51 protein-coding genes (1 of these 51 only partly in view) are annotated in these 56,570 nt (G+C 67.6%); 29 read left to right on the top strand and 22 right to left on the bottom strand.

Annotated elements, in window-relative coordinates; translation table 11 throughout:
* Positions 1–69: 69 nt before the first annotated feature.
* Together ABIE58_RS03725 and ABIE58_RS03720 are read right to left on the bottom strand one after the other, a co-directional pair.
* Positions 70–624, bottom strand: a complete 555-nt coding sequence (locus ABIE58_RS03725) for a YceI family protein (protein ID WP_354543343.1) — start codon at positions 622–624, stop codon at positions 70–72.
* A 35-nt stretch (positions 625–659) separates the two neighbouring features.
* The gene (locus tag ABIE58_RS03720) at positions 660–1,241 is read right to left on the bottom strand and encodes an ImuA family protein (RefSeq protein ID WP_354543342.1); all 582 of its coding nucleotides are present in this window, start codon (positions 1,239–1,241) and stop codon (positions 660–662) included.
* Positions 1,242–1,399: 158 nt separating this feature from the next.
* Here ABIE58_RS03720 and gnd point away from each other — a divergent pair, with 158 nt between their 5' ends.
* Positions 1,400–2,800, top strand: coding sequence for an NADP-dependent phosphogluconate dehydrogenase (gene gnd / locus ABIE58_RS03715; protein ID WP_354543341.1), 1,401 nt, complete (start codon positions 1,400–1,402; stop codon positions 2,798–2,800).
* A 254-nt stretch (positions 2,801–3,054) separates the two neighbouring features.
* Here the strand turns inward: gnd and ABIE58_RS03710 are convergent, their stop codons facing one another.
* Positions 3,055–3,948: a LysR family transcriptional regulator gene (locus ABIE58_RS03710; RefSeq protein WP_354543340.1), complete on the bottom strand. Its 894-nt coding sequence runs from the start codon at positions 3,946–3,948 to the stop codon at positions 3,055–3,057.
* A 167-nt stretch (positions 3,949–4,115) separates the two neighbouring features.
* Between ABIE58_RS03710 and ABIE58_RS03705 the strand changes: the two genes are divergently transcribed.
* The 10 genes from ABIE58_RS03705 (at position 4,116) to ABIE58_RS03660 (ending at position 15,431) form a co-directional block, all read left to right on the top strand.
* On the top strand, positions 4,116–7,535 hold the full coding sequence (locus ABIE58_RS03705) for an indolepyruvate ferredoxin oxidoreductase family protein (protein WP_354543339.1): 3,420 nt from the start codon (positions 4,116–4,118) through the stop codon (positions 7,533–7,535).
* 81 nt (positions 7,536–7,616) lie between these two features.
* A complete protein-coding gene (locus tag ABIE58_RS03700) occupies positions 7,617–8,480 on the top strand; it encodes a lysophospholipid acyltransferase family protein (protein ID WP_354543338.1) in 864 nt (287 codons plus the stop codon).
* A gap of 16 nt (positions 8,481–8,496) precedes the next feature.
* Positions 8,497–9,309 (top strand): glutamate racemase, encoded by an 813-nt coding sequence (locus ABIE58_RS03695; RefSeq protein ID WP_354543337.1) that lies wholly within the window; start codon positions 8,497–8,499, stop codon positions 9,307–9,309.
* A gap of 30 nt (positions 9,310–9,339) precedes the next feature.
* Entirely contained in the window at positions 9,340–10,368 is a 1,029-nt protein-coding gene (argC, locus tag ABIE58_RS03690) for an N-acetyl-gamma-glutamyl-phosphate reductase (protein WP_354543336.1), read from the top strand.
* A 15-nt stretch (positions 10,369–10,383) separates the two neighbouring features.
* Complete coding sequence (ccmE, locus tag ABIE58_RS03685) at positions 10,384–10,830, top strand: cytochrome c maturation protein CcmE (protein WP_354543335.1); 447 nt, start codon at positions 10,384–10,386, stop codon at positions 10,828–10,830.
* A gap of 88 nt (positions 10,831–10,918) precedes the next feature.
* Entirely contained in the window at positions 10,919–11,527 is a 609-nt protein-coding gene (locus ABIE58_RS03680) for a holin-associated N-acetylmuramidase (RefSeq protein WP_354543334.1), read from the top strand.
* The gene (locus ABIE58_RS03675; protein WP_354543333.1) at positions 11,521–12,087 is read left to right on the top strand and encodes a holin family protein; all 567 of its coding nucleotides are present in this window, start codon (positions 11,521–11,523) and stop codon (positions 12,085–12,087) included. The genes ABIE58_RS03680 and ABIE58_RS03675 overlap by 7 nt, the downstream gene beginning before the upstream one ends.
* 78 nt (positions 12,088–12,165) lie before the next feature.
* On the top strand, positions 12,166–14,130 hold the full coding sequence (locus ABIE58_RS03670) for a heme lyase CcmF/NrfE family subunit (protein ID WP_354543332.1): 1,965 nt from the start codon (positions 12,166–12,168) through the stop codon (positions 14,128–14,130).
* Complete coding sequence (locus ABIE58_RS03665) at positions 14,127–14,579, top strand: cytochrome c-type biogenesis protein (protein WP_354543331.1); 453 nt, start codon at positions 14,127–14,129, stop codon at positions 14,577–14,579. Before ABIE58_RS03670 ends, ABIE58_RS03665 begins: the two co-directional genes overlap by 4 nt.
* A 72-nt stretch (positions 14,580–14,651) precedes the next feature.
* Complete coding sequence (locus ABIE58_RS03660) at positions 14,652–15,431, top strand: enoyl-CoA hydratase-related protein (protein ID WP_354543330.1); 780 nt, start codon at positions 14,652–14,654, stop codon at positions 15,429–15,431.
* A 321-nt stretch (positions 15,432–15,752) separates the two neighbouring features.
* Here the strand turns inward: ABIE58_RS03660 and hemF are convergent, their stop codons facing one another.
* The 5 genes from hemF to bhcR form a co-directional block, all read right to left on the bottom strand.
* A complete protein-coding gene (gene hemF, locus ABIE58_RS03655) occupies positions 15,753–16,643 on the bottom strand; it encodes an oxygen-dependent coproporphyrinogen oxidase (RefSeq protein WP_354543329.1) in 891 nt (296 codons plus the stop codon).
* 11 nt (positions 16,644–16,654) lie between these two features.
* Complete coding sequence (locus tag ABIE58_RS03650; protein WP_354543328.1) at positions 16,655–17,455, bottom strand: SDR family NAD(P)-dependent oxidoreductase; 801 nt, start codon at positions 17,453–17,455, stop codon at positions 16,655–16,657.
* A 47-nt stretch (positions 17,456–17,502) separates the two neighbouring features.
* On the bottom strand, positions 17,503–18,501 hold the full coding sequence (locus ABIE58_RS03645; RefSeq protein WP_354543327.1) for a class I SAM-dependent methyltransferase: 999 nt from the start codon (positions 18,499–18,501) through the stop codon (positions 17,503–17,505).
* Between the two features lies 1 nt (position 18,502).
* Positions 18,503–18,820: an ATP-dependent Clp protease adapter ClpS gene (gene clpS / locus ABIE58_RS03640; protein WP_502950060.1), complete on the bottom strand. Its 318-nt coding sequence runs from the start codon at positions 18,818–18,820 to the stop codon at positions 18,503–18,505.
* Between the two features lie 144 nt (positions 18,821–18,964).
* Positions 18,965–19,795, bottom strand: coding sequence for an HTH-type transcriptional regulator BhcR (gene bhcR, locus ABIE58_RS03635; RefSeq protein ID WP_354543325.1), 831 nt, complete (start codon positions 19,793–19,795; stop codon positions 18,965–18,967).
* Between the two features lie 428 nt (positions 19,796–20,223).
* On the opposite strand from bhcR, the gene bhcA reads away from it, so the two are divergent.
* From bhcA to bhcD, 4 genes are read left to right on the top strand one after another with little or no spacing between them, the layout of a single operon-like run.
* Entirely contained in the window at positions 20,224–21,414 is a 1,191-nt protein-coding gene (bhcA, locus tag ABIE58_RS03630) for an L-aspartate--glyoxylate aminotransferase BhcA (RefSeq protein WP_354543324.1), read from the top strand.
* Positions 21,415–21,425: 11 nt separating this feature from the next.
* Positions 21,426–22,400 (top strand): beta-hydroxyaspartate dehydratase BhcB, encoded by a 975-nt coding sequence (gene bhcB, locus ABIE58_RS03625; RefSeq protein WP_354543323.1) that lies wholly within the window; start codon positions 21,426–21,428, stop codon positions 22,398–22,400.
* 42 nt (positions 22,401–22,442) lie between these two features.
* Positions 22,443–23,606, top strand: a complete 1,164-nt coding sequence (gene bhcC / locus ABIE58_RS03620) for a 3-hydroxy-D-aspartate aldolase BhcC (RefSeq protein WP_354543322.1) — start codon at positions 22,443–22,445, stop codon at positions 23,604–23,606.
* Between the two features lie 38 nt (positions 23,607–23,644).
* Positions 23,645–24,613 (top strand): iminosuccinate reductase BhcD, encoded by a 969-nt coding sequence (gene bhcD, locus ABIE58_RS03615; RefSeq protein WP_502950059.1) that lies wholly within the window; start codon positions 23,645–23,647, stop codon positions 24,611–24,613.
* Positions 24,614–24,619: 6 nt separating this feature from the next.
* Here the strand turns inward: bhcD and ABIE58_RS03610 are convergent, their stop codons facing one another.
* The gene (locus tag ABIE58_RS03610; protein WP_354543320.1) at positions 24,620–25,399 is read right to left on the bottom strand and encodes a LytTR family DNA-binding domain-containing protein; all 780 of its coding nucleotides are present in this window, start codon (positions 25,397–25,399) and stop codon (positions 24,620–24,622) included.
* 124 nt (positions 25,400–25,523) lie between these two features.
* On the opposite strand from ABIE58_RS03610, the gene ABIE58_RS03605 reads away from it, so the two are divergent.
* Entirely contained in the window at positions 25,524–25,961 is a 438-nt protein-coding gene (locus tag ABIE58_RS03605) for a PaaI family thioesterase (protein ID WP_354543319.1), read from the top strand.
* A 70-nt stretch (positions 25,962–26,031) separates the two neighbouring features.
* Complete coding sequence (gene murJ / locus ABIE58_RS03600) at positions 26,032–27,570, top strand: murein biosynthesis integral membrane protein MurJ (protein WP_354543318.1); 1,539 nt, start codon at positions 26,032–26,034, stop codon at positions 27,568–27,570.
* 380 nt (positions 27,571–27,950) lie between these two features.
* Here the strand turns inward: murJ and ABIE58_RS03595 are convergent, their stop codons facing one another.
* Positions 27,951–28,631 carry a rhomboid family intramembrane serine protease gene (locus ABIE58_RS03595; protein WP_354543317.1) on the bottom strand — a complete coding sequence of 227 codons (681 nt, stop codon included), beginning with the start codon at positions 28,629–28,631 and terminating at the stop codon, positions 27,951–27,953.
* A gap of 74 nt (positions 28,632–28,705) precedes the next feature.
* On the opposite strand from ABIE58_RS03595, the gene trpS reads away from it, so the two are divergent.
* The 4 genes from trpS to ABIE58_RS03575 all read left to right on the top strand — a co-directional run bounded on the left by trpS (position 28,706) and on the right by ABIE58_RS03575 (position 31,003).
* Entirely contained in the window at positions 28,706–29,725 is a 1,020-nt protein-coding gene (trpS, locus tag ABIE58_RS03590) for a tryptophan--tRNA ligase (protein ID WP_354543316.1), read from the top strand.
* A 63-nt stretch (positions 29,726–29,788) separates the two neighbouring features.
* Complete coding sequence (locus ABIE58_RS03585) at positions 29,789–30,172, top strand: NADH:ubiquinone oxidoreductase subunit NDUFA12 (protein WP_354543315.1); 384 nt, start codon at positions 29,789–29,791, stop codon at positions 30,170–30,172.
* 10 nt (positions 30,173–30,182) lie between these two features.
* Positions 30,183–30,644, top strand: a complete 462-nt coding sequence (mlaD, locus tag ABIE58_RS03580; protein ID WP_354543314.1) for an outer membrane lipid asymmetry maintenance protein MlaD — start codon at positions 30,183–30,185, stop codon at positions 30,642–30,644.
* The gene (locus ABIE58_RS03575) at positions 30,641–31,003 is read left to right on the top strand and encodes a DUF2155 domain-containing protein (protein WP_354543313.1); all 363 of its coding nucleotides are present in this window, start codon (positions 30,641–30,643) and stop codon (positions 31,001–31,003) included. The genes mlaD and ABIE58_RS03575 overlap by 4 nt, the downstream gene beginning before the upstream one ends.
* On the opposite strand, the gene aat is transcribed toward ABIE58_RS03575, so the two are convergent.
* From aat to ABIE58_RS03555, 4 genes are all read right to left on the bottom strand, one after another.
* Positions 30,970–31,611 (bottom strand): leucyl/phenylalanyl-tRNA--protein transferase, encoded by a 642-nt coding sequence (gene aat, locus ABIE58_RS03570; RefSeq protein WP_354543312.1) that lies wholly within the window; start codon positions 31,609–31,611, stop codon positions 30,970–30,972. The two genes, ABIE58_RS03575 and aat, sit on opposite strands and share 34 nt — an antisense overlap.
* Positions 31,611–32,960, bottom strand: coding sequence for an acetyl-CoA carboxylase biotin carboxylase subunit (gene accC / locus ABIE58_RS03565; protein ID WP_354543311.1), 1,350 nt, complete (start codon positions 32,958–32,960; stop codon positions 31,611–31,613). The genes aat and accC overlap by 1 nt, the downstream gene beginning before the upstream one ends.
* 7 nt (positions 32,961–32,967) lie before the next feature.
* A complete protein-coding gene (gene accB, locus ABIE58_RS03560; RefSeq protein ID WP_354543310.1) occupies positions 32,968–33,453 on the bottom strand; it encodes an acetyl-CoA carboxylase biotin carboxyl carrier protein in 486 nt (161 codons plus the stop codon).
* Positions 33,454–33,571: 118 nt separating this feature from the next.
* Positions 33,572–34,114: a LuxR C-terminal-related transcriptional regulator gene (locus ABIE58_RS03555; protein WP_354543309.1), complete on the bottom strand. Its 543-nt coding sequence runs from the start codon at positions 34,112–34,114 to the stop codon at positions 33,572–33,574.
* Between the two features lie 151 nt (positions 34,115–34,265).
* Here ABIE58_RS03555 and queC point away from each other — a divergent pair, with 151 nt between their 5' ends.
* From queC to queF, 4 genes are read left to right on the top strand one after another with little or no spacing between them, the layout of a single operon-like run.
* Positions 34,266–34,958 (top strand): 7-cyano-7-deazaguanine synthase QueC, encoded by a 693-nt coding sequence (queC, locus tag ABIE58_RS03550; protein WP_354543308.1) that lies wholly within the window; start codon positions 34,266–34,268, stop codon positions 34,956–34,958.
* A complete protein-coding gene (locus ABIE58_RS03545) occupies positions 34,958–35,314 on the top strand; it encodes a 6-pyruvoyl trahydropterin synthase family protein (RefSeq protein ID WP_354543307.1) in 357 nt (118 codons plus the stop codon). The genes queC and ABIE58_RS03545 overlap by 1 nt, the downstream gene beginning before the upstream one ends.
* Positions 35,311–36,033 (top strand): 7-carboxy-7-deazaguanine synthase QueE, encoded by a 723-nt coding sequence (gene queE, locus ABIE58_RS03540; protein ID WP_354543306.1) that lies wholly within the window; start codon positions 35,311–35,313, stop codon positions 36,031–36,033. Before ABIE58_RS03545 ends, queE begins: the two co-directional genes overlap by 4 nt.
* Before the next feature lie 13 nt (positions 36,034–36,046).
* A complete protein-coding gene (gene queF / locus ABIE58_RS03535) occupies positions 36,047–36,511 on the top strand; it encodes a preQ(1) synthase (protein WP_354543305.1) in 465 nt (154 codons plus the stop codon).
* A 92-nt stretch (positions 36,512–36,603) separates the two neighbouring features.
* On the opposite strand, the gene ABIE58_RS03530 is transcribed toward queF, so the two are convergent.
* Together ABIE58_RS03530 and map are read right to left on the bottom strand one after the other, a co-directional pair.
* On the bottom strand, positions 36,604–36,870 hold the full coding sequence (locus ABIE58_RS03530; RefSeq protein ID WP_354543304.1) for a glucose-6-phosphate isomerase: 267 nt from the start codon (positions 36,868–36,870) through the stop codon (positions 36,604–36,606).
* Positions 36,871–36,992: 122 nt separating this feature from the next.
* Positions 36,993–37,865, bottom strand: coding sequence for a type I methionyl aminopeptidase (map, locus tag ABIE58_RS03525; RefSeq protein ID WP_354543303.1), 873 nt, complete (start codon positions 37,863–37,865; stop codon positions 36,993–36,995).
* A 230-nt stretch (positions 37,866–38,095) separates the two neighbouring features.
* Between map and ABIE58_RS03520 the strand changes: the two genes are divergently transcribed.
* Genes ABIE58_RS03520 through ABIE58_RS03505 form a run of 4 tightly spaced genes read left to right on the top strand, consistent with a single transcriptional unit; the run spans position 38,096 to position 41,041 of the window.
* Positions 38,096–38,818, top strand: a complete 723-nt coding sequence (locus ABIE58_RS03520; RefSeq protein ID WP_354543302.1) for a competence/damage-inducible protein A — start codon at positions 38,096–38,098, stop codon at positions 38,816–38,818.
* The gene (locus ABIE58_RS03515; RefSeq protein WP_354543301.1) at positions 38,815–39,534 is read left to right on the top strand and encodes a GNAT family N-acetyltransferase; all 720 of its coding nucleotides are present in this window, start codon (positions 38,815–38,817) and stop codon (positions 39,532–39,534) included. Before ABIE58_RS03520 ends, ABIE58_RS03515 begins: the two co-directional genes overlap by 4 nt.
* A 3-nt stretch (positions 39,535–39,537) precedes the next feature.
* Entirely contained in the window at positions 39,538–40,113 is a 576-nt protein-coding gene (locus ABIE58_RS03510) for a peroxidase-related enzyme (RefSeq protein WP_354543300.1), read from the top strand.
* Position 40,114: 1 nt separating this feature from the next.
* Positions 40,115–41,041, top strand: coding sequence for an OmpA family protein (locus ABIE58_RS03505; protein ID WP_354543299.1), 927 nt, complete (start codon positions 40,115–40,117; stop codon positions 41,039–41,041).
* Positions 41,042–41,099: 58 nt separating this feature from the next.
* Here the strand turns inward: ABIE58_RS03505 and ABIE58_RS03500 are convergent, their stop codons facing one another.
* The 6 genes from ABIE58_RS03500 to ABIE58_RS03475 form a co-directional block, all read right to left on the bottom strand.
* Positions 41,100–42,401, bottom strand: coding sequence for a Wzz/FepE/Etk N-terminal domain-containing protein (locus tag ABIE58_RS03500; RefSeq protein ID WP_354543298.1), 1,302 nt, complete (start codon positions 42,399–42,401; stop codon positions 41,100–41,102).
* A gap of 208 nt (positions 42,402–42,609) precedes the next feature.
* Positions 42,610–43,266, bottom strand: a complete 657-nt coding sequence (locus ABIE58_RS03495; RefSeq protein ID WP_354543297.1) for a 4'-phosphopantetheinyl transferase family protein — start codon at positions 43,264–43,266, stop codon at positions 42,610–42,612.
* A complete protein-coding gene (locus ABIE58_RS03490) occupies positions 43,263–47,768 on the bottom strand; it encodes a MupA/Atu3671 family FMN-dependent luciferase-like monooxygenase (RefSeq protein WP_354543296.1) in 4,506 nt (1,501 codons plus the stop codon). Before ABIE58_RS03490 ends, ABIE58_RS03495 begins: the two co-directional genes overlap by 4 nt.
* On the bottom strand, positions 47,765–48,733 hold the full coding sequence (locus ABIE58_RS03485; protein WP_354543295.1) for a glycosyltransferase family 2 protein: 969 nt from the start codon (positions 48,731–48,733) through the stop codon (positions 47,765–47,767). Before ABIE58_RS03485 ends, ABIE58_RS03490 begins: the two co-directional genes overlap by 4 nt.
* Entirely contained in the window at positions 48,730–55,134 is a 6,405-nt protein-coding gene (locus tag ABIE58_RS03480; RefSeq protein WP_354543294.1) for a type I polyketide synthase, read from the bottom strand. Before ABIE58_RS03480 ends, ABIE58_RS03485 begins: the two co-directional genes overlap by 4 nt.
* 95 nt (positions 55,135–55,229) lie before the next feature.
* Positions 55,230–56,570, bottom strand: the 3' portion of a protein-coding gene (locus tag ABIE58_RS03475; RefSeq protein WP_354543293.1) for an oligosaccharide flippase family protein. Its footprint extends 27 nt past the window's final position; the window shows 1,341 of its 1,368 coding nt (coding positions 28–1,368); the start codon falls outside the window, past its right edge — the gene reads right to left on this strand; its stop codon occupies positions 55,230–55,232.

Genomic DNA, 56,570 nt, shown 5'->3' with positions numbered 1-56,570 from the left:
CGGATCAGCATCGGGCAACATCTGTCGGATGTCGAACACGGGGCGGATCGTCTGCGTCGCGTATCTCTCTCACCGTGTGATGCGGGCGATGATCCGCAAGGTGATGATCGGCCCGACCAGATCGGGGTAGCCCGAGGCACCGAACGCGTGCCGGTCGATCTTGCCGGTGAGCCGCACCGTCAGGGTATCGAGCGCCGCCGGATCGGCACCGCGCTGGCGGTAGAGACCGGCATCGAGCGTCACCGGGCGGGTGATACCGCGCACGGTCAGCAGCCCCTTGATGCGCGCCGCCTGCACCGTGCCGGTGATGCGCGTGGAGCGGAAGGTGATCGACGGGTGGCGCGCGGTGTCGAGCACGCGCGGGCCGCGCATCGCCTGCGTGGCGAGGAAGAAGCCCGCGCGCGCTCCGCTTGCGTCGAGCGTCACCGCCACCTCGCTTGCGGTGATGTCGCGCAGGTCGAGGCGGATATCGGCGGCGGCCACGGGCATCGTGCCGCTGTTGTCGCCCTCGATGAACTCATAGGTGAAGCCCACGGTCGAGCGCGCGACGTCGAGCCGCCAGGCCTCGGGTGCGGCGAGGCTTTGGGTGGCGAGGAGGACAAGCGCGAGGATGAGCCGGATCATGCGTGGTGATATGGCGCGGCGGCGCGGGGCGGGTATCACGATTGCGTGATGGCCCATGCGCCGGGGCGGCCCGAGAGGTGCCACTCGGCGGGCGGCGCGCTGCGGTGGCGGCGGCGGGAAAGGTGCCAGCGGTCGGCCTCGGGCAGATGCGCCGGGGCCATGTGCCAGCGGCTCTCGACCCCCGGCGCGCCGCCCTCGCCGGGGGTGAGGATCAGCCCGAGAGGGGGGCGGCGCGCGCGGCTGCCGCCCTCTGCGGCGGCAAGGTGCAGGCGGCGCACGGGGGTAAGGCCGGGTGGTTCTGGCAGATCGGCCACCACCAGCGGCACGGCCCCGCTGCGCAGCGCCTCTTCCATGCACCACAAGAGATCGTTGCGATGCGCAGGCGTGACGAAGATGAGGCGCTCCGGCCCGGCGAGAGGGGCAAGGCCGCACGGCTCGGGGCGGTCGGTGGCCCAGGCGGGGGCGATCCAGAGCACCGGCCCCGAAAGCGCGCCCGCCACCAGCATTGCCCATGTGTGCCGCGCAGGCCCGCAGCCCTCGTGCAGCCGACCGGGGGCGAGCGCGAGCGGGCCTGCGACGGGCAGGGCCGGGTGCGGGATATGGGCGAGGGCGGTCATGGGGCGAGGATAGCGTGTTTATGGTTTGTTCTCAAGCGGGGAGGTGTTTTGGTGTCGGGCGGCTCTCGGGCTTGCCCCGAGGGTGACGCTCCGGCTTGCAATCGCGAGGGGCGCGGGCGTAGCCTGCACCGCAGGTGTTAGCGATATCAGAGGGCGGCATGGGCAAGGCACGGATCGGCATTTACGGGCTGGGCACGATGGGCAGCGCGCTGGCGCTGAACATGGCCGACCACGACATCGACGTGGCGGTGAGCAACCGCGAGGCCGATTGGATCGCGCCCTTCATCGCCGAGGCGGGGGGGCTGGCGGCGCGGCTCTATCCGCATGAAAGCCTTGAGGATTTCGTGGCCGCGCTGGCGCTGCCCCGGACCATCCTGTTCATGATCCCGTCCGGCCCGCCGATGGATGCGATGCTCGCGGCGATCACGCCTTTGCTCGCCCCCGGTGATATCGTGATCGACGGCGGCAACGCCGATTTCCATGACACAAGGCGGCGCGCGGCGGAATTGGCGGGGCTTGACCTGCATTTCGTCGGGTTGGGGGTTTCGGGGGGCGAGGAGGGCGCGCGGCACGGCCCTTCGATGATGATGGGCGGCAGCGATCATAGCTGGCAGCAGGTGCGCCCGATCCTCACCGCCATCGCCGCGCGGCACGAGGGCGTGCCTTGCGTGGCGCATCTTGGCCCCGACGGGGCGGGGCATTTCGTCAAGACAGTGCATAACGGCATCGAATATGCCGATATGCAGATCATCGCCGAGATCTACGGCCTTTTGCGCAACGGGGCCGCGCTCTCGCCGCCCGAAATCGCGGCGATCCTTGCGGAGTGGAACGCGGGGCCGCTGCGCTCTTTCCTGGTAGAGATCACCGCCGAGGTGCTGGCCGCGACCGACCCCGAGACCGGGCACCCGGTGGTCGATGTCATCAAGGACGCCGCCGGACAAAAGGGCACCGGGCGCTGGACGGTGATCGAGGCGCTGCGGCTGGGACAATCGGCAAGCGTGATCGAGGCCGCCGTGGGCGCGCGAAGCTGGTCCTCGGAAAAGGAATTGCGGCAGGCGGCCGAGGCGCGGCTCGGCGGGGCGGTGGGGGCGATCACCGCGACGCCCGAGGTGCTGGCCGAGGCGTTCATGGCGGCGCGTCTTCTGGCCTATGCGCAGGGCTTCCGGGTGCTTGCGGCGGCGTCAGTAGAATATGGCTGGGCGCTGGAGCCGGGCCTGATCGCGCGGATATGGCGGGCGGGCTGCATCATCCGCGCCGATCTGCTCGACGATATCGCCGGGGCCTTTGATGCGGGCGTGCCGGAGGGCGAGCTGATCCTGTCGCCGGGCTATGCCGAACGGCTGGTGCGGTATCTGCCGTCGTTGCGGCAGGTGGTGGCCGAGGCGGCGCATGGCGGCCACCCGGTGCCCGCGCTCGCGGCGGCGCTGGCGTGGTATGACACGATGCGGCACGGGCATGGCACCGCCGGCCTTATTCAGGCACAGCGCGACCGGTTCGGGCGGCACGGGTTCGAGCGGCTGGGGCAGGCGGGACGGCATCACGGGCCGTGGTGGAATTGATTGCAGCCTTGCGCAAAAACCGTGCAGCTTAAAAAAAAGGCCGAGCACTAAGCTCGGCCGAAGTCCAACAGGGAGGTATGAAAGTGACAGGCTCGCGCCCGTCTCATTCACACCTTGCAAATAATGGCGTCACCCCGACCGATCAAGATGAATAATGCCGCAAGTGCAGCATGTCCGGTATGATCGGGGCGCATGACTGCTTTGCGGCCTGCCCGGTTTGTGGGCATCGGCGCAATTGCTCCGCCTGTCGTGCCTCAGTCGCGCAGCGTGCGCCGATAGGCGATGATTTCCTCGTGGATGAAATCGCGGAAGGCCGAGACACGTTTGGATTGGCGCAATTCCTCGGGATAAGCGAGGAAGACCGGCACCTCGGTCGAGGCGATATCGGGCAGCACACGCACGATCTGGGGGAAATCATGTGCAAGGTAATCGGGCAACACACCTATGCCAAGATCGTGCAACACACCCTGAAGCACGCCGAAATAATTGTTGACCGTCAAGAGCGAGGAAATATCGTTGCTCATCAATTCGCTCACCAGCGTCGCCCCGGCGCCCACCTGCGCCGAGCGCGGGTTCTGGCAGATCAGGCGATGCGCCGACAGCGCGTCGGGGGTAACGGGCAGACCTATTTTTTCGGCATAGCTTTGGGTGGCGAAGAGGCACATATGCACGCTCATCAGCCGTTTGCGGATGAGGTCGGCCTGGCTTGGTTCCTTCATGCGGATGGCGACATCGGCCTCGCGCATGGGCAAATCGAGCACGCGTTCCTCAAGCATCAGGTCGATCTTGAGATCGGGGTATTTCGCGTAGAGCTTGGTCAGGCGAGGGGCAAGCCACAGCGTGCCGAAACCGGTGGTGGTGGTCACGCGCAATTCGCCGAACACTTCTTCCTCGCTGTCGCGGATGCGCGCGGTGGCGGCGTCGAGGCGTTTGAGCATCGCGCGGGTGGCGTCGAACAGCAATTCGCCCTGCTCGGTGAGAATCAGCCCCCGCGCATGGCGGTGAAACAGCGTCGCGTTGAGCGATTCCTCGAGCGCGCGCACCTGTCGCGACACCGCCGATTGCGACAGGTGCAGCATGTCACCGGCATGGGTGAGGCTACCGGCATCGGCAACCGCGTGAAATATTCTGAGCTTGTCCCAGTCCATGCGCATGTCTTTCAAAAAGCATCAGTGCCCTTGACGCAATAGCAGAAAACCGCGTCACGGCGATAGCAAGAGCACGATATTTTGACGAAATTCCGCTTTATGGGTCACAAATTGTGACCTATTATTGGCCTATACTGAGGCACGGCTCTCAGAAAGGGAGGCACGACATGACCACGCAAAAGGTTTCGCTGAACGACCGTTTCGATCTGGAAAAATCGCCGGTTCTGCTTAATGGCACGCAGGCGCTGGTGCGCCTGATGCTGATGCAAAAGGCACGCGACCGCGCGGCGGGGCTGAATACCGCAGGCTATGTCACCGGCTATCGCGGCTCGCCCCTTGGCGCGGTGGATTTGCAGATGACGCGCGCGGAAAAAATATTGCGTTCCAATGATATCCGCTTTCAGGAAGGGCTGAACGAGGACCTGGCCGCCACCGCGCTCTGGGGCACGCAGCAGGCGGAATTGCGCGGCGAGGGCACGCATGATGGCGTGTTTGGCCTCTGGTATGGCAAGGGGCCGGGGGTGGACCGCTCGGGCGACGTGATGCGCCACGCCAATATGGCGGGCACGTCAAAGCATGGCGGCGTGTTGATGGCGATGGGCGACGATCATACCGGCGAAAGCTCCACCGTGTGCCACCAATCCGATTGGGCGCTGGTCGATGCCTATATGCCGGTGCTGTCGCCTGCGGGCGTGCAGGAAATCCTTGATTTCGGGCTTTACGGTTTCGCGCTGTCGCGGTTCGCGGGGGTCTGGGCGGGGCTCAAGACGATGAAGGATACCGTGGAGGTGACAAGCGTCGTCGATGGCCGCCCCGACAGGCTGCAGTTCGTTCTGCCCGAGATCGACATGCCCGAGGGCGGGCTGAATATACGCCTCAACGATCACTGGATCACGCAAGAGGCGCGCATGATCGACCACAAGCGCTTTGCCGCCGAGGCGTTCAGCCATGCCAATGGCATGGATCGCCGCGTGCATGGCAAGCCGGGGGCCAAGATCGGGTTTGTCGCGGCGGGCAAGAACTGGCTCGATCTGGTTCATGCGCTGTCGCTGCTGGGGATTGACGGGGACGAATGCGCGCGGCTGGGGATCACCACCTACAAGGTCGGCCAGACCTTCCCGATGGATATGAAGGGCTTTCACGACTGGGCCGAGGGGCTGGAACTGATCGTGGTGGTCGAGGAAAAGCGCAAGCTCATAGAGGTGCAGATCAAGGAGGCGATATTCGATGATCGGCGCGGCCGCCGCGTCTATGGCTGGTATAAGGGCGGTGCCGGCGGGATGCACCGCGAGGAGCTTTTCCCGACACGCTATGCGCTCGATCCGGTGTGGATCGCGGAAAAGCTGGGCGATATCCTCATTGAGGAGGGGCGCGGCACCGACCGGATCAAGGCCGGGCTGGCCGCGATTGCCGAGGCGAAGAAGGCCGACAATGCCGAGGAAATCGCTGCGCGCCTGCCCTATTTCTGCTCGGGCTGCCCGCACAACACCTCGACCAAACTGCCCAAGGGCAGCCGTGCCTATGCCGGGATCGGCTGTCACATCATGGCGCTATGGATGGATCGCGAGACCTCGGGCTACACCCATATGGGCGGCGAGGGGGCGAACTGGATCGGCGAAGCGCCGTTTTCCAAGCGGCACCATGTGTTCCAGAACCTTGGCGACGGCACCTATAACCACTCGGGCATCCTCGCCATTCGCGCGGCGCTGGCGGCGAATACCACGATCACCTACAAGATCCTTTATAATGACGCGGTGGCCATGACCGGCGGACAGCCCAACGAGGGCGGCCTCAGCCCGCAGCGCATCGCGCAGGAATTGCGTGCGATGGGGGTGGCCCATATTTTTGTGGTCTACGACGAAAAGGAAGAGGTGGCGCGCGAGGGCTTTCCCGAGGGCGCGGCGTTTTCCGAGCGGGCAGACCTGCCGCGCGTGCAGGACCGCTGCACCGAGATCGAGGGTGTCAGCGTCATCCTCTATATCCAGACCTGCGCCGCCGAGAAGCGCCGCCGCCGCAAGCGCGGCAATTTTCCCGACCCGGACCGCCGCGTGTTCATCAACACCGATGTCTGCGAGGGCTGCGGCGATTGCGGGGGGCAATCCAATTGCGTCTCGATCGTGCCGGTAGAGACGGAACTGGGCCGCAAGCGGGCCATCGACCAGTCAAGCTGCAACAAGGATTTCTCCTGCCTCAAGGGGTTTTGCCCGTCTTTCGTGACGCTGGAAGGCGCGCAAATCCGCCGCGAGGCCAGCGCCGATCTGACGTTGCCGGACCTGCCCGCGCCCACGCTGCCCGAAATCCATGGCACGCATAACGTGGTGATCACCGGGGTGGGCGGCACCGGGGTCGTGACCATCGGCGCGATCCTTGCGCAGGCCGCGCAGATCGACGGCAAGGGCGCGGGCATGATGGAAATGGCCGGGCTCGCGCAGAAGGGCGGCGCGGTGCATATCCATTGCCGCATCGCCAATACCCCCGAGGAAATCAGCGCCATCCGCGTGGCCACCGGCGAGGCCGATGCCCTCATCGGTGGCGATCTGGTGGTGAGCGCGGGCGCAAAAACGCTGGGCCTGACGCGGCAGGGGCGCACCGGGGCGGTGGTCAACAGCCACGAGATCATCACCGGCGAGTTTACCCAAAGCCCCGAGTTCCGCCTGCCCGCCGAGCGGCTGGAACTGGCGCTTCAGGCGCGGCTGCGCGACGATGTGCAGCTTTTCGACGCGTCGGAACTTGCGCGCGTGGCGATGGGCGATTCGATCTATTCCAACATGATGGTATTCGGCGCGGCCTGGCAGCGGGGCCTGATCCCGCTCAGCCACGAGGCGATCACGGAGGCCATCCGCCTCAACGGCGCGGCGGTGGAGGCCAATCTGCGCGCCTTCGACGTGGGCCGTTGGGCGGCGCATGACCCGCAGGCGGCGGCGCGGCTGGTGACGCCTAGGGTGGTGGCGAAGCCGAAAACGCTTGAAGAGCGGATCGCCTATCGTGCCGACCACCTTGTGAAATATCAGGGCAAGCGGCTGGCCAAGCGCTATCGCAAGCTGGTGGACAGCGTGAGCGATGAGGGCGTGCGCGATGCGGTGGCGCAGGGCTATCACAAGCTTCTGGCCTACAAGGACGAATACGAGGTGGCGCGGCTGCATCTGGAGACGGAAGCGAAGGCGCGCGCCGAGTTCGGCGGGGATTTCACGATGAAATTCCACCTCGCCCCGCCGATCCTGCCCAAAACCGGCCCCGACGGACGGCCCGTCAAGCGCGAATATGGCCCCGGCATGTTGCGCGGCTTCCGGCTTCTGGCGCGGCTCAAGGGGTTGCGCGGCACGCCGCTTGATCCTTTCGGGCGCAGCGAGGAGCGGCGGATGGAGCGCGCGCTGATCCGTCAATACGAGGCCGACATGGCCGAGGTGCTGCCCAAACTCACGCCGCAGACGCGCGATGCGGTCATTGCGCTGGCGCTGCTGCCGCTCTCGATCCGCGGCTTTGGCCCGGTCAAGCAGGCCAATGCCGCCAAGGCGGAAAAGCGGCGCGAGGAGTTGCTGGCCGTGATCCGCGCGGGCGGGCCGGAAATGGCGCGTGCGGCAGAATGACCGTCATGAAAATGTCATGTGATCTGGTCATGGGTGTCGCATAAATTTAACAGGGCAGCGACTCAGCCCGAGGGAAGGCCCATGCGCCAGGAACGTCATATCGCCCGCGACATCAGCTATTCCTTTTCCGCCCAGACCAAGGGTGGACGGGCCATGATCCGCACGATGGAGAACCTCACCGGGCGGATCGGCCTGATCAAGCGTGCGGCGGGCTATGAGCACGAAGTGGCGCAGGGCCGCGATTTCTGGGAGGTGATCGTCGAGCGCTATGGCCTCAGCCTTGATATCATCGGCGGCAGTCTTGATCTGGTGCCGCGCGAGGGGCCATTGGTGCTGATTGCCAATCACCCCTACGGCATCCTCGACGGACTGATGATGGGCCATATCCTGCGCCGCACGCGCGGCGATTTCCGCATCCTCGCGCATCAGATCTTCCGCCGCGCCCCCGATCTCGAACGGGTGATCCTGCCGATCAGCTTTGACGAGAGCCGCGAGGCGGTCGCGCTCAACCTCGAGACGCGCAAGACGGCGCTGTCGTATCTGGGTCAGGGCGGGGCCATCGGCATTTTTCCCGGCGGCACGGTCAGCACGGCGGCCAAGCCGTTTTCGCGCCCGCTCGATCCCGGTTGGCGCGGCTTTACCGCGCGGATGATCGCCAAATCCGATGCCACTGTGCTGCCGGTCTATTTCGACGGTCACACCAGCCGCCTTTTTCAGCTTGCCAGCCATCTGCATGTCACGCTGCGCATGGGGCTCTTGATCAAGGAATTCCGCAAGCGGGTGGATACGCCGGTGCGCGTTGTCATCGGCGCGCCCATCCCGCGCGCCGATCTGGCCCCCTATGCGGGCGATACCAAATCGCTCATGGCGTTCCTGCGGCAAAAGACCTATGAGTTGTCGCCAAATCCGGTCGCGGCCTCCGAGATCGGGTTCGAATTCGACTGATTTCGCAGGTGGCCTCATGGCGGTTGGGATTTTCGATAGCGGGCTGGGTGGCCTGACGGTCTGGGATGCGGTGAGCAAACGCCTGCCCGAGGTGCCCATTGTCTATCTGGGCGACAACGCACACACGCCTTACGGGGTGCGCGACGCGGATGACATTTATGATCTGACCACGGCCTCGGTGTCGCGCCTGTTTGAGGCTGGTTGCGATCTGGTGATCCTTGCGTGCAACACCGCGTCTGCCGCCGCCCTGCGCCGGATGCAGGAGGCGTGGGTGCCCGCAGACAAGCGCGTGCTGGGCGTGTTCGTGCCGCTCATCGAGGCGCTGACTGAGCGGCAATGGGGCGACAATTCCCCCCCGCGCGAGGTGGCGGTGAAGAACGTCGCGCTGTTCGCCACGCCCGCCACGGTGGCAAGCCGCGCCTTTCAGCGTGAGCTTGCGTTTCGCGCCATCGGTGTCGATGTCGAGGCGCAGGCCTGCGGCGGCGTCGTGGATGCCATCGAGGAGGGCGACATGATCCTCGCCGAGGCGCTGGTGCGCAGCCATGTCGATGCGCTCCGCCGCAAGATGCCGCACCCGGAGGCCGCCGTGCTGGGCTGCACCCATTATCCGCTGGTGGAAGAGGTTTTCCGCGACGCGCTTGGCCCGGATGTGGCGGTCTATTCACAGCCCTCCCTCGTGGCGGCGAGCCTTGCCGATTACCTCGCCCGCCGCCCCGAGAAGGTGGGCGCGGGTGGTGAGGCGATGTTTCTCACCACGGGCGACCCCAAGCGCGTATCCTCCCGCGCGACGCAGTTTCTGCGACGAGAGATCACATTCCGCCCCGCCTGACCCTGCCAAACCATCCTCTGCGAGGACCAGATGACCCATAAAATCGCCATTCTCGGAGCCTCGGGCTATACCGGGGCAGAGCTTGTCCGCTTGATCGCCACCCATCCCGATCTCGAAATCGCCGCGCTGGCCGCCAATTCCAAGGCGGGCCAAGCGATGGGGCAGGTGTTCCCGCATCTGCGCCATCTCGACCTGCCGGACCTTGTGACGATCGAAGAGATTGATTTCACCGGCATTGACCTGTGTTTCTGCGCCCTGCCGCACAAGACCAGCCAGGAGGTGATCGCCGCCCTGCCGCGCGATTTGCGCATCGTGGACCTGTCGGCGGATTTCCGGCTGCGCGACCCGGCGGCCTATGAGAAATGGTATGGCAACCCCCATGCCGCGCCCGAGTTGCAGCGTGAGGCGGTCTATGGCCTGACCGAATTCTACCGCGAGGAAATCGCGGGCGCGCGGCTGGTGGCGGGGACGGGCTGCAACGCGGCGACGGGGCAGTATATCCTGCGCCCGCTGATCGCGGCGGGGGTGATTGATCTGGACGAGATCATCCTCGATTTGAAATGCGGCGTGTCGGGCGCGGGGCGCAGCCTCAAGGAAAACCTGCTTCATGCCGAGTTGTCCGAGGGCTATCACGCCTACGCGGTGGGCGGCACGCATCGTCATATGGGCGAGTTCGATCAGGAGTTTTCGCGCGTCGCCGGGCGGCCCGTGGAGATCCAGTTCACGCCCCATCTGGTGCCCGCCAATCGCGGCATTCTCGCCACCGGCTATGTGCGGGGCGACGCGGCGGAGATCCATGCCACGCTGGCGGCGGCCTATGCCGATGAGCCGTTCCTCATCACGCTTCCCTTGGGCGAGACGCCCAGCACGCGGCATATCCGGGGCAGCAATTTCTGCCATATCGGCGTGGTGGCGGATCGGCGCGCGGGGCGGGCCATCGTCATCGCGGCACTCGATAACCTGACAAAAGGTAGCAGCGGGCAGGCATTGCAAAACGCCAACCTGATGTTATCTCTGAGCGAGACAAGTGGCCTCATGCTGGCCCCGGTCTTTCCCTGATTGCGGGTGGAGCCCATGAAAACACTCAAGAAAAAACGCCGCGTTCAGGTTATCGCCATTGCCGCCATCGCGCTGATCGCGGCCACCGCGCTCATTGGCTACGGGATGCGCGACGGGATCAATTTCTTCCGCTCGCCCAGCCAGGTCGTGGCAGAACCGCCTGCGCCCACGGAAATATTCCGCATCGGCGGGCTGGTCGAGGAAGGCAGCATTCGCCGGGGCGAGGGCGAGACCGTGCGCTTTACCGTCACCGATGGCGGGGCCTCGGTGCCGGTCACCTTTACCGGCATCCTGCCCGATCTTTTTGCCGAGAATCAGGGCATGGTCGGCACCGGCTCGCTGCAAGACGGCGTGTTCGTGGCCTCGGAAATCCTCGCCAAGCATGACGAGGATTACATGCCCAAGGAGGTCGTGGACGCGCTCAAGGAACAGGGCGTCTATGTCGAGCCAAGCGGTGGCTGAGCGCCCCCAACCACCGCACGCGGCCCCAAGCCTGCGTTAACCACCGTTCCCCACCCTGCTTGCGTCAACCGCGCAAGAGGGGAACCGGATGCAGAGCGTCAGGCAGATTGCCGAGGAAATCGTCGCCCGCGAGGGTGGCTTCGTCAACGACCCGGACGATCCGGGCGGGGCCACGAATTTCGGGGTCACCATCCACACCATGCGCCGTCTCGGCCTCGATCTTGATCGCGACGGGGGGATTGACGCGGGCGATGTGCGCGCACTGAGCCGTGCGCAGGCCGTCGATATCTTTATCGAGCATTACTATCGCCGCCCCGGCATCGACCGCCTGCCCGAGGCGCTGCGCGCGAGCGTCTTTGACATGCAGGTCAATGCTGGCGCGAACGCGGTCCGCATCCTGCAGGTGCTGCTGCGCGAGATGGCTCATGCGGTCGATACCGATGGCGTGATCGGGCCGCAGACGGTGGCGGCGGCGCAGGCGGCGGCAGAGGCCGCGCCCGATCACATCGCCGATGCCTACGGGATCGCGCGGCGCAATTATTACCTCCGGCTTGCCGATGCCCGCCCCGCCAGCCGCAAATTCGCGCGCACGCGGGCAGGGGGCAAGGGCGGCTGGGTCCGGCGCGCCGAGGCATTCATCGCGCCGCGCTATCATCTGAGCGCGGCGGAATTCAGCGAGAGGGTGGCCCAATGGTAGGCGATATTCTTCGGGTGCTGTTCGGCGGCACCGGCAATGTCGTGCGCGAGACGGCAGAGGTGTTCCGCGTCAATGCCGAAGCCGCAGACGCGCGCGGGGCCGAGATGCAGCGCGCGGCGCTCGATCAGATGGCGGCAGAGTTTCGCGCCACCGACCGGGGCTTGTTCGACCGGATCATCGACGGGCTGAACCGCGTGCCGCGCCCGGCGATGGCGCTGGGCACGCTGGGGCTGATGGTGTCGGCGATGGTCGATCCCTTGTGGTTCGGCGAGCGCATGGCGGGGCTCGCGTTGGTGCCAGAGCCGCTCTGGTGGCTGCTGGGGGCGATCGTGAGCTTTTATTTTGGCGCGCGGCATCAGGCCAAGGGACAGGAATTCCAACGCTCTCTGGCCGCGACGTTGGCGCGCGCGCCGCAGGTTCTGGAGACGGTCCAGAGCCTGCGCGCGCTGCGCCATGACAGCCCCGGCGCCGCCGATCCCGGCGCGGACGCGCGCGTGACGCGGGCGGCGGTCGCTATGGGCGCGAACCCGGCGCTTGACGCGTGGCGCGCCGGAGGGTGAGGGCTGCCGCGACAATGTGATCCGGCTTTCTTGACGATTGCCATTGGACGGCGGGCGCGCCGGGATTATAGTCTGCTCATGATTATAGAACTCGGCCACTTTGCCCTCGCCCTCGCCTTTGTCGTGGCCTCTATTCAGGTCGTGATCCCGCTTGTCGGCGCGCATCGGCGCTGGCCCGGCTGGATGGCGGTGGCAGAGCCTGCCGCCACCGCGCAATTCCTGCTGGTGGCGGCGTCCTTTGCGGCGCTGACATATGCCTTTGTCACCTCGGATTTCTCGTTGCGGCTGGTGGTGCTCAACAGCCATACCGACAAGCCGTTGCTCTACAAGATCACCGGCGTTTGGGGCAATCACGAGGGCTCCATGCTGCTCTGGGTGATGATCGTGGCGCTGTTTGGCGCGGCGGTGGCGTGGTTCGGCGACAACCTGCCCCCCACGCTCAAGGCCCGCGTCCTGAGCGTGCAGGCGATGATCGGGGTGGCGTTCCTGGCCTTCGTTCTGTTCACCTCCAACCCGTTCCTGCGCATGGATGTGCCGCCCTTCAACGGGCAGGATCTCAACCCGCTGTTGCAGGATCCCGGCCTCGCGTTCCACCCGCCGTTTCTCTATCTCGGCTATGTCGGCCTCTCGATGACCTTCTCCTTTGCCGTCGCGGCGCTCATTGAGGGGCGTGTGGATGCCGCCTGGGGCCGCTGGGTGCGGCCCTGGACGCTGGCGGCGTGGATCTTCCTGACCATCGGTATCGGGCTTGGCTCCTGGTGGGCCTATTACGAGCTGGGCTGGGGCGGGTTCTGGTTCTGGGACCCGGTGGAAAATGCCTCGTTCATGCCATGGCTGATTGCGGCGGCGCTACTTCACTCCGCCATCGTGGTGGAAAAGCGCGAGGCGCTGAAAAGCTGGACGATCCTTTTGGCGATCATCGCCTTCGGATTCTCAATGGTGGGGGCATTCATCACCCGTTCGGGCGTGCTGACAAGCGTGCATGCCTTTGCCACCGACCCCGAGCGCGGGGTGTTCCTGCTGGGCATCCTCGCGGTGTTCATGATCGGCGCGCTGACGCTTTTCGCGATGCGCGCGGGGGTGATGCAGGCCAAGGGCGTGTTCGGCGTGCTGAGCCGCGAATCGGTGTTGGTGCTCAACAATATCCTGCTGGCGGTCGCGGCCTTCGTGGTGTTTTTCGGCACGATCTGGCCGCTGGTGGCGGAAATGCTGTTCGACCGCAAGCTGTCGGTCGGTGCGCCGTTCTTCAACGCGGCCTTCACGCCGTTCATGGTGTTGCTGGGCCTCGTGTTGCCTCTGGGCGCGATGATGGCGTGGAAACGCGCCAAGCCGGGCCGCGCGATGCGCAGCCTCGCCCCGGCCTTCGCACTGGCGGTGGCGGTGGGCGCGCTCGCCTGGGCGATGCAGAGCGGGCGTTCGGCGCTGGGGCCGATGGGGCTTTTCTTCGCGGCGTGGCTGATCTCCGGTGCCGCGGTAGAGCTTTGGTCGCGCACCGGACGCGGGGCAGGGCGGTTCGCGCGGCTGCGGCGGCTGCCGCGCGCCGATTGGGGCAAGGCGGTGGCCCATGGCGGGCTTGGCGTGACGATGGCCGGGATCGCCGCTATGATGGCCTGGCAGGCCGAGGATATCCGCGTGATGCAGACCGGCGACACGGTCGAGCTTGCAGGCTATACGCTGCGGCTTGACGAGGTGCGCCAGGAGCAGGGGCCGAATTACCTTGCCACCATCGCGGTGCTGACGCTGGGCCGCGACGGGCGTGAGATTGCCACCATGCGCCCGGAAAAACGCATCTACCCCGTGGCCGCCCTGCCCACCACCGAGGCCGCGCTGCATAACAGCTTTTTGCGCGACATCTACGTCGCGATCGGCGATCCGCAGGAGGGCGGCGGCTGGGCGGTGCGCAGCTATTACAAGCCGCTGGCGAACTGGATCTGGGGCGGCTCGATCCTGATGGCGCTGGGCGGGTTCCTGTCACTCAGCGACCGGCGGTTCCGGGTGGCGGCGGGCGCGCGGAAGCAGCCGCAGGGGGTGCCTGCGGAATGAAACGGCTGATCCTCGCGCTTTGCGTCATCGCGGCCCCGGCCTGGGCGGTGAAACCCGATGAAATCCTCGACGATCCGGCGCTGGAGGCGCGGGCGCGTGAGATATCGGCGGGGCTGCGCTGTCTTGTCTGCCGCAACGAGAATATCGACGATTCCAACGCCGAGCTGGCCCGCGATCTGCGCCTTCTGGTGCGCGAGCGGCTGGTGGCGGGCGACAGCAACGAGGAGACGGTGGCCTATATCGTCGATCGCTACGGCGAATATGTGCTGCTCAATCCCACCGCCGAGGGGGCCAACCTGCTGTTGTGGCTGGCCGGGCCGTTGATGCTTGGCGCGGGGCTGCTGATGGGCGGGCTTTACATGCGCCGCCGCTCAACGGCTGCCGAGCCCGAGGCGCGACGGCTCAGCGCCGAGGAAGAGGACCGGCTGCGCGAAATCCTGCGGGAGTGACGCGCGGTTGCCCTTGGCCTTGGCGCTGGCTTGCGCTTTGATGGCGCGACATTACCTATGAGGCGCGACACCATGAAGGATTACCAGACCATCACCCTCGATCTCGCGGGCGGCGTGGCCACGCTGCGGCTCAACCGGCCCGAGCGGATGAACGCGCTCAACACGCCGATGCGCGCCGAGATCACCGATGCCATGACCCATGCGGGCCGCACCGCGCGGGTGGTGGTGCTGACCGGCAATGGCCGCGCCTTCTGTTCGGGCCAGGACCTGAGCGATGGCGGCAACGCCGCCACCCTCGATCTGGAGCGGGTGCTGCGCGAGGAATACGTGCCGATGCTGCGCGCGATCACCGATTGCCCGGTGCCGGTGATTTCAGCGGTGAACGGGCCTGCGGCGGGGGCGGGGGCCAATCTCGCGCTGGCGGCGGATGTGGTGATCGCGACCGAGAGCGCCTATTTCCTCCAGGCCTTTGCCCGGATCGGCCTGATGCCCGACGCTGGCGGCACCTGGGCGCTGCCGCGCCAGGTGGGCTTTGCCAAGGCGATGGGGGCGGCGCTTTTCGCCGAGCCGGTCAGCGCCCGGCAGGCCAGCGATTGGGGCATGATCTGGGAGGCCGTCGGCGATGACGCGTTCGAGGCCCATTGGCAGGCCCGCGCCACGCAGCTCGCCGAGGGGCCGACACAGGCCTACAAGGCGATCAAGGAGGCGATCCGCGGCTCGTGGGATAACGCGCTTGACGGCCAGTTGGAGATAGAGGCGCGGCTGCAAGGGGCCTGCGGGCAAAGCCGCGATTTCCAGGAAGGCGTGCTCGCCTTTCTCGAAAAGCGCCCCGCGCGGTTCGAGGGGCGGTAGCGGGCGATATCTGACGGATATGGCGCAAGGATGATCGGGCTTGCCATGCTGCGCGGTGCGGAGGGATGGCCATGACCTGCCATTCAAGGCTTCAGAGACGAGCCGCGCGGTCGCTGGGCCGGGGACTAGCGATGCAACGACGGAAACTGCCGCTTTATGGCAGCCAAATCCGTGTGACACCGATAGGTTACGCGCCTTCTCGAAATCGCTAGGCCGCCGGACGGCCCAGCGATCGCGCGGCGGCGTGCAAGCACGCCTTGACTCCGCGCGGGGGCTAGCAGCAACCTCCGCCTCAGCCCACAAACGTCCCGCGCACCAACCTCACACCCACTTCGCCAGCGGCGGCAGGCTCATCAGCACGGCATTCGCGTCATGCCCGGTGGCGAGGCCGAATTTCGTGCCACGGTCGTAGACAAGGTTGTATTCGGCATAAAGCCCGCGATGCACAAGCTGCGTGTCGCGGTCGGCCTCGGTGAAATCCTGCACCCGGCGGCGCTCGATCAAGGGCAGATAGGCGGGCAGGAAGGCGCGCCCGATATCCTGCGTGAGCGCGAAATCGGCCTCCCAGTCGCCGGTGTTGCGATCATCCATGAAGATGCCACCCACCCCGCGCGCGCGGCCCCGGTGGGGGATGTAGAAATATTCGTCCGCCCAGGCCTTGAGCTTGGGGTATAGATCGGCCCCGTGGGGATCGAGATGGGCTTTCTGCGTGGCATGGAAATGGCCCGTGTCCTCGGCATATTCGATGCAGGGGTTGAGGTCCGATCCGCCGCCGAACCACCAGGCATGCGGCGTCCAGAACATGCGGGTATTCATGTGGACGGCGGGGCAATGCGGGTTCTGCATATGCGCCACAAGGCTGATGCCAGAGGCCCAGAAACGCGGGTCATCCGCCATGCCGGGCACGCCGCGCGCGGCCATCGCCTTTTGCGCCGCAGCCCCAAGATGGCCATAGACTTCGGAGACGTTGACGCCCACCTTCTCGAACACGCGCCCGCCGCGCATCACGCTCATCAGCCCGCCGCCCGCCTCCGTGCCGTCGTCGCTCGTGCGCCGGGTCTCGCTCACGTCAAACCGGGCCGGGGCGGCACCCGCAAGCGGGCCGGTATCGTGGCTGTCCTCCAGCGCCTCGAAGGCGGCGGTGATCTCGTCGCGCAGGGCGCGGAACCAGGCGCTTGCGCGGGCTTTTTGCGGGATGAAATCGTCGGTCATGGCATGGTCTTTCAATGTGCGGGGGCGGTGACCGGATCGAGCAGGGTGCGCCCGCCATCCATCGTCATGATCTGCCCGGTCATGAACCCCGCCCCGTCCGAGGCGAGATATTGCACCGCCTCTGCCAGTTCGGTGGCCGAGGCGATGCGACCGAGGGGCGTGTGATCCTCGATATCCTCGCGATACCCGCTATGGTCGCGCAGCGTATCCTTGAGTGAGGCGCTCATCACCGAGCCAAAGGCCACCGCGTTGACGCGGATCTGGTGCGGCGCGAGCGCCACGGCAAGGCTGCGCGTCATCTGGTCGAGCGCGGCGGACGAGATCGAATAGGCCATCAGGTCGGGATGGGTGCGGCGCGCGGCGATGGATGAGAGGTTGACGATGGCCCCGGCAGAGCCCTTTTTGCCGCCCTTCGCCTGCTTTATCATCCGCCGCGCGACAAGCTGGCTCATGCGCAGGGCCGTCATCAGGTTTTGCTGCAACAGCGTCTCGACCCCGTCATCGTCGGGGTTGAGCGCATCCGAGGCCGCGACCTGCCGACAGGCATTGACCAGGATATCCACCTCCTCGAACGCGTCGAGCGTGGCCGACAGAAGGTTGGCCTGAGCCAGTTTCTGGCGCATGTCGCCGGCGAAAAACCGGATATTGTCGCCCTCGGCAAGCGTGCCCAGTTCTGCCTTGAGGCGGGCTTCGTCGCGGTCGGCGAACATCACCTTGGCGCCCTTGTCGGCAAAATGCCGCCCGATGGCGAGGCCAACCCCGTTGGCGGCACCGGTGACGATGGCGGTCTTGCCGGAGATGGAAAAAGACATGGGAACGGCCTTCTGATTGCTCCGTCGCGCGGCCACGTTAGGCGATTTCAGCGCCGCTGGCGAGAGGGATGGCTGGCGTGGAGGATCTTGAAACGGGTATCGCCCGCCGCTTCCTCGACGCGCTTGAAATGCTGCGCCAGCGTGGCCTCGTAGGCGAGGTGGCGATTGGCCACCAGCCACAGCGCGCCCGCCGGTTTCAGCATCCCGGCAGCCGCAGCGATAAAGGCACGGCCGAGGCCGGGATCGGCGGCGCGCCCGGTGTGAAAGGGCGGGTTCATGATGACCGTGTCGGCGGCGGTGGCGGGGTGCCAGCGGGTGGCATCGGCCCAGTGGAAATGGGCGCGGCTGCCGGTGATGTTGCGCCGCGCACAGGCAAGCGCATCGGCATCGGCCTCGACCAGGTCGAGCCGGGTGATGGTCTCGCGCACAAGTGCGCGCGCCGAGAGATAGCCCCAGCCGCCGCCAAGGTCGATGACATGGCCGCCGAGTTTGGGCGGCAGCGTGTCGGCGAGCGCGCGCGATCCGGGGTCGATCCCGTCGGCGGAAAAATTGCCCGCCGCGGTGACGAACCCGCCCTCGATCTGGCGAAGGGCCGCAGGCAGCCACGCGTGGAGGTCGGCACCAGGGGCAAGGGCAAAGAGCTTGCCATGCGCCTTGGAGAGCGGCGCGCCGGGGGTGGCGTGGGCGTGCGCGCGCAGGGCGCGCAGCATCGATTCGATACCGCTGGTCTTGTCGCCATCCACGATCACCGGCCCGTCGGTATGGGCCGTGGCCGTCGCGATCATCGCCTGCGCCAGCGCGCGCGCGCGCGGCAGGCAGACAAGCGCCGCCGCGTAGCGCCCCGAGGGTGCGGTGGCGCACTCAAGGCCCTCGCCGGTGAAGTGATCGTGATCGGGCTTGAGCGTGGTGATGACCTGCACGCGCCCCTTGGGCAGCGCCGACAGATCCGCGCCCGCGCGCGGCCCGATGACGGCGATGCGCCCCGCCTCGGGCAGGGCAACGGCCCCGCTTTCCAGCGCGAGCGTCAGGCGCGTGCCAAGGCCCACGTTATTCCTTTTCCATCGTGCATTGCAGCGGATGCTGGTGGCGACGGGCGAAATCCATCACCTGCGCCACCTTGGTTTCGGCGATCTCGTGGCTGAACACGCCGACGACGGCGACGCCCTTCTTGTGGACGGTTAGCATGATCTCGAACGCCTGCGCGTGCGACATGCCGAAAAACCGCTCCAGCACCGCGACGACGAATTCCATCGGCGTGTAATCGTCGTTGAGCAGCAGCACCTTGTAGAGCGGCGGGCGCTTGGTCTTGGCGCGCGTCTTGGTGACGATGGCGCTGTCGGCGTCATCGTCCTCGGGGCCGGTCATGGTGGTGATCGGGACGTGTGCGGACATGCTGAGTGCTCTTGGCCGTGGCTGGTGGGTTTGGTTGCGATGGCGGGCTTTGCGCGCCCCGGCCCCTCTATATAACCGATGAGGCCGCCGAGAAAAGGGGGGTGGGGCGCGGTCGCCTCAATTCGTGGCCGTGACGGGGCCGCGCCCGGCAATCAGGGCGGTGACCTCGGCTGCCGCCCCGGTGACCGCCGCGCCGAAGGCGGGCAGCCGATCCTCGGCAAAGCGCGAGGAGGGGCCGGAAATCGAGATGCCGCCGCAGGGCTCGCCCCGCCCGTCGAGGATGGCTGCGCTGATGCAGGACATGCCCTCGTAACGCTCGTCGCGGTCGAACGACCAGCCGCGCGCGCGAATCGCGGCAAGATCGGCGGCGAGGCTGTGACGGTCGCGATGGGTGCGCGGGGTAAAGCCCGCAAGCCGCGTCTCGGGCAGCAGGCGGCGCAGCCGGTCCTCGGGCAGGGCGGCGAGGATCGCCTTGCCGATGCCCGAGGCGTGCATCGGCGTGCGCGAGCCGGGCGGAAAGAAGGCGCGGATCGGGTTGCCGGTCTCGACCTGGCCGATAAAGACCACCTCGGCCCCGTCCGGTACGGCGAGATTGGCGGTCTCGCCGGTCTCTTCCATCAGCCGCCGCATGACCGGGCGGCCGGCATCGGCAAGGTTGGTGCGCTTGAGATAGGCAACGCCGGTGCGATAGGCCTCGATGCCGATGCTCCAATCCTGCCGCTCGTCGTCGAACCGCACGAAATCATGGCCTTGCAGCGTGGAGAGGATGCGGTGGGTGGTGGCGGTGGGGATGTCGAGCGCGCGCGACAGATCGCTGAGGCTGGTGCCGTCTTGCCCTGCGACAGCGGTGAGCACGCTGAGCGCGCGGTCGAGCGCCTGCATGGTGCCCGCGCTGCTTTCGGTGAATTGCGATTTTGGGCGGCCACGGGGGCGTTTGGTCTGGGTCATGGGCGGGCCTGTGATGGGGAGGGTGAGCCGCGCGAGTGCCCGACCGCGGGTGGGCGCTGCAACGGTTTTGGCAGGCGATTTATGGTGCCGAATACTTGAACGATGATGCGGGTGTGCACCGTTGCAAAAGCGCCCGCCCGTCCGGGCGGTCGGGCGCTCGCGCGGCGGCGTGCAAGCACGCCTTGATTCCGCGCGGGGGCATGATTTTTGGCGGCTTGGATCATGATCGTTCCTGTATCACGCGCCTTGCATCATATTTCCAGTGAAAAATATTTCCATAGTATTCTCTGTCACGAGAATTGAAAAATATAAAACAACATAAAATCATATATTAAGGTTTTTACAGTCAAGAATGAAAAACATTTTCAATAAAATTGCATCCCGCCCCGTTCCGCGCCATGATGTCCCATCACGAGGAGGCCTGCGCCATGTCAGATCAAAACCCGGTTTTCATCCCCGGCCCGACCAATATCCCCGACCGCCTGCGCCGCGCCATGCAGGTGCAGACGATGGATCACCGCTCGCCCGCCTTTGCCGGGGCTCTTGCCCCCGTTCTGGCGGGCTGCAAGACGGTGTTCGGCACCTCTGAGGCCGAGATCATCACCTTCCCCTCCTCCGGCACCGGCGGTTGGGAGGCGGCGATCACCAACACGCTCTCGCCCGGCGACAAGGTGCTGGTGGCGCGCTACGGCATGTTCAGCCATCGCTGGATCGACATGTGCCAGCGCCACGGCCTGGATGTGCAGATCATCGACTGCCCCTGGGGCAGCGGCGCGCCCGCCGACCGCTTCGCCGACGCGCTGCGCGCTGACACGGCCCACACGATCAAGGCGGTTCTGGTCACGCATAACGAGACCGCGACGGGCGTCAAATCCGACATCGCCGCCGTGCGCGCGGCGATGGATGGGGCCGGGCACCCGGCACTTTTGATGGTGGATTGCGTGTCATCCCTCGGCTCGATGCCGTTCGAGATGGACGGTTGGGGCGTGGATATCGCCGTGTCCGGCTCGCAAAAGGGGTTCATGCTCGCGACCGGCATGGCGATTGTCGCCGTCAGCCCCAAGGCGCTTGCCACGATGGAGGGGGCCACCCTGCCGCGCACCTTCTTTGACTTCCGCGACATGATGAAGGCAAATGCCAGCGGCGGCTTTCCCTACACGCCGCCGCTGCAACTGATTTTTGGCATGGCCGAGAGCCTCAAGATGCTGTTCGAGGAGGGGCTGGAGAATGTCTATGCCCGCCACACGCGGCTGGCCGAGGGGGTGCGCGCTGCGGTTCAGGCCTGGGGGCTGGAGCTGGTGGCGCAATCGCCCGCGCTTTATTCCGACACGGTGAGCGCCATTTACGTGCCCGAGGGCTTTGACAGCAACGCGCTGGTGAACCACGCTTTCGCCACCTACGGGATGAGCTTTGGCGTGGGGCTGGGCGAGATGAACGGTCGCGCCTTCCGCATCGGCCACCTGGGCAGCCTCACGGATGCGATGGTGCTCTCGGGGCTGGCCACGATCGAGATGGCGATGGCCGATCTCGATTATCCGATCCGGCTTGGCAGCGGTGTGATGGCGGCGCAGGAGCATTTTCGGGCCACCGTGAAACGCGCGCTGACACAGGCTGCATGAGGGGAGAGACCATGCTTGATACGAGAGACAAGACCGGTGCCGATCTGAGCATCGACGACATGCTGGCCGCGCGCGCACGGATCGCGCCCTATATCCACCGCACGCCAGTGCTGACCTCGTCGTTCCTCAACAACCTGACCGGGGCTGACCTGCATTTCAAATGCGAGAATTTTCAGAAGGCGGGTGCGTTCAAGGTGCGCGGCGCGTCGAACGCGGTTTTCGGCCTGTCGGACGAGATCGCCGCGCGCGGCGTGGCGACGCATTCGAGCGGCAACCATGCGCTCAGCCTCAGCTATGCCGCCGGACGGCGGGGCATTCCCTGCCATGTGGTCATGCCCCGCACCGCCCCGCAGGCCAAGAAGGACGCCGTGCGCGGCTATGGCGGGATCATCACCGAATGCGAGCCGTCAACGACGAGCCGCGAAGAGGTGTTCGCCCGCGTGCAGGCCGAGACGGGGGCCGAATTCGTGCATCCCTACAACGATCCGCGCGTGATCGCGGGGCAGGCCACCTGTTCGGCGGAACTGATCGAGCAGGTCGAGGGGCTGGACGCGGTGATCGCCCCCATCGGCGGCGGCGGCATGATCTCGGGCACCTGCCTGACGCTGTCCAATCTCGCGCCGCATGTGAAAATCTACGCCGCCGAGCCGGAGCAGGCCGACGACGCCGCGCGGTCGTTCCGCGCGGGCCATATCATCGCCGATGACGCGCCCAATACCGTGGCAGACGGGCTCAAGGTGCCGCTTAAGGAAAACACCTGGCATTTCGTCAGCCATTTCGTTGAGGATGTACTGACCGCGAGCGAGCAGGAGATCATCGACGCGATGAAACTCACCTGGGCGCGCATGAAGATCGTGATCGAGCCAAGCTGCGCCGTGCCGCTGGCCGTGATCCTGAAAAACCCCGAGGTCTTCGCGGGCAAGCGCGTCGGCGTCATCATCACCGGCGGCAATGTCGATCTCGACAGCCTGCCCTGGATCAAGTGAGGCCGCACAGCGCGCGCCCCTGTAAAACAACCGGAGGATACCATGAAAGACGCGATCAATCTTGACGAATACGAAGTGGGCTTCGACATCCCCGCTCTGCCCGGCATGGACGAGGCCGATATTCAAACGCCGTGCCTCGTGCTCGATCTCGACGCGCTGGAGCGCAATATCAAGAAGATGGGCGATTGGGCCCGCGCGCATGGCGTGCGCCACCGTGTGCATGGCAAGATGCACAAATCGGTGGATGTGGCCAAGTTGCAGGAGAGCCTTGGCGGTGCCTGCGGCGTCTGCTGCCAGAAGGTGAGCGAGGCCGAGGTATTCGCGCGCGGCGGCATCAAGGATGTGCTGGTATCCAATCAGGTGCGCGACCCGGCCAAGATCGACCGGCTGGCGCGGCTGCCGAAACTCGGCGCGCGCGCGATTTGCTGCGTCGATGATCTGGCCAATGTGGCGGACCTATCGGCGGCGGCCGTGAAGCATGGCACAGAGATCGAATGCCTTGTGGAAATCGACTGCGGCGCGGGGCGCTGCGGTGTGACCACCACCCCCGCCGTGATCGAGATTGCCAAGGACATCGACGCGGCACCGGGGCTCAAGTTCGCCGGTATCCAGGCCTATCAGGGCGCGATGCAGCATATGGACAGCTATGAGGACCGCAAGGCCAAGATCGAGGTGGCCGTGGCGCAGGTGCGCGACGCGGTCGAGGGGCTGAAGGCCCAAGGGCTGGACTGCGACATCGTCGGCGGCGGCGGCACCGGCAGCTATTATTTCGAGGGCACCTCGGGCGTCTATAACGAGCTTCAGTGCGGCTCTTATGCCTTCATGGATGCCGATTACGGGCGCATTCTGGACAAGGACGGCAACCGGATCGACCAGGGCGAGTGGGAAAACGCGCTCTTCATCCTGACCTCCGTCATGAGCCACGCCAAGGCGGACAAGGCGATCGTGGATGCAGGCCTCAAGGCGCAATCGGTGGATAGCGGCCTGCCGGTGATCTTTGGCCGCACGGATGTGCAATATGTGAAATGCTCGGACGAGCATGGCGTGGTGGCCGACCCCGACGGCGTGCTCAAGGTCAACGACAAGCTGCGGCTGGTGCCGGGCCATTGCGACCCGACCTGCAATGTCCATGACTGGTATGTCGGCGTGCGCGGCGGCAAGGTCGAGACGGTCTGGCCGGTCTCGGCGCGCGGCAAGGCGTATTGAGGGCGGGCATGATGGACAGCCAAACAGAGATGCAAGGCATTGTCATCGTCGGCGAAGGTGTCTGCGAAGAAGTGATCACCCGCGCGGATGCTTTCGGCGCGGTGGAGGCCGTATTCGCCGCCATGGCGCGGGGCGATGCCTATAATTTCCCCGTCGTGCGCGAGGCGATCGGTCACGCCGACGCACTCTACGGCTTCAAAGGCGGGTTTGACCGCGCGGGGCTGGCGCTTGGCCTCAAGGCGGGGGGATACTGGCCCGGCAACATGGACAAGGGACTGACCAACCATCAGTCCACCGTGTGCCTCTTCGATCCCGATACCGGGCAGTTATCGGCGCTGGTGGGCGGCAATTACCTGACCGCTTTGCGCACGGCGGCCTCCTCCTCGGTCTCAATCGCCCATCTGGCGCGCAAGGATGCAAAGGTTCTGGGCATGGTCGGCGCGGGCCATCAATCGACCTTCCAGTTGCGCGCCGCCGCCGAGCAGCGCGATTTCGAGAAGGTCGTCGCGTGGAACCCGCATCCCGAGATGCTGCCGCGCCTTGGCGCGGTGGCCGAGGAACTGGGGCTGGCCTTCGAGGCGCTCACGCCCGAGGAACTGGGTGCCGAGGCCGATGTGATCATCACCATCACCAGCGCGTTCGAGCCGCTTCTCATGGCCGATTGGATCAAGCCCGGCACGCATATCGCCTGCATGGGCACCGATACCAAGGGCAAGCAGGAGGTGGACCCGGCGCTGCTCTCCCGTGCCTCTGTCTTTGCCGACGAGATCGCGCAATCGGTCAGCATCGGAGAGGCGCAGCACGCGGTGGCAGAGGGCCTTATTGCCGCAGGCGACATCACCCCCATCGGCGCGGTCATCAACGGCACCCATCCGGGGCGCAGCTCTGACGACGAGATCACGCTGTTCGACGGCACCGGCGTTGGCTTGCAGGATCTCGCGGTGGCCTCGGTCGCGGCGCGCATTGCACGCGCGCGCGGCCTTGGCGAGGTAGTGCGGCTGGGTTGAGGCGGCTCAGCCGGTCTCGGACCCCGGCACGAGGCCAAGCGCCTCGAGCCGGGGGCGATAGGTGCGGCTCACCGGCACCCTGTCGTCATTGCAAAGCGTGAGGTAGAGCTTGCCGCCCTCGTAGGCATGGCCGGTGATCGCCGCGCGCGCCACCCAATGCGAGCGGTGGGTGCAGATCCCCTCGACCGGCTCCATCTCCTCGATGGCGTCGCCGAGGCGCAGGCGCAGCGTCTCATTGCCCTGATCGGTGACGATCTCGACCGTGTGATCGCGCCCCGAGAGGCGCAGCACGCGAGCCTGCTGCATCGGCTCGGGCAGGCGGCGCAGCAGGCGCGGGAGGGGCGGCTCGGGGGCGGTCTCTGCCCGCCCAAGTTGACGGCGCAGAAAGAAGATGGGGGCCACGAAGGCCGCCGTATGAAGCCAGACCGCGCCAAGCGTGAGGTCGTCTTGGGTGAGCACCGGATCGAGGCTTGCGCGCAGCACGCAGATCAGCGGCGCGAGCAGGGTCGTGATGAGAATCGAGGCCTTGAGGTCGATCCAGAGCGGATGCCGTGCTTTGCAAACGGTCATGAACATGGCGTTGACCACCGCCCCGATACCCACGCCCGAGGCGATGACGGCCCCCCAATAGACCAGCCGAAGCGCCGTTCCCATCGTCTGATACGTGCCGAACGGCCCCGCCACCACCGCAACAAGCAGCCCGGTGAGGCAAAGCGATATCGCGACACGCGATGTGACAGAAGTGCAGGTCTCTGCCAAATGCCGCCTGAACTCGGACCAGATCAACTCGTTACCCTTGTGTGGTCGCGCATAGCGTGTATCTATCAGGCGGATTTTACGAGGCCAACCGCCTGTTTTGGTTAATGTGACGGGTGTGGCAGGATGTTGCATCTTCAAGGGGGGCAGGATCATGGGAAACGAGGCGAAACTCTCCCCGCAGGTGGCGGCGCGTGTCTGCGACAGTTTTGCCGCGCAGGCGATGATGGCCACGCTCGGCGCGCGGCTGGTCGAGGTCGCATCCGGGCGGGTGCGAATCGAGGCCCCGATCCTGCCCGGTAGCCGGCAGCAGCACGGGTTTGCCCATGCCGCGCTCAGCTTTGCCATCGGCGACAGCGCGGCGGGCTATGCCGCGCTGAGCGTGATGCCCGAGGGGCACGAGGTGCTCACGACCGAGATGAAGATCCACCTGCTCGCCCCCGCAAAGGGCGATCTGCTGGTGGCGACGGGCCGGGTGATCCGCGCAGGCCGCAGGCTGGTGATCGTGCAGGCGGATGTGCACGCGCTGGAGGGGGGCCGCGAAAGCCACGTGGCGCTGCTGACCGGCACGATGATTCCGCTGGCGGGGTAGGGCGCGCGAGCCCTCTTTTCGCGCCGGGAGGGATGGGATAGAGGGGCCTGAGCCAACGAGGAAGCCCGCCATGAAACCCGTCCGCCTGCTTTCCGGTATCCTGACCGTCAGCGGCTGGACGCTTCTGAGCCGCGTGCTTGGCTTTGGCCGCGATGTCATGTTGGCAAGCCTCGTTGGCCCCGGCGTGCTGATGGATGCCTTTGTCGCCGCGTTCCGCCTGCCCAACATGTTCCGACGCTTCTTTGCCGAGGGCGCGTTCAACGCGGCATTTGTTCCGATGTTCGCCAAGCGGCTGGAGGGGGGCGATGATGCGCTCGGCTTTGCCAGCCGGGCGCTGTCGGGGCTGGGCTTCGTGCTGTTGATCCTGACGGGCTTGGGCATGGTGTTCATGCCCGCGCTGGTCTGGCTCACGGCAGAGGGGTTTGCGGGCGATGCGCGCTTTGGCCTGACGGTGGACTATGGGCGCATCGCGTTCCCCTATATCTTCTTCATCTCGCTGGTGGCGCTCTTTTCGGGCGTGCTCAACGCGGCGGGGCGGTTCGCGGCGGCGGCGGCGGCACCGGTCCTGCTCAACATGATCATGATGGCGGCGATGGCATTCGCCGCCTATCGCGGCGGCGCGGTGGTCGAGGCGCTGGTCTGGTCGGTGCCGCTCGCAGGTGTGGCGCAACTGCTGCTGCTGTGGCTGGCGGTGCGGCGGGCGGGGCTGGGGCTGCATCTTGTGCGCCCGCGCTGGACGCCCGAGATGGCGCAGCTTGTGCGCATCGCGCTGCCCGCCGCGCTGGCGGGCGGGGTGGTGCAGATCAACCTCGTGGTCGGGCAGTTGGTGGCCTCGCAATACGACAAGGCGGTAAGCTGGCTTTATTCCGCAGACCGGCTTTATCAACTGCCCCTGGGCGTGGTGGGGATCGCGGTGGGGATCGTGCTTTTGCCCGATCTGGCGCGCAGGCTCAAGGCGGGCGACGACAGCGGCGCGCGCATGGCGCTCTCGCGCGGGGGCGAGGTGGCGCTGGCGCTCACGGTGCCTTGCGCGGTGGCGCTGGTGGTGATCCCGCTGCCGCTGGTGGCGGTGCTGTTCGAGCGCGGGGCCTTTGGCGCGGATGACAGCGCCGCCACGGCGCTGGCGGTGGCGGTCTACGGGCTGGGGCTGCCCGCCTTCGTGCTGCAAAAGATCATGCAGCCGGTGTTTTTCGCGCGCGAGGACACGCGCAGCCCGTTCCGTTACGCGGTGGTGGCGATGGTCGTCAACGCGGTGCTGGCCTTTGGGCTGGCGGCGGTGCTGGGCTGGATCGCGGCGGCGCTGGCCACCACGGTGGCGGCCTGGGTGATGGTGTGGCAACTGGCACGCGGCGCGCGCGGCTTTGGCGAGGTGGCGCGGTTCGACGCGCAGTTCCACCGCAGGCTGTGGCGGATCGTGCTGGCATCGGCGCTGATGGGGGCGGTGCTCTGGGGCGGCGGCGTGCTGCTGGGGCCGGTGCTGGCGATGGGCGGCTGGCGCTGGCTGGCGCTGGTGGCGCTGCTTGGCCTCGGGGCCGTAAGCTACGGTCTGGCGGGGCAGGCGCTGGGCGCGTTCCGGGTGCAGGAGATGCGCGCGCGGTTCCGACGCTGAGGGTGGCGTGTGGACGGCAGGGGGCGTTGAGATGAAGGCCCGGTTTGCGGAACAGTGCTGCCGATTGCGTTAGGGGCTTCAAGGTTGGCGGGGCTCTTGAGCCGTCATTCGCCTTCTGTCCCCCGCGCGGAATCAGGTGTCGCAGGCACCGCCGCGCGAGCGCCCGACCGCCCGGACGGGCGGGCGCTTTTGAAACGTGGCACACCCGCGCAACCGTTCAAGTCTGTGGCGCCATAAAGCGCCCGCCAAACCCGTTGCAGCCCCACCTACGGTCGGGCACTCGCGCGGCTCACCGCATCATATCGAATGGCATCGTAAAACCCCTTACGCTCTCCACCCAAACGCCCCGCAATGCACTTGTCGGGCACCAGACCGGCCCCTCAATCGCGCCGCAGCCGCGCGCGCAGGCGGGCGAGGCCGCCGGGGCTGACCGGGATCGATACGGCAAATCCGGCAACAAAGCCCCCCACATCGGCAAGCCATGTGGGCGAGCCGCCAAAGAGCAGCGCGAAGACCAGTTGCAACGCCATCAGCACGCCGATGAGGCTGAAGGCGCGGGCCTGGTTCGCGCCCATCTGCCCCAACCGCAGCCACATCACATAGGTGAACCCGCCGATCATGCCGTAGACGCCGGGAAACGCGCCGATGAGCCAAGGCCGGTCTCCCGCAAGCGTGGCATAGATCAGCGCGCCGGTCACCGTCGCGGTGATAAAGATCACCAGCACCGCCCAGTGGCGAAACACCTCGCCCAGGAACTTGCCCAGCGCCAGCAGCAGCACACCGGCAAAGAGCGCATGGGTAAAGCTGCCGTGAACAAAGGCATAGGTGACGAGGCGGTGCAAATGCTCGGTCGGGAATTGCCCGGTCTCGATCATCCAGCGCAGGATCGCGCCGTGAAAGCCGTATTCCTCGATCGCCGCCATGCGCCAGCCGACGGCATCCGCGCCGCCGATGAGGCCGCGCGCGCCAAGCGAGAACGCCGCCTCGACGCCGACGATGACGAGAAACAGCACCAGCACCACCGGCGGGATCGGGTTGAGGGGGCTTGGGTCGTCGCGCATGGCCGCTCTCCTTGACGGGGATTGGCGGCATGGGTAAGCGAGGCGGGCAGAGAAATCCACCACGGAGTGAGCCTATGACCGAGGCGGCCTTTACCCCGCGCGTCTTTTCGGGAATCCAGCCCTCGGGCAACCTGCATCTGGGCAATTACCTCGGCGCGCTCAAACGCTTTGCCGAGGCGCAGGAGCAGGGCATCGAGACGATCTATTGCATGGTGGACCTGCATGCCGTCACCGTCTGGCAGGAGCCCGCCGATCTGGCGCGCGCCACGCGCGAACTGGCGGCGGGCTTCATCGCCTCGGGGCTCGATCCCGCGCGCTCGATCCTCTTCAACCAGTCACAGGTGGCCGAGCACAGCCAACTCGCGTGGGTGTTCAACTGCGTCGCGCGCATGGGCTGGATGCAGCGCATGACGCAGTTCAAGGACAAGGCGGGCAAGAACGCGCAGAATGCCTCGCTGGGCCTCTTCGCCTATCCGGCGCTGATGGCTGCCGATATCCTGGCCTATCACGCCACCCATGTGCCGGTGGGCGAGGACCAGAAACAGCATATCGAGCTGGCGCGCGACATCGCCGCCAAGTTCAACCACGACTATGGCGTGGAGTTCTTTCCACTGCCCGAGCCGGTGATCGAGGGGGCGGCGACGCGGGTCATGTCCCTGCGCGACGGCACCAAGAAAATGTCGAAATCCGACCCGTCAGATATGAGCCGGATCAACCTGACCGATGATGCCGACACGATTGCCCGCAAAATCCGCAAGGCCAAGACCGACCCCGAGCCGCTGCCCTCGGAGGTGGCGGGGCTGGAGGGGCGGGCGGAGGCGCGCAACCTCGTCAACATCTACGCGGCGCTGGCCGATATGAGCGTGGATGAGGTCATGGCCGAGGCAGGCGGGCAGGCGTTTTCCGAGTTCAAGCCACGGCTCGCCGATCTGGCGGTGGCGCGGATTGCGCCGATCTCCACCGAGATGACGCGCCTGATGCAGGACGAGGGCGAGATCGACCGCGTGCTGGCGCAAGGGGCGGCGCGTGCGCGCGCCATCGCCGCGCCGATCCTGCGCCGCACTTATGCGATCATGGGGATGGTGGGGGCGTGACGCGGCACTGGACCTTTGCCGCCAAATCCGCCATATCGAAACAGGATAACGCCGGAGGGTCTGATGGGTATCATTAACACGCTGTTGCGCGCCGTGACATGGTGGCACGGGCAGACGCTCAACACCCAGTTTTATACGTGGCGCAAGGGCGTGAAGGTGGGCGAGGATGCGCAGGGCAACATCTTTTACCGCTCGCATGATGGCAAGCGGCGCTGGGTGATCTTCAACGGCGAAGCCGAGGCCAGCCGGGTAAGCCCGGATTGGCATGGCTGGCTGCACCACACCTATGACGAGACCCCGAGCGATGCGCCGCTGCCGCACAAGGCGTGGGAAAAGCCGCATCAGGAAAACCTGACCGGCACGCCGCTGGCCTATGCGCCGGCCGGGTCGATTCGCCGCCCCGAGCCGGTCGCGCGGCGCGATTATGAGGCCTGGGTGCCGGAATAGGGGCTGTTTGATGTCCGAGAACAAGGCCGAAGTGCTGGTAGGCGCGCTGGTCCTCGCCGTGGCGGTGGGATTTGTCGCTTATGCAGGCAAGACCACGGGGTTGACCGGGGGTGGCGCGGAATACGCGCTCAACGCCAGCTTTCGCAGCGCCGACGGGGTGAGCGTGGGCACCGATGTGCGCCTTGCCGGTGTCAAGGTGGGCCGGGTCAGCGAATTGCGCCTCGACCCCGAGACCTATCGCGCCAAGGCGGTGTTTACCGTGCGCGAGGATGTGAACGTGCCCGATGACAGCGCCGTGGCCATCTCGTCCGAGGGGCTTCTGGGCGGCAATTACGTCGAGATCATGCCCGGCGGATCGCCGTTTTACTTCGCGCCGGGCGACGAGATCGAATTCACCCAAGGTTCGGTCAGCCTTGTGTCGCTGCTCATGAAATTCGTCTCGGGCAGCGAGAACGCCCCCGCGGATCAATGAGGCCGGGCCTTGCTCTCGGCGTCGCTCTCGGCCTTCTGGCGGCAGGCGCGGGCGCGCAGGAACAGGCCGCGCCGGGCAGCGGTGCCGTGCTGCGCGGGCTGGACCGGATTACCACCGAATTGCACGATCTGGAACTGGCCAATGGTGAGACCGCCGATCTTGGCGCGTTGCGGGTGACGCTGGGGGAGTGCCGCTACCCCGAGGGCAACCCGGCGGGCGATGCCTATGCCCATGTCACCATCCGCGAGGGCGAGGGCGGCAAGCTGTGGTTCGATGGCTGGATGCTGGCCTCGTCGCCCGCGCTCAACGCGCTGGAGCATCCGCGCTACGATGTCTGGGTCATCCGCTGCACCACCTGAGCCGGGTCCGCGTCGAGCGGCAGCGCGGTGATATCGGCCTCACCTTCAAGTGCTGCGGCAAGGCGCGCACGATAGGCGGCGCGGGAGATTTCTGCCGCCCCGAGGCGCGCGAGATGATCGGTGATGAACTGCGTGTCGAAAAGGGTGAAACCACAGCGCCGCAAGTGATCCACCAGATGCGCCAGCGCCCGTTTCGAGCCATCAGTGCGCCGCGAAAACATGCTTTCGCCGAAAAACGCCCGGCCCAGCGTCACGCCATAGACCCCGCCCGCAAGCGTCGCGCCCTCCCATATCTCCAGAGAATGCGCGTTCCCGCGCGCATGAAGTGCGACATAGGCCTCGCGGATGGGCGCGCTGATCCATGTCTCGGCCCGGTCGGCGCAGGCATCGAGCACGCCCGTGAAATCGCGGTTGAGCGTGGCGCGGTAGCCCCCCCGCCGCATCCGGCGGGTCAGCGAGCGCGAAAGGTGAAAGCCATCGAGCGGTAGCACCCCGCGCCGTTTTGGATCGACCCAGAACACCTCTGGATCGTTCCGCCCCTCTGCCATCGGGAACACCCCTGCCGCATAGGCGCGCAGCAGCAATTCGGGGGGCAGGAAGGCCGGCATTACGCCCGCAGGTTGGTTTCCAGCCAGCGTTCCAGCCAGTGGATGTTGTAATTGCCGCTGCGGATATCGTCCTCCTGCAACAGCGCGTGAAAGAGCGGCACCGTGGTATCCACCCCGTCCACGATCAATTCGCCAAGCGCGCGCGCAAGGCGGCGCAGCGCGGTGTCGCGGTCGGCACCGTGGACGATCAGCTTGGCAATCAGGCTGTCGTAATGGGGCGGGATCTTGTAGCCGTCATAAAGCGCGCTATCCATCCGCACGCCAAGCCCGCCGGGGGCGTGAAACTGCGTGATCGTGCCGGGGCGCGGCGCGAAATCGGGCAGTTTCTCGGCATTGATGCGCACCTCGATGGCGTGGCCGTTGATCTTGAGATCGTCCTGCGTGAACGACATCGGCAGCCCCTCGGCCACGCGTATCTGCTCGCGCACCAGATCGACGCCGAAAATCGCCTCGGTCACCGGGTGTTCCACCTGCAAGCGGGTGTTCATCTCGATGAAGAAGAAATCGCCCTTCTCGTAGAGAAATTCGATCGTGCCCGCGCCGCGATAGTTGATATTGGCGCAGGCCTCGGCGCAGATCTTGCCGATCCGCGCGCGCTCTTCCTCAGAAATGCAGGGGCCGGGGGCCTCTTCAAGCACCTTCTGGTGGCGGCGTTGCAGCGAACAGTCGCGCTCGGCCAGATGCACGGCGCGGCCCTTGCCATCGCCGAACACCTGCACCTCGATATGGCGCGGGGTGGTGAGGTATTTCTCGATATAGACCTCGTCATTGCCAAAGGCGGCCTTGGCCTCGGAGCGCGCGGTGAGAAAGGCGCGCTCGATCTCGGCCTCGCTTTGCGCCACCTTCATGCCGCGCCCGCCGCCGCCCGCCGTGGCCTTGACGATCACCGGATAGCCGATCTCGGCGCAAAGGGCGCGCGCCTCGCCGATATTGGCAATGCCCCCCTCCGATCCGGGCACGCAGGGCACGCCAAGCGCCTTCATCGTGTCCTTGGCGGTGATCTTGTCGCCCATGATGCGGATATGTTCGGCGGTGGGGCCGATGAATGTCAGGTCGTGATCCTCGACGATCTGCACGAAATTGGCGTTCTCGGACAAAAAGCCATAGCCGGGATGGATCGCCTGCGCGCCGGTCACCTCGCAGGCGGCGATGATCGCGGGGATCGACAGATAGCTGTCGGTCGCCGAAGGCGGGCCGATACAGACGGTTTCATCGGCCATGCGCACATGCATCGCATCGGCATCCGCCGTGGAATGCACGGCGACCGAGCGGATACCCATTTCGCGCGCCGCGCGGATCACGCGAAGCGCGATCTCGCCGCGATTGGCCACAAGGATCTTGTCGAACATATGCGCCTCACTCGATGATCATCAGGGGCGCGCCGTATTCCACCGCCGCGCCATCCTCGATCAGGATGCGCTTGACGGTGCCCGCGCGCGGGGCGGGGATGTGGTTCATCGTCTTCATCGCCTCGATAATCAGGAGCGTGTCGCCCTCGGCCACCTGCTGGCCGGTGCTGACAAAGGCCGGAGAGCCCGGCTCTGCCTGCATGTAGACGGTGCCCACCATCGGCGAGGTGACCGCGCCGGGATGGCTTGCGGGGTCTTCCGAGGGGGCGGCCTCGGGGGCAGGGGCGGGCGCTGCCGCCGGGGCGGGTGCGGGGGCGGCCTGCGCGGGGGCGGCATAGGGTGCGGCTTCGGGCTTGCGGCTCACGCGGACGTTGAGCGTGTCATCCTGCCCGTATTCGCGTTTGACCGACAATTCGGTGAGGTCATTCTCGTTCAGAAGTTCCGCCAGCGCCTTGATAAAGGCCACGTCCGATTCATGCGTTTCGTTGGGCATAGGGTTCCTCGGTGACGGCGACGGCGCGCGCGCGGCGCACCCGTCGCGTTGGTTTTCGCCGCTTATACGGCAAGGCGACAGGCGAGAAAAGCGGCCATTTCCCCCACGGCACCCCGGCTCAGAGCGGCATTCCCGATAGCTTGGCCACCAGTTCGGCCAGGTTGCGGGCGTTGAATTTCTCGACCAGACGCGCGCGGTAAACCTCGACGGTGCGGTGGCTGAGGCCCAGCTCAAGCCCGACCTCCTTGGAGGTCAGCCCCCGGCAGGTGAGGATCGCCACCTCGCGCTCGCGCCGGGTAAGCGCCACGAGGGGCCGCTCTTCCGAGAGATCGGCGAAGGACCAGATACCGCGCGTGAACGGCGCCTCTGGGGTCAGCGACTGCCCCCGCACCCGGCACCAGAAGAGCGCGCCATCGCCGCGCCGCATCACCCGCTCATCGGCATAGCGCCCGGTCGCGCGCATCACCGCGAGCGCATCCACCCCGATGCGGCGGTAATCCTCGATCGACGGGTAGAACCGCGCCAGCGGCACGCCCGCGTAATCGCCCGGCGCATCGCCGAAAATCGCGGCGAATTGGCGGTTGCAGGTGCGGATGATGCGATGCTCCAGCACCGCAAGCCCCACCGGCGCGTGATCGAAGGCGAGTTTTTCGATGTCCATGCCCCCTGTTATGCCGCGCGTGGGGCGTGGCTCCAAGCAAATTGCACGCGCCTTGCCCGCCCGCGTCCGGCTTGTCATGCCGGGGCAAAAGGCGTATGGGCGCGGCCAAGCGGTCGCAGCCTACCCGCTTTAAAAAACAAGGACACGAGATATGGATACCATCGTCATCTGCTCGGGCGGGCTCGATTCCGTGACCGTTGCCCACAAGGCCGCCGCCGAGCGCAGGCTCGTGGCGCTTTTGTCGTTCGACTATGGCCAGCGCCATGTGAAGGAGCTGGAAAGTGCCGCCGCCTGCGCGCGCCGTCTTGGCGTGGGGCACCGCGTGGTGGACCTGCGCAGCGTCGGCGCGGCGCTGTCGGGCTCGGCGCTCACCGATGACGTGGCGGTGCCGGACGGGCATTACGCCGAGGAGACCATGCGCATCACCGTGGTCCCCAACCGCAACGCAATCATGCTGGCGGTGGCGTTCGGCGTGGCGGCGGCGCAGAAGGCGGGCGCGGTGGCCGCGGCGGTGCATGGCGGCGATCATTTCATCTACCCCGATTGCCGCCCCGGTTTCATCGCGGCCTTTCAGGCGATGCAGGACGCCGCCCTTGAGGGCTATGCCGAGGTGACGCTCTGGACGCCTTACGTCAACGGCTCCAAGACCGATATCGTGGCCGACGGCGCGCGCCTCTCGGTGCCCTTCGCCGAAACATGGTCGTGCTACAAGGGGGGCGCGCGCCATTGCGGGCGCTGCGGCACCTGCGTGGAGCGGCGCGAGGCGTTCCATCTGGCGGGGGTCGATGACCCCACGGAATACGATGACCCGGATTTCTGGCGCGCAGCGGTGGAGGGGCGGTAATGTATCGGATCACCAAGGAATCCCACTTTTCCGCCTCGCATCAACTGTTTGGCCTGCGCGAGGGGCATCCCTGCGCGCGGCTGCACGGGCATAATTACATCGTGGTGGTGGAACTCGCCGCTGAGGAATTGGGCGAGACAGGCTTCGTGCGCGATTATCACGATCTGGGCGCGCTCAAGGCCTATATCGACGAGGAACTGGACCACCGCCACCTCAACGAGGTTCTGGGCGACGGCTGCGTCACCGCCGAGCGGCTGGCCAGGCATTTCCACGACTGGTGCGCCGCGCGCTGGCCCGAGGTTGCGGCGGTGCGCGTGAGCGAGACCCCCAAGACATGGGCGGAATACCGGCCATGACCGAGGCGATCCGCGTTGCGGAAATCTTCGGGCCGACGATACAGGGCGAGGGCGCGCTCATTGGCCAGCCCACGGTTTTCGTGCGCACGGGCGGCTGCGATTACCGCTGCTCTTGGTGCGACAGCCTGCACGCGGTCGATGCAGACTATCGCCATGACTGGATGCCGATGCAGGCCGGGGCGGTGATGGAAGAGGTGGCGCGCCTCTCGGGCGGGCGGCCCTTGCTGGTGACGCTTTCGGGCGGTAACCCGGCGATTCAGCCGCTGGGGCCGCTCATTGAGGCGGGCCGCGCAGAGGGCTACCGCTTTGCCATGGAAACCCAAGGCTCGGTCGCGCGGGACTGGTTCAGCCGTCTGGATATGCTGGTGCTCAGCCCCAAGCCGCCCTCCTCGGGGATGGCGGTGGATTGGGCGGTGTTCGAGGATTGCGTGGCCGCCGCCAAGGAGGCCGAGACGGTGCTCAAGATCGTCATCTTTGATGAGGCGGATTACCAATGGGCGCGGCAGGTGGCGGGGCGCTATCCTGACCTGCCGCTGGTCTTGCAGCCCGGCAACCACACGCCGCCCCCGCCCGAGGATGACAGCGCGTTGGTCGATCACGACGGGATCAACGCGCGGATGCGCTGGCTGGTCGGGCGGGTGGTGGCCGATGGCTGGTTTGCCGCGAGGGTGTTGCCGCAGCTTCATGTGACGCTCTGGGGCAACCGGCGCGGGGTTTGAGAGGAGAAAGACGATGGCCGAGAACATCTATCAGGGTCTGAAACAGTTGGGCGGCGCAACGAAGCAGCCGCAAAGCCCCGAGGAGGCCGAGCTTGAGCGCGTGGCCAATCCGCAGGCCGACGTGGCCTATGCGGTGCGCTTTACCGCGCCGGAATTCACCTCGCTCTGCCCGATGACCGGCCAGCCGGATTTCGCCCATCTGGTGATTGATTATGTGCCGGGCGCGTGGCTGGTGGAGAGCAAATCGCTCAAGCTCTACCTCACCAGTTTCCGCAATCACGGTGCGTTCCACGAGGATTGCACGATCACTATCGCACGGCGGCTGGTGGATTTTCTTGAGCCGCAATGGCTGCGGATCGGCGGCTACTGGTATCCGCGCGGTGGCATCCCGATTGATGTGTTCTGGCAAACGGGGCCGGTGCCCGAGGGGGTCTGGCTGCCCGATCAGGGCGTGCCGCCCTATCGCGGGCGGGGGTAGGGGAGGGCCCCCGTGATCCTCGGGCCTGCCCCGAGGATCTCTTGATATGGGAGAGATCCCCGCTTTCGCGGGGATGACGCTGGGCTAACGCCTCAGCAGGGCACGGTGCGATAGGTGCCGTCGCCGTTGGAATAGGCGCATTGGTTGGTGCGCGTGTTGCGTGCAATCAGCGTGCCCGCCGCCGCCCCTGCGAGGGTGGAGAGCACCGTCCATCCGGCACTGGCGTCAAAAGCCAAGGCCCCGACCAGCCCCACGCCCGCGCCGATGCCTGCGCCGGTCAATTCGCGATTGTCTGTTGTGTCGATGCAGCCTGCGAGCATCAGGCCCGCGAGGCCGCCGAGGATGGTTGCGCGTGTCATGGTGGTTGTCACTCCGATCTGGTGTTGTGCCCGCGCAGCATAGCGCGGTTGCGTGGGGAACGTAATCCACTTCTGCGATCATCGCGCCATGCGCGCCGATCCGCTTGCCGCGCGCGGCGCATTCAGCCAAAGCTCGGGCGAAAGCGGCCCGAGGGCGAAAGGGTGAATATCTCGGCCCCCTGCGCCGTCACCCCGATGGAATGCTCGAACTGCGCCGAGAGCGATTTGTCGCGGGTGACGGCCGTCCATTCGTCGTCCAGAACCTCGGTGGCGGCGCGGCCGAGATTGACCATCGGCTCGATGGTGAAGAACATCCCCTCTTCCAGCACCGGCCCCGCCCCCGCGCGCCCGTAATGCAGCACGTTGGGCGGCGCGTGAAACACCCGGCCAAGGCCGTGACCGCAGAAATCGCGCACCACCGACATGCGATGCGCCTCGACATAGGCCTGAATCGCGTGGCCGATATCGCCGAAGGTGGCGCCGGGACGCACCGCCTCGATCCCCTTCATGAGCGCGTCATGGGTGACCTCGATCAGCCGCTCGGCCTTGCGCGAGGGGCGGCCCGCCACATACATCCGGCTGGTATCGCCGAACCAGCCATCGACGATCACCGTCACGTCGATATTGAGGATGTCGCCATCCTTGAGCACGTCATCCGCGCGGCGTTTCTCGAGATCGCGCGATATCGTCTCGCCGCCGCTTTTGGGGATCGGGGCACCGGGGATGCCGTGGCAGACGACGTGGTTGACGCTGATACAGCTTGCGTGGCGATAGCCCTTGTAGCCGATGGTGGCCGATTTTGCCCCGGCGGCGGTGATCTTGTCCTCGATCAGCTGGTCGATGGCCCCGGTGGTCTGGCCGACAAAGACATGCTCGGCGATGTCGTCGAGGATTTGCGCGGCCAGCCGCCCCGCCGCGTGCATCCCGGCGAAATCCGCCGTCTCATGGATGCGGATGCCGTCGCGCGTGCTGCGTCCCCGATGCGTCTGGTTCACGTCAAGCCTCGTCCGTTTCCCCGGTTTTGCCTTTATCTATGCCGGTTTGCCCGCAAGGGCCAGAGGCGAGCGGCAGCGCCGCGCCGATTGTGATGCGCCCGGTGGCCCTTTGGGGGCCGGTATCGCGCCCGGTATCGTCCCGCGCGCAGGCAGGATGCGCGCAGGAGGGGGCTTTGAAACCGCATGGGTGCGGCCTATACCGGGGCGGATACTGCTGCAAGGAGAGTGCCATGCCCAACCCCACCGCTGCCATGCTTGTCATCGGGGATGAAATCCTCTCGGGGCGGACGCGCGATGCCAACATGCACCATCTCGCGGGCGAACTTACCCGCGTGGGGATCGACCTGAGCGAGGTGCGCGTGGTGCATGACGATGAGGCCGCCATTATCGCGGCGGTGCGGGCGCTGAGCGCGGGGCATGACGTGGTGGTCACCTCGGGCGGGATCGGCCCGACGCATGACGACATCACCGCCGAGGCGGTGGCGTGTGCCTTCGGGCGGCCCATCGGCGTGCGCGAGGATGCACGCGCGATTTTGGCCGCGCACTATGATGCACGCGGGCAGGAGCTCAACGACGCGCGGCTGCGCATGGCGCGCATCCCCGAGGGCGCGACGCTGATCGACAATCCGATCAGCGCGGCACCGGGCTTCACCATCGAGAACGTGCATGTGATGGCGGGCGTGCCGTCGATTTTTCAGGCGATGGTGGCCTCGGTGCTGCCGACGCTGACCGGCGGCGCGCCGCTTCTGTCGCAAAGCTACGAGATCCGGCGCGGCGAAGGCGATATCGCGGCCCCGCTCTCGGACCTGGCGGCGCGCTATCCCGACCTCTCCATCGGCTCTTATCCGTTCATCCGTGATGGCTGTCACGGCGCCAATATCGTGATCCGGGGCGCGGATGGCGCGCGGGTCGATGCGGCGATGACCGAACTGGCGGGGATGTTTCCGGCATGATGCCCGATCTTGCCACCCTCTATGCCGTGACCGAGGCGACATGGCCCCCCGTCTCGACCGAGGTGCTCGGCCCGGTGACGATCCGCGATGGCGCGGGCGGCGGCAAGCGGGTGTCGGCGGCAACGGCGGCGGGCGCGGTGACCCCCGAGGATATCGACCGGGCCGAGGCGGTGATGCGCGCGCGCGGGCAGACTCCGCTGTTTCAGGGGCGCGAGGGTGAGGATGCGCTTGACGCGATGCTTGCGGCGCGGGGCTATGCGGTGGTGGACCCGGTCAATTTCTATGTGGCCCCGGTGGCCGCGCTGACCGGCGAGAAGCTGCCGCGTGTTGCAACATTCGCCGTGTGGGAGCCGCTGGAAATCATGCGCGAGATCTGGGCCGAGGGCGGGATTGGCGCGGCGCGCGTGGCGGTGATGGCGCGGGCGAAAGGCCCGAAAACCGGGCTTCTGGGGCGGCTGAGGGATCAGCCCGCCGCCGCCGGATTTGTTGCGATCCATGACGGCGTCGCGATGGTTCATGCGCTTGAAGTGCGCGCGCGGCACCGGCGCGCGGGGATGGGGCGGCTGATGATGGTGCAGGCTGCGCTCTGGGCCGAGGCGCAGGGCGCGCGCCACCTCGCGGTGATCTGCACCCAAGGGAACGCGGGCGCGAACGCGCTTTATGCCGCGATGGGCTTTCGTGTCGCGGGCACCTATCATTACCGCCAGAAGGAGTGAGCCATGACCCGCAAGGATGACCAACCCACCGCGCTCGACCTGCCCCCCGTCGATCCGCTGCCCGAGGCGACCCCGCGCTATTTCGAGATCTGCGAGGAAAAGCTTGGCCTCGTGCCCAACGTGCTGCGCGCCCATGCCTTCGATATCGAGAAACTCGACGCCTTCACCGCGCTTTACAACACGCTGATGCTGGCCCCTTCGGGGCTCACGAAGCTGGAGCGCGAGATGATCGCGGTGGTGGTCAGCTCGATCAATCGCTGCTGGTATTGCCAGGTGGCGCATGGCGCGGCGGTGCGGGCGCTGTCGGGTGATCCGGCCCTCGGCGAGGCGATGGTGATGAATTACCGCGTCGCCGACATTACCCCGCGCCAGCGCGCGATGCTCGATTTCGCGGCGAAGGTGACGCAGGCCAGCGCCACAATCGAGGAGGCCGACCGGCAGGCGCTGCGCGATCACGGGTTCACGGATCGCGACATCTGGGACATCGCCAACGTGGCGGGGTTCTTCAACATGTCCAACCGGGTGGCCTCGGCCACGGGGATGGTGCCCAACGCCGATTACCACGCGCAGGCCCGCTAGGATGCGCGCGGGGTGGGGGGCTGTGCTGGTGGCGCTCTGGGCCGGGATGGCCCCGGCGCAGGATCTGCCGCTGCCCGAGGGGGCAGAGCGCACGGCAGAGGTGATCCACCCTGCCGACACGGTGCATCTGCCACAGGGTGTGCTGGCCGAGGGGGCGGTGCCGCAACTGCGCCTTGACGGGCGGGTGACCAGCCGGGCGTGGCGGCTTCCGGATCGGGGGCAGGGCACGCTGGCGCGGATGGCCCCGCTGCGCGACGCGCTGCACAAGGCTGGGTGGGAGGTGCTTTTCACCTGCGCCTCAGACGGCTGCGGCGGCTTTGGCTTTCGCTTTGCGGTGCCGGTGCTGCCTGCGCCCGCGATGTTCGTGAACCTCTTCGATTACCGCTACCTGCTGGCGCGGCGCGGCGGGGGCGCGGCGGCGGAGCATGTGATGCTGTTCGTCAGCCGCGCGGGCGAGCGCGGCTATGTGCAACTGACCCATGTCGGCCCGCTGGGGGACTCGGCGGCCGCGCCCGAGGCCGTGGCCCCGGTGCAAGTGACGCCGCAAGCCCCCGCCGAGACGCTGGCAGACCGATTGCGGCAGGCGGGGCATGTGGTGATTGCGGGGCTGGATTTCGCCTCGGGCGATGCCGTGCTGGGGCCGGGGCCGCATCCCGACCTGGCGGCGCTGGCGGCGTTTCTCGCCGACAATCCCGAGGCGCGGATCGCGCTGGTAGGCCATACCGATACGGTGGGCGCACTCGACGCCAATATCGCGCTGTCACAGGCCCGCGCCGAGGCGGTGCGCGCGCGCCTCATGGCCGATCACGGGGGTGAGGGTGCGCAGATCGAGGCGCGCGGCGTCGGCTATCTCGCGCCGATCGCGGCCAATTCCACGCCCGAGGGGCGCGAGACCAACCGCCGCGTCGAGGCGGTGCTTCTCAACTGATGCGCTGTGCGGGGTGGCGGGCGCGGTGTCGCGTTGACCTTGCGTGCGGGCGCGCGCCTCAGTTTGCCACCGGCAGGCGCAGCGCGCCGATGCGGTCTTGCGCCAGCCGGATCAGGACCGGCAGCACCAGTGCCACCGCCAGCCCGCCCATGAGCCAGCGCAGCATCTGCGCGCGCCGTTCGCGCGGCAGGCGCACGACAGGGATGGTAACGACCGGTGTTATCTCAAGCTCGTCGCGAAGCTGCGAGGCGGTGCGCAGACGCGGGTTGAGCAGTTCCAGCGCCAGCGCCAGCGCCAGCCCCGCCAGAAGGCTTGCCACACCGCCCGCCAGCGCGATTTTCTTGCGGCTGGCAGAGACCGGGTTGGTCGGCGGGATCGCGGTTTCCAGCACCTCGAAGCGTTCCTGCTGCTGGCGGTTTTCCAGCGCGCTGGCCATTTCCGCCTCGGCGCGGGCGCGGGTGATGGCGCTCAACTGGTCCTGAAGCTGGGTCATCTCGCGGGTGAGGGCCCCAAGCTCACGCTCGACACCGGGGGCAGCGGCGATGGAGCGCTCGATGGTTGCGATCCGGTCGGCGATCAGGTCGCGCTGCTCGGTCAGCCGGGTGATGTCGCGGGCATAGACCTCCTCGCGGCGGCGCGTGCTCTCGGTTTCGAGCGTGACCACCTGTTGCTCGATCTCCAGCAGCGCCTCGCGCAGGGTGGTCAATTCGGTGCGCTGCGCAGCAAGGCTCGCGGGCAGGGCATCGGCATTGGCGCGCTTGAAATCGGCGATCCGGGCCTCGATTGCCGCGATCGCGGCATCCACGCGCGCCTCTTCGGCGCTGTAGAATTGAAGCGTCTCGCGCGCCACGGCCAGCCGCCTCTCGCGGTTCTGGCGGATGACGGCCTGCACGAAATCATTGGCGACCTCGGCGGCCTTGTCCGGGTCGCCCAGCGTCACGGTCACGCTCAGCCCCGAGGGCGGGGTGCCGCCGGGGGCAAATCCCGGCATGGTCATGGTGATGGGCACGATCCGCGCCGCCACGCGCATCCGGTCGATTTTTCGCGCCAGCGAGAGATCCGTGGCCTCGGCAAAAAGCCCGTGCTTGTCGATCATCCGGACGAGATGATCGCGCGCCATCAACCGCTGTTCGATGAGTTGCAGACGCAGCCGCGCATCGCTCACCGCCGTTGGCGCGCCGGTGCTCTGGCCCACCTGCGGCGTCTCTATCTGGATCACGGCGGTGGCCTCGAAAGTCTTGGGCTGGGACAGCGCGTAGACCACGGACAACGCCGAGCCAAGGCCCGCGATCAGCAGCACAAGCCAGAGGCGGCGGCGCAACAGCCGCGTGATATCGGATATGGAGCGGATCGAACTCAAGTGTCACCCATCAGTTTGTCGCGGTTTCCCGTGGACGAAAACCCGTCAGAGGCCAAACCGGAGCCGCGCCCGCGCACCGCGCCAGCGACCGCCCCGACCGTTCGCCCCCAAACGGTCCTGACAGAGTGTTGTCCTATTTCCGCCTCAATCTAGCGAATGCGCCCCTTTTTCGCCACAGTTTATCGGGCACGCCTTAGAAACACTGTGTTCACAGGGCGGCCACAGGTGCGGCCCCGCGCGGCAAAAGCACCAGTGCTGCCACCTGCCGCGCGTCCTCTACGATCTGGCCCGGAAAGGTCGTGCCTGCGTCAAACGGGCCTGCCGCGCGGGCAAGGCGCGCCTCGAATCGGGGGCCGGGGCCGAGGGTCACGGTCATGTCGGCGAAATCCAGCACCGTGGTGATGCGCGGATAAAGCGCCTTGTAGGCGGCTTCCTTGGCGCAGAACACGCGCCGCGCCGCGCCTGCATCCGCCGCCTCAAAGGGCAGGCAGACCAGCGCCGCGACATCCTCGGGCAGGGGGGTGGCGGGTTCCAGATCAAGGCCAAGCCCGTCCCAGTCGCGCGCGCGCCCGACCAGCGCGAGGCAGGTGGTGGCATCGTGGCTGATCGTGCCGATGACCCCCTCGGGCCAGACCGGCGCGCGGTCACGGCCCATCACGATGGGGGCATCCGACAGGCCGAGCGCGGCCATCGCCGCGCGCGCGGCGCGCCGCCCGGCGGCGTATTCGCGCAGGCGCGCGGACGTCATGCGCGCGGTCGCGGGCCGCTCCTCGGGGCAGAGCCCGTCGGGGGCCGCGCGCGGATCGGCCCCCGCCAGCGCCAGCCCCGGCGGCAGCATCGCGCGCAGGGCCGCGACAAGGCTCATCCCCGGCGCGCGGACCGCATGGCGCGGCGGCGGGCCATCGCCTCGGCGCGGGCCTCGGCACGGCCCGAGGCCGCAGGCGACGGGCCGGGATCGTTGGCCGGGTCGGGCGTGTCGCCGCGCAATTCGGCCACCCGCGCGGCCAGCGCGCCGAGTTTCGGGCAGCGGAAGATATCGGTGATGCTCAGCCCCGCCACCCCAAGCGTGGCGCGCATCTCGCGATGCGCCTGCACCGCGAGCAGCGAATGCCCGCCAAGGTCAAAGAAACTGTCCTCTGCGCCGATCTCGGACACCCCGAGGATGTGCGACCAGATTTCCGCGATCTCGGCCTCAAGGCGGCCGCCGCGGGAGCCAAGGTCGCGCACGGCACCGGGGCGCGGGGCAGCGGCGCGTGCGGCTGCGGGCGCGGGCAGCGCCTTGCGATCCACCTTGCGGTTTGGCGTGAGCGGAAAGGCATCGAGCGTCACCAGATGCCCGGGGATCATATGCGCGGGCAGGTGCTGCGCCAGATGCGCCTTGAGCGCCTCCGCCGCCGCCGTGCCGCGCAGATAGGCCACGAGGCGGGGATCGCCGGGGCTGTCCTCGCGCAGGATCACCACGGCCTGCTCGACACCCGCGCAGGCCTCCAGCACCGCCTCGATCTCGCCCGGCTCGATCCGGTGGCCGCGCAGCTTCACCTGCCCGTCGGCCCGCCCGATGAACTCGAGCCGCCCATCGGCGCGCCAGCGCACCCGGTCGCCGGTGCCATAGATGCGCCCCCCCTCGTGAAACGGATCGGCGCGGAACCGGTCCGCCGTCAGATCGTCGCGCCCCAGATAGCCGCGCGCCACGCCCTCGCCGCCGATCCACAATTCGCCGGATTGGCCCACCGGCACCGGCTGCATCCCGGCATCCAGAACATAGGCCCGCGTGTTGGCAATCGGCGTGCCGATGGAACAGGGGCCGGGGGTGTCCTCGGCGGGGCCGGTGGTGGACCAGATCGTGGTCTCTGTGGGGCCATACATGTTGGTGACCCGCGCCTTTGTGAGGCCGCGCACCTCCTGCACCAGGCTACCCGGCAGCGCCTCGCCGCCGAGCATCAGGTGCCGCACCCGCCCCAGCGCGTGGCGCGCCTCGTCATTCATCGCGATCATCCGCGCCATCGACGGCGTGCATTGCAGATGGGTGACGCCGTGGCGCAGGATCTGCGCGGCGATCGAGAAATCATCCTCCGCGATGGTGCCCGCGCGGTTCGAGTGCTCCAGCACCCGCGCCAGCGGGCGCAAGCCCTCGAGCACCTGCTGCGCGGGGATGCCATAGTCGATCAGGCAGGCCACCTCGTCCACGCCGATACGCTTCAGCGCCTCGACGCGGGCAACGCCATCCTCGACGGTGCCGAAAAGGCCCGAGTCGTTGAAATACCGCTCGAAGGCGAAATCGAGGATATCCTCCAGCTCGTCTTCCTCGAGCGCGCCGAGATCGAGATCGAACGCGTTATCGACGCCCTTGGGCCGCTTGAAGGCCGGGAAGGCCCAGGCGAATTGCTTGATAAGCCCCGCCGCCGAGCGCAGATAGTCCTTCATCGGCCCGCGCGCGACGCGCGCCGCCTCTTCGCGGGTATCCGCCAGATAGGTATGCAGCATCAGCGTCACGGTGAAATCCGCCGGGTCGTGCCCGGCCTCGCGCAGGGCGGCGTGATAGAGGGCGATCTTCTCGCCCACCTCGGTGATGGACTGCCCCAGAAGATGGGTCAGCACATTGGCCCCATGCGCCCCCGCCTCGCGCCATGTCTCGGGGTTGCCTGCCGTCGTCACCCAGATCGGCAGGTTTTTGGAGACCGGGCGCGGTTGCGTGATGACCGCGTGGGGCGTGCCATCGGCGCGGGGGAACTCCACCGCCTCGCCCGCCCAGAGGCGGCGCAGGTCGCGGATCGCCTGATACATGGCGGGCTTGTTGTCGGGGGGGGTATTCTCGGGGCGCAGGACGAAATCATCGGGATGCCAGCCGCTGGCAATCGCCAGCCCCGCGCGCCCGTTTGTCAGGTTGTCGATCACCGCCCATTCCTCGGCGATGCGGGCGGTGTGGTGCAGGGGGGCCACGCAGCTTCCGGCGCGCACGGCAAGGTTGCGCGTCACCGCCGCCACCGCCGCACCCGTGACCGACGGGTTGGGGTAGGGGCCGCCGAAGGCGTGGAAATGCCGCTCGGGCGTCCAGACCGCGCAGAACCCGTGGCTGTCGGCGAATTGCGCGCCCTCCAGCAGGGATTTGTATTTGTCGCGCCCCGCGCCGTCATCATTGCCCCAATAGTAAAGGCTGAATTCCATCCCGCGATCCGAGGTCGGGATCTGCCCCGACGAGACCAGCGCGCGCGCCTCCTCGCCGCTGAGCACAAGGGTATGACCGCGCGCGAGGGGATAAAACAGCTCCAGCACCGAGATGTCGAAATTGAGGCTGGTCACGCCCAGCCAGACCGCATCCGTCCCCGCCTCGATGCGCGCATCCATCCCGGCGAAGAAATTGGCGAGGTTGCGATGGGTGACCATCACCCCCTTGGGCTGTCCGGTCGAGCCGGAAGTATAGATCACATAGGCCAGATCATCCGGCCCCGCGCCGCCCTCCACCGGCCCCGCCGGGGCTGCGTCAAGCCGCGCGTCGCGGTCGAGCAAGAGCATCTGCGCCGCCCCCTGCGGCAGGGCCCCGGCGAGGCCCGAGAGCGTGACCACCACCCGCGCGGCGCTATCGGCGAGGTAATGCGCCAGCCGCTCGGGCGGATAGGCGGGGTCCATCGGCACATAGGCCCCGCCCGCCTTCCAGATGGCGAGCGCGGCGGCGAGCATATCGACGGATCGCGGCAGGCACAGCCCCACCAGCACACCCGGCCCCACGCCCATCTGCCGCAGCACATGGGCGATGCGCCCCGCGCGCGCATCGAGCGCGGCCCGGCTCAGGCTCTCGGCCTCGAAAATCAGCGCCGTGGCCTCGGGCACCGCGCGGGCCTGCGCCTCGATCAGGTTGTGGACGGGGCGGGCGTCAAAGGGCGTGTCGGTGCGATTCCACTCCTCGATCAGCAGCCGCCGCTCGGCCTCGGGCAGCGCTGCCGTCTCACCCCGGCCCAGCGCCTCGAGCCGCCCTGCCAGCAGCTCCGCCATCGCGGGCGAGAGGCGGGCGGGGTCGTAAACGAGCGCCGGTGCGCCGCTCAGATCGACGGTGAGCGCGGTGCCGGGGATAAGGCCCGCCCCCGCCCGACGCAGCCCCAGATGCGGGCGCGGCGTGGCCCCGAGCGCGGGCAGGCGGGCCAGGAGATCGCGCGAGAACGGCGTGCGTGCGTCGGTGGCCTCCATCTCGGCCTCAAGCCGCGTGACATCGACCGGTGCCCAAGGGCAGGCCATGTCGCACTCCGTATCCTGCGCGGGGCCGGCATAGGCGATATGGGTGGCCTCGCCACCGCCCAGCCGCGCGGCCCATTCGGCAATGGCCTCGACCACCACCCCGGCGGGCAGATCGAGCGCGCGGCGCTCTGCCGGGCCGTCCTGGCCTGCATCTAGCGCGAGGGTGACGGGCCGCATCGGGGCCAGCCGGGCGCGCCAATAGCCCTCGTCGCGCGCGAGGCGGCGCAGCGCCTGCCGGTCCGCCTCCGTGGGGTTTGACAGCACGCAGCCCACCGGCGCAATCGCTGCAAGCGCCACCGCGCCGCCCTCGGGATCGGTGATCGCCGACAGCCGCAGCGCACCATCGCCGGTGGCCACTGTCAGCGTCGTGCCGTCGTTCTCCAGCACCGTGCCCGGCGCGCCAGCCCCCGGCACCGGCGCAGCCTTGCCCGTCAGGAGGACATGGCCCCCGACCCGGATTCGCGCCACGCAGAGCGGGTTGGCATAGCCGCCGTGATCGAGCGCGCGCACCACCCGCGCCAGATCGGCGGCGGGCCGGGTGAGATCGAGCCAGGCCGCCTCGGGCCGGTCATCCCGCGCGTGATAGCTGCGCTGCGTCAGGTCCTGCGCGTGCAGCTCCGGCAGGCCGCGCTCCAGCGCGTCGATCACGGTGGTGAAACTGTCAAGCCCGGCGGCAAAGCATTTGGCGTTGAGGCTCAGCGCGGTCTCGTCGGGGGCGATGTCGATCAGGCGCTGCGTGATGATGCGCCCCTCGTCCACCCCGCCCTCGATCAGGTGCCAGGTGATGCCGTGCTGCGCCTCGCCCGCGAGGATCGCCCAGACCGGCGCATTGAGACCGGCGTGGCGGGGCAGGGGGCCATCGTGGAAATTCACCGCGCCGCGCGTGGCGCGCGCCAGCACATCCTCGGGCAAGAGATCGAGATTGGCGACCGAAAGAATCCAGTCACAGCCCAGATCGCCCAGCCGCCCGGCCAGCCCCGCACCGGGGGCCTCGACGCGCAGGCCCTCGGCCCTTGCCCAGGCGATCATCTCCTCGTGCCGCGTGACCACCGCCGCCAGACCATGCCCGCGCGCGCGCCACGCCGCGCCGCAATGCCGCGCAAGGCTGTCATTACCGATGAGAATCGCCTGTATCATGCCTTTGCCTTTCGACTATTGCCGCCCCGCAGGGCCGCGCCCAGATCGCCCAATACCATGTCGCGCAGGAAATGCGGTGGGCGCGCCGCCCCCTTGCGCCGGATCACGCGCCACAGGCTGCCAAGCGCCGCAGCGCTCACATGCGCCAGCGTGACCGCCGCGAGGTATCCGCGCCCGTGATTCTTGATGTAATAATGCCGCCGCGAGGCGAACCAGTAATCCGGCACCCGCCCCCAGCTCTTCATCCCCGTGCTGACCGAGCCGATATGCACGACCCGCGAGCTTGCCACGTAATGCGCCTGCCAGCCCGCGCGCGCGGCGCGCAGGCACAGGTCGGTTTCCTCGAAATAGAGAAAGAACGCCTCGTCAAAGCCGCCGATAGCGTCGAGCACGTCTTGGCGGATCATCAGGCTTGCGCCCGACAGCCAATCGACGGGGCGGGTGGCCTCGGGCACGGGCAGGGGCACGGCGTGGCGGCGCAAGAGGCGCGAGACCGGCCCGATCCGCGCCGCGCCCTCGAACTCTCCGAGGATCGAGGGGAAGCGAAAGCACGAGACATGCGCCGCGCCGTCCTCTCCCTCGATATGGCTGCCCGCCAGCCCCGCCCGTGGATGCGCCTCCAGATGCGCGACGAGGTCGGCGATGGCACCGGCCTCGGGAAAGGCGTCGGAATTCAGGAAATAGACGTAATCGGGCCGCGCGCCATCCGACAGCCCCGCGCGTACGCCTGCGTTCATCCCCGCGCCAAAGCCGCCATTGCGCCCCGATTGCACCACGCGCACCCGGTCCCACCCGGCCACGCCCGCCGCCATCGCCTCGAACGAGCCATCGCCGGATGCGTTGTCGACGATCACCACCTCGCCGCAAAGCCCCTCCATCGCGCGGCGCGCGGCGCTTGCGGCGCGCAGGCTCATCTCGGGCGTGCGCCAGTTGAGCACGATGGCAAGAACCCGCGGCGCGGTCATTCGGCGGCCTCCCGGTGGGGCTGTGCCGCCCGCGGGGCGGTCTCTGCCGCGGCGAGCGCGCGCCGCATCCGGGTCGCCAGCACGCGCACATTCGGCTCCAGCACCATCGAATCGTGGGTGCCCGGCACCTCTGTCACGACAAGGCGCGGCGCGTGGCCCGACCAGTCGTTATCGGGCAGCACATAGGCGCGTTCGCCGCTCACCCAGCGCCCGCCCGAGACCTGCCATTTCCCCGAAAGCGGCGGGCGGAAGAGATGCAGTGCGCCCCGCCATGGCCGCAATTCGTAGCGCGCGATGGCGCGGTAGAAGGCGGCCTCGATCTCGCGGTCGTGGAACTGGTGCTCCGAGGTTTCCGCCGGGGCCTGCTGGCGGCGCTTGGCGATCTCCCACGCCACCCGCCGCGCGGCCCAGCGCAGCGGGTAGAGCAGCCCGCCCGCCGTCAATTCCTGCCATTGGATCAGCGCGCGGTCGCGCAGCAAGAGTGGGCGGCGGCGCGGCAGCGGCGTGTCGATCAGCACGCAAAGCGCCACCTCCTCGCCCGCCGCCTGCAATTGCTGCGCCATCTCATAGGCGGTGATGCCGCCGCCCGAGAATCCGCCGAGCAGGTAGGGGCCGTGCGGCTGCACCTGCCTTATCTCGGCGATCATGTCGCGTGCGGCGTGGCCGAGGTCGTCATGCGGCGCGTCGCCGCCCAGAAGGCCCCGCGCCTGAAGCCCGTAGACGGGCCGCGCCTCGCCCAGGAGATGCGCGAGGTGGCGCAGGTTGAGCACATTGCCGAACATCCCCGCCACGAGGAAAAACGGCACCCCCGCCCCGCCCTCGCCGCGATGCATCGGCACCAGATGGGTAAAGCGGCGCTCGGGCGCGGCGGGGGCTGTGGGGGCTGTGGTCTCGCTTGCCTCCTGTGGCCCGATCCGCGCCTCGATCAGCGCTGCACAGGCGCGGATGGTGGGCGCCTCGAACAGCACCGAAATGGGGAAATCCACCGCATAGGCGCGGCGGATCATGGCGAAAAGCCGCACCGCTATCAGCGAATGGCCGCCAAGATCAAAGAAACTGTCCTCGGCCCCGACCTGTTCCAGCCCCAGCAGATCGGACCAGAACCCCGCGAGCCGCGTCTCGATCTCGCCCTCGGGGGCGATGAACTCCGCCGCCAGATCGGGCCGGGCAAAGCGCGCGCCCGCGCCCGGATCGGGAGTGGCGGCGGCATCGGCCTGCCGGATCAGCACCTCGGGCGCGAAGGGCGATACCAGCACCTGCGCGCGCGCCGTGGCGCGCACCCGGCGGAATGCCTCGGCCCCCTCGGCGGGGCGGATACCGTCGCGCAGCGCCGCCGCGAGCCGGTCCTCTGCCGGGCTTGCCGGGGTGTGGGCGGTCTCGATGAAACGTATCTCGCCCGCGCGCGGCGGGGTGATGACAAGCCCGCCCTCCTGCCGCCGCAAGGTGAAATCGCGGATTTCCGCAAGCACCGCGCCGGTGGCATCGGTGAGCGTGATATCGAACCGCGCCACCCCGCCCTGCGACGTGCCGTGGCCAAGGCGCGCATGGCTCCAGACCTCGCCGCCCAGCGGCGCAAAGACCTGCACCGCGCCATAGGAGACCGGCACCCAGAGCGCGGCACCCTCATAGCCCGCGATCAGCGGCATCGCCCAGCCGGTGGCGATATCCATCAGCGCGGGGTGCAGGTGATAGCCTTCGTCGCCCGCCGCGATGGCCGGAAGGCGCAGCCGCGCCAGCCCCTCGCCCGCACCAAGCCCGCGCGCCGCCAGCACCTGCCAGCGCGGCCCGAAATCGAGATGCGCCTCCTGCGGGGAGGCAAGCGCGGTGTCGCCCGCGTCTTCCCACGTCTCCATGCGCGCGCGTATGGATTCAAGATCAAGCGGCGGTGGGGCCTGCATCGGCAAAAGCGCGATCTCGGCCTCGGCGAGGCTCACCCAGCCCTGCCGCCCGGCCTGCGCGTGATCGGCCTCGATCCGCACGCCATAGCCCTGATCGCTGCGCACCAGCGTCAGGCGCATGTCGCGGCTCGCCCCCTTGGGCATGTCGAAGGGGCGCAGGAAAATCAGATCACGCAGCGCAAAGGGCAGGCTCTCGCCCTGTGCTTCCAGCGCCTCGGCGATGAGTTCCAGATAGCCGGTGCCGGGCAAAAGCGCCGCGCCGTCGCGGGTGCGGTGCTCGTCGAAGACCCAATGCGTGCCCGCCGAATAGCGCCCGTGAAAGACGCGGTTGCCCTCGGCGTCATGGCTTGCGGCCTCGATCAGCGGGGCGGCCACGGGCAGGCGCGGGGCGGGGGGCGCGGTGCCGTTCTGCGCCGCCACCGCCTCGGCGGCCATGCCCAGCTCGGCCCAGATACCCCAGTCGAGTGCCGTCACGCGGGTCTTGCCGCCCGCGCGCGCACGGGCATAGGCGTTGAGATATTCATTGGCCGCGACGTAATCGACCTGCCCCGCCGGGGCGGTCGCGGTGGATGAGGAGGAACACAGCACCAGCCAGTCGGGATCGCCGTCGGGGAACACCGCCTCCAGCACCTGCGTGCCGTGGATTTTCGGGGTGAACACGTCCTCGATGGTCTCGGGGCCCTTGGTCAGAAGCGGCGCATCGGCGATGGTGCCTGCGGCGTGGATGATACCGGTGACGCGGCCTAGCTGGGCCTCGATGGCGATGCGCGCGGCCTGCATCTCCTCGATATTGCTGACATCGGCGGCGATCACCATGACTGTGCCGCCCAAGGCCTCCAGCCGCTCGACGGCGGCGATGCGGCGGGCAAGCGCGCCGCCCGAGGCGGTGAGGCGCGGCCAGTCGGCGCGCGGCGGCAGGGCGGTGCGTGCCACGAGCGCGATGCGCGCGCCCTCGCGCGTGATGAGATCCTCGGCCAGCGTCAGCCCGATCCCGCCAAAGCCGCCGGTGATGAGCACCACGCCCCCCGGCGAGGGCGTGGCCTCTGCCTCTGCCTCGGGCAGCGGCACCGCGCGCCAGCCCGCCTCGTAGCGCCGCGCGCCGCGCAGCGCGGCGGCGTGGTTGCGCGGCTCTTGCATCAGGTCTTCGAGCACGCGGGTCACCAGCGCGTCATCGGGGGCCCCGCGCGCGGGCAGGTCCAGATCGAGGCTTGAGGCGGTGATCTGCGGCATCTCGCGCGGGATCACCCGCAGCGGCCCGGCCAGCGTGGCCTTGGCGGGGTGGGGCAGCGCCTCGGCCCTGACCTGCGCCGCGCCGGTGGTCAGCGCGGTCAGGTGCAGCGGCGTGCCCAGCCCCTCCTCGGCCAGCGCCTGCGCCAGAAACAGCAGGCTGTAGAACCCCTGCTCCTGCACCCGGTGGAAAAAGCTCGATCCGGGGCGGTGTCGTTCGTCGCGGGTGACAAGCCAGCCATGCACGATCCGCGTGGGCGCGCGGCCCTCGGCCATGAGCGCGCGCACGAGCTGGTCATAGCCCTCGCGCCCGCGTTCGGGCGAGAGAGTAAAGCGCCCCTCGCCCAGCCGCGCAAAGCTGTCGCCCGGCGTGACGCGGGTCACGCGGTGCCCCGCCGCGCCAAGCCGGTCCGCCAGCGCCGCACCAAGGCCCGCGTCATCCTCGAAGATCAGCCATGTCTCGGGCGGCAGCGCGGCAAGATCGGCCGCGCCGGTGATCTCCACCTCCGACAGGCGCGGGTGCCAGTGCGGCGCATGGCCCCATGCGCCGATATCGGCCTCGCGGGCGGGCAGGTCGGCGGTGTCGGCCCCGCGCGCGGTGCCCGGCTCTATGAAATAGGGGTGATGGTCAAAGGCATAGCTTGGCAGCGACACCCGGTGGCGCGGGGCCTCTCCCCAGACCTGATCCCAGTCGATGTCCACCCCGGCGGCCCAGAGCCGCGCCAGCATGGTCATGAAATAGAGATCATCGGCGATGGCGTCCTCGGGGTGGCGCAGGCTGCCGATGACGCGGTCGGCCTCGATCCCCGGCTGCGCCTGCGCGAGCGACGCCAGCGCCTTGCCGGGGCCGACCTCGAGAAAGACGCGATCGGGGTTTTCCGCCAACCGCGCAAGCCCATCGGCAAAATGCACGGTGTGGCGCAGGTGCGACACCCAATATGCCGGGTCGGTCGCCTCGGCATCGCTGAGCCAGTCGCCGCTGCGATTGCTCAGGATCGGGATTTGCGGGGGATTGAGCGCAATGCCGCGCAGGTAATCGCCGAACCGGCCCAGGATCGGCTCGAGCATCCGGCTATGCGCGGCGATGTCGATGGCGATGCGGCGGGTCTCGATCCCCTCGGCGTCAAGCCGCGCGGCCAGCGCATCGAGCGCCGCCTGCGGGCCCGAGGCCACGCTGAGGCCCGGCGCGTTGACGGCGGCAAGGTCGAGCGCATCGCCCAGCCAAGGGCGCAATTCATCGGCGGAAAGCGGCACGCTGAGCATTCCGCCCGTGTCAATGGTATCAAAGAGTTGCCCGCGCAGATGCACCAGCCCGATGCAATCCTCGAAGCTCATGACACCGGTGAGACAGGCGGCGGTATTCTCGCCCATCGAATGACCGATAAGGGCGGTGGGCCGCACCCCCCAGCTCTGCCAGAGCTGCGCCAGCGCGTATTCGGTGATCATGATGAGCGGCAGTTGCACCGAGGGCCGCTTGAGCCGCGCCTCGGCCTCGGCCATGCCGCCCGCGTCGGGCAGCCACAGTGCGCGGATATCGTAATCGAGCCGCTGCCCGAGGATATCCAGCCCGCGATCCATCCAGTCGGCAAAGACCGGCTCGGTCTCGTAAAGATCACGCGCCATGCCGGCATATTGCGCGCCGCCGCCGGGGAACATGAAGGCAACCTCGCGCTTTGCGCCGCGAACCGTGTGGGTAAAGACGCGGCGCGGGTCGCCCGAGTCCAGCAGGCGGGCGGCCTCTTCGTGATCGTGCGCCACCACCACGCGCCGCCGCTCGAACGCACGACGCCCGTGGCGGAGGGTATAGGCCACATCGGCCAGCGGCTGTTCGGGATGGGCGCGCAGATGGGCGGCAAGGCGGGCGGTGCCCGCATCCAGCGCGGATTTGGTGCGCGCCGAGAGCACCAGCGGCATAAACGGCCAATCGGCCTCGCCCGATGCCTCGCGGGCGGGGGCCTCCTCAATCACGACATGCGCGTTGGTGCCGCCCACGCCCAGCGAATTGACGCCCGCGCGGCGCGGGTGGTCGCGCCGGGGCCAGTCGCGCAGGCGGTCGTTGACGGCAAAGGGGCTGCCGTCAAAGCCGATGGCGGGGTTGGGGGCCTCATAGCCCAGCGAAGGCGGCATCTGCCCGTGTTGCAGCGCCAGCGCGGCCTTGATCAGGCTCGCCACGCCCGCCGCCGTGTCGAGATGGCCGATATTGGTTTTCACGCTGCCGATGCGGCAGAAATCAACGGCCTCGGTCGTTTCGCGGAACGCCTGAGTGAGGGCCGCCACCTCGATGGGATCGCCAAGGTAAGTGCCGGTGCCGTGACATTCGATGTAACCGACGGTATTGGCGGTGATGCCTGCAACCGCCTGCGCTTCGGCGATTGCCGCCGCTTGCCCGTCCACGGAAGGTGCCAGATAACCGGCCTTGGCCGCGCCGTCATTGTTGACCGCCGATCCCTTGATCACCGCCCAGATATGATCGCCATCGGCCAGCGCATCGGCAAGGCGGCGCAGCACCACCACCCCCGCGCCCGAGCCAAAGACCGTGCCTTGGGCGCGATGATCGAACGCGTGGCATTCGCCGTCGGGCGACAGGATCTCGCCCTCCTTGTAAAGGTATCCCCGCCCCTGCGGCAGCTCGATCGTGACGCCGCCCGCCAGCGCCATGTCGCATTCGCCGTTGAGCAGCGATTGCGCGGCATAATGCACCGCCACAAGCGAGGTGGAACAGGCGGTTTGCAGGCCCAGCGACGGCCCCTTGAGATCGAGGATATGGCTGAGCCGCGTGGTCAGGAAATCCTTGTCATTGCCGGTATGGCGCAGCAGGAACATGCCGACATCATCGACCAGATCGCGGTTGGAGCAGAGGTTGAACCAAAAGTAACTCCCCATGCCGCAGCCCGCGAAAACGCCGATCGGGCCGGGGAAATGCTCGGGCATGTGGCCTGCATCCTCGAGCGCCTCCCACGCCACCTCGAGAAAGCGGCGGTGTTGCGGGTCGAGGATCGCGGCTTCCTTGGGGCCAAAGCCGAAAAAGCCTGCGTCGAACATCTCAAACCCGTCAAGGGGCGCGGCATAGGGCACGTAATCGGGATGCGCGATGCGCTCGGCGCGCTCGCCCGCGGCGCGCAATTCCGCATCGTCAAGCCGCCGTATCGCGCGGCGGCCCTCGCGCAGCATCTGCCAATATTCGGTGACCGACCGTGCACCCGGCAGGTGCGCGGCCATGCCGGTGATGGCGATCTCCGTGCCGTCGGGCCGGGGCGAACTCATATCACTGGCCATCCTGTAAATACTTTCCGATCATATCGGCTCTGTCGTGCCACGACAATGCGACCTAATTTCGACGATTGCCTGACGATTCTCGCGCCTTGCCTGCGCTACCAGCCCGAGAGCGCCGCCAGACCGGCGAGCGCATCGCCGTTGAGCCAGACCGCGAGCGCCGCCAGCGCAAGGCCGAGCGCGGTCATGACCGCGTCATGGAGCGGGTCCCAGGCGCGCATCCGCCGCGCCAGCCACACCACCACCGGATAGGCCAGCACCATCGCCGCGCCATAGCCCAGCAGCCCGCCCAGCAGCCCGCCCCAATGCAGCCCTGCCAGAAGCGCGCCGATCATCGCCGTGGCCTTGGCGAGCGTCAGCACGAAAAACCGCTGCGAATCGCCCGCCGCGAGCGAGGCCTGATCGTAGGTCATCGCCACGATCTGCGGGATCTGCATCAGCGCCATCACCACCACCACGGCGCCCGCCATCGCGTAGCGGTCATCGTAAAGCAGCCCCACCAGCCACACGCCCGAAAGCGCGAACACGGTTGTGAGCGCCAGCAGCGCCCCCGAGACGGCAAAGCGCATCTTTCGCAACTTGGCGAAATTGGCGGCGCTCTCGCCGGGGGGGCGCTCGCGGTAGACGGGGATCAAAAGCCGCCATGTAAAGAGGTTACCGAGCAGCATCGGGAACGACGCGAGGAAAAAGCCGATATTATAGACGCCGAACGTCTCAAGCCCGAGATACTTGCCGAGGATGAGCTTGTCGGCCTGGTTGAACAGGAAGCCGCAGACCGTGCTGAGAAAGATCCACTTGCCGAAGGTGATGATCTCGGCCAGGGCCGCGCGCTCGATCCGGGGGCGGTTGCGCGCGTCGGGCAGGGTGGCGCGATAGAGCACCAGCGCCAGCGCCGTGCTGGCGAGATTGGCCAGCACCAGCGCCCAGACCGAATGCAGCGCCCAGGCCAGCGCGATGCCAAGGGCCAGGCCCGCGATCTGCACCGCGAAGTCGATCCCCGTCAGGCGACCCCAGCGCAGGTGCCGCTTGGCGGTGTCGAGCGCCGTGGGGTTCAGCCCCGAGATCAGCAGCGCCAGCCCCGCCACGGGCAAAAGCTGCATCAGAAGCGGCTCGCCATAGACCTGCGCCAGCGGCCATGCCAGCGCGCAGGCGGTGAGAAAGAGCACCACCCCGCGCAGCGCCTGCACGCTCCACGCGGTGTCGAGAAAGGCCGGGTCATCGCCGCGCCTGCTTTGCATGATGGCGGGGCTCACGCCCACGTCCGAGAACTGCATCAGCCCCTGGATGACCACGTTGACGATGGCCATGATGCCGAAGGCCTCGGGGAAAAGGAGCCATGCCAGCACCAGATTGGAGGCAAGCCGCAGCACCTGCGTGGCCCCGAAACTTGCCACCGTGAGCGCCGAGGAGCGCAGCGCCCGCGCGCCAAGCCCCTCACC

The sequence above is a fragment of the Roseovarius sp. MBR-78 genome (assembly GCF_040547535.1).
GTDB lineage: Bacteria > Pseudomonadota > Alphaproteobacteria > Rhodobacterales > Rhodobacteraceae > Roseovarius.
The sequence above is the reverse complement of the archived record's forward strand: the minus strand, read 5'-3'. Positions and strand labels throughout refer to the sequence as shown.

Excerpts from the sequence above, each read along its gene's own strand:
- aat (WP_354543312.1), bottom strand. The coding sequence starts at position 31,611 with ATGCCGGCCTTCCTGCCCCCCGAATTGCTGCTGCGCGCCTATGCGGCA.
- ABIE58_RS03725 (WP_354543343.1), bottom strand. The coding sequence starts at position 624 with ATGATCCGGCTCATCCTCGCGCTTGTCCTCCTCGCCACCCAAAGCCTC.
- ABIE58_RS03650 (WP_354543328.1), bottom strand. The coding sequence starts at position 17,455 with ATGTCTTTTTCCATCTCCGGCAAGACCGCCATCGTCACCGGTGCCGCC.
- ABIE58_RS03605 (WP_354543319.1), top strand. The coding sequence starts at position 25,524 with ATGGGAAACGAGGCGAAACTCTCCCCGCAGGTGGCGGCGCGTGTCTGC.
- ABIE58_RS03595 (WP_354543317.1), bottom strand. The coding sequence starts at position 28,631 with ATGCGCGACGACCCAAGCCCCCTCAACCCGATCCCGCCGGTGGTGCTG.
- ABIE58_RS03545 (WP_354543307.1), top strand. The coding sequence starts at position 34,958 with ATGTATCGGATCACCAAGGAATCCCACTTTTCCGCCTCGCATCAACTG.
- accC (WP_354543311.1), bottom strand. The coding sequence starts at position 32,960 with ATGTTCGACAAGATCCTTGTGGCCAATCGCGGCGAGATCGCGCTTCGC.
- ABIE58_RS03695 (WP_354543337.1), top strand. The coding sequence starts at position 8,497 with ATGGCGGTTGGGATTTTCGATAGCGGGCTGGGTGGCCTGACGGTCTGG.
- ABIE58_RS03675 (WP_354543333.1), top strand. The coding sequence starts at position 11,521 with ATGGTAGGCGATATTCTTCGGGTGCTGTTCGGCGGCACCGGCAATGTC.
- queC (WP_354543308.1), top strand. The coding sequence starts at position 34,266 with ATGGATACCATCGTCATCTGCTCGGGCGGGCTCGATTCCGTGACCGTT.
- gnd (WP_354543341.1), top strand. The coding sequence starts at position 1,400 with ATGGGCAAGGCACGGATCGGCATTTACGGGCTGGGCACGATGGGCAGC.
- clpS (WP_502950060.1), bottom strand. The coding sequence starts at position 18,820 with ATGACCGGCCCCGAGGACGATGACGCCGACAGCGCCATCGTCACCAAG.
- queE (WP_354543306.1), top strand. The coding sequence starts at position 35,311 with ATGACCGAGGCGATCCGCGTTGCGGAAATCTTCGGGCCGACGATACAG.
- ABIE58_RS03710 (WP_354543340.1), bottom strand. The coding sequence starts at position 3,948 with ATGGACTGGGACAAGCTCAGAATATTTCACGCGGTTGCCGATGCCGGT.
- trpS (WP_354543316.1), top strand. The coding sequence starts at position 28,706 with ATGACCGAGGCGGCCTTTACCCCGCGCGTCTTTTCGGGAATCCAGCCC.
- ABIE58_RS03490 (WP_354543296.1), bottom strand. The coding sequence starts at position 47,768 with ATGATACAGGCGATTCTCATCGGTAATGACAGCCTTGCGCGGCATTGC.
- ABIE58_RS03680 (WP_354543334.1), top strand. The coding sequence starts at position 10,919 with ATGCAGAGCGTCAGGCAGATTGCCGAGGAAATCGTCGCCCGCGAGGGT.
- ABIE58_RS03505 (WP_354543299.1), top strand. The coding sequence starts at position 40,115 with ATGCGCGCGGGGTGGGGGGCTGTGCTGGTGGCGCTCTGGGCCGGGATG.
- hemF (WP_354543329.1), bottom strand. The coding sequence starts at position 16,643 with ATGACCGACGATTTCATCCCGCAAAAAGCCCGCGCAAGCGCCTGGTTC.
- ABIE58_RS03575 (WP_354543313.1), top strand. The coding sequence starts at position 30,641 with ATGAGGCCGGGCCTTGCTCTCGGCGTCGCTCTCGGCCTTCTGGCGGCA.
- queF (WP_354543305.1), top strand. The coding sequence starts at position 36,047 with ATGGCCGAGAACATCTATCAGGGTCTGAAACAGTTGGGCGGCGCAACG.
- bhcC (WP_354543322.1), top strand. The coding sequence starts at position 22,443 with ATGAAAGACGCGATCAATCTTGACGAATACGAAGTGGGCTTCGACATC.
- bhcA (WP_354543324.1), top strand. The coding sequence starts at position 20,224 with ATGTCAGATCAAAACCCGGTTTTCATCCCCGGCCCGACCAATATCCCC.
- ABIE58_RS03660 (WP_354543330.1), top strand. The coding sequence starts at position 14,652 with ATGAAGGATTACCAGACCATCACCCTCGATCTCGCGGGCGGCGTGGCC.
- ABIE58_RS03520 (WP_354543302.1), top strand. The coding sequence starts at position 38,096 with ATGCCCAACCCCACCGCTGCCATGCTTGTCATCGGGGATGAAATCCTC.
- ABIE58_RS03530 (WP_354543304.1), bottom strand. The coding sequence starts at position 36,870 with ATGACACGCGCAACCATCCTCGGCGGCCTCGCGGGCCTGATGCTCGCA.
- ABIE58_RS03585 (WP_354543315.1), top strand. The coding sequence starts at position 29,789 with ATGGGTATCATTAACACGCTGTTGCGCGCCGTGACATGGTGGCACGGG.
- ABIE58_RS03665 (WP_354543331.1), top strand. The coding sequence starts at position 14,127 with ATGAAACGGCTGATCCTCGCGCTTTGCGTCATCGCGGCCCCGGCCTGG.
- accB (WP_354543310.1), bottom strand. The coding sequence starts at position 33,453 with ATGCCCAACGAAACGCATGAATCGGACGTGGCCTTTATCAAGGCGCTG.
- mlaD (WP_354543314.1), top strand. The coding sequence starts at position 30,183 with ATGTCCGAGAACAAGGCCGAAGTGCTGGTAGGCGCGCTGGTCCTCGCC.
- ABIE58_RS03480 (WP_354543294.1), bottom strand. The coding sequence starts at position 55,134 with ATGGCCAGTGATATGAGTTCGCCCCGGCCCGACGGCACGGAGATCGCC.
- ABIE58_RS03700 (WP_354543338.1), top strand. The coding sequence starts at position 7,617 with ATGCGCCAGGAACGTCATATCGCCCGCGACATCAGCTATTCCTTTTCC.
- ABIE58_RS03515 (WP_354543301.1), top strand. The coding sequence starts at position 38,815 with ATGATGCCCGATCTTGCCACCCTCTATGCCGTGACCGAGGCGACATGG.
- ccmE (WP_354543335.1), top strand. The coding sequence starts at position 10,384 with ATGAAAACACTCAAGAAAAAACGCCGCGTTCAGGTTATCGCCATTGCC.
- bhcR (WP_354543325.1), bottom strand. The coding sequence starts at position 19,795 with ATGACCCAGACCAAACGCCCCCGTGGCCGCCCAAAATCGCAATTCACC.
- ABIE58_RS03720 (WP_354543342.1), bottom strand. The coding sequence starts at position 1,241 with ATGACCGCCCTCGCCCATATCCCGCACCCGGCCCTGCCCGTCGCAGGC.
- argC (WP_354543336.1), top strand. The coding sequence starts at position 9,340 with ATGACCCATAAAATCGCCATTCTCGGAGCCTCGGGCTATACCGGGGCA.
- bhcB (WP_354543323.1), top strand. The coding sequence starts at position 21,426 with ATGCTTGATACGAGAGACAAGACCGGTGCCGATCTGAGCATCGACGAC.
- ABIE58_RS03495 (WP_354543297.1), bottom strand. The coding sequence starts at position 43,266 with ATGAGCCTTGTCGCGGCCCTGCGCGCGATGCTGCCGCCGGGGCTGGCG.
- ABIE58_RS03555 (WP_354543309.1), bottom strand. The coding sequence starts at position 34,114 with ATGGACATCGAAAAACTCGCCTTCGATCACGCGCCGGTGGGGCTTGCG.
- murJ (WP_354543318.1), top strand. The coding sequence starts at position 26,032 with ATGAAACCCGTCCGCCTGCTTTCCGGTATCCTGACCGTCAGCGGCTGG.
- ABIE58_RS03705 (WP_354543339.1), top strand. The coding sequence starts at position 4,116 with ATGACCACGCAAAAGGTTTCGCTGAACGACCGTTTCGATCTGGAAAAA.
- ABIE58_RS03485 (WP_354543295.1), bottom strand. The coding sequence starts at position 48,733 with ATGACCGCGCCGCGGGTTCTTGCCATCGTGCTCAACTGGCGCACGCCC.
- ABIE58_RS03670 (WP_354543332.1), top strand. The coding sequence starts at position 12,166 with ATGATTATAGAACTCGGCCACTTTGCCCTCGCCCTCGCCTTTGTCGTG.
- ABIE58_RS03510 (WP_354543300.1), top strand. The coding sequence starts at position 39,538 with ATGACCCGCAAGGATGACCAACCCACCGCGCTCGACCTGCCCCCCGTC.